The following is a 57,671-nucleotide window of genomic DNA, read 5'->3' on the forward strand; positions in this document are numbered from 1 at the left end:
AGATCAGCTAGCATCGGTACAGGATTTTCTTCATGTACCATCTCGACATGACGACGTGCACGTCTACCGCCCATAATCGTATTTGCAATGCCTAATAGTTCACTTGGATTCAATGTACCACCAATACGTGCACGACTCACGGCTGCACTGATATCAACAATCCCACCAAAAGGCGGAGTTCCTTTCAGACGATCAACCAATGTCGCTTCATCTGTTGTTTGAAGTAACTTTTTGACATGCTCCAAATCGGTATCCGGTTGCAAAGTAAGCGCTGCGCGTTTACCGATAGAAGTGGCTGCATGTGAAGATAATGTATTCAAAATTTGACCATACTGCATGGTATGGAATATTTTTTCGTTCAACGTAATGACACTCCTCTAACTAACAAATTCCTTTATAATATAATGCACTACTTCTTATTATACATCTAGACCAAATATTCACAAAATACTTGCATGACAAATAATAAATAATGGGTATATGATCAAAAGCTAACTGATCTCAATTGCTTTCTACATGATTACTTGATGAATCGTATTTCTTTTTTTCGCCATATTTTATTTTAAATTTGATGATACCGGTTACTCTTTATGTAGAACAGAGTTATACTATTTATGAATATTGGCAATGATCATTATTATATATCACTATAGGAGGAATCAATGCATGTATACCCCATCTCAACCGAATACCAAAGTAAATACGTATAAAAGAACGCTGATTATCGTTAGTATGATGATCGCAGTCATGGTTCTTTTATCTGCTTGTGGTCAAAAAAATGAATCTGCTACCAATCCACCTCAAAGTGGTGTTACCGAGACAGGTGTTGCACCTGCTGATGGTACAGAACAATTGATGATTAAAGCAACCAATTATGCATTTGATCAAAAAGAATATCATGTCAAAAAAGGACAACCTGTACAGATCGTATTTGAAAGTGTACAAGGTAATCATGGTGTGATGATTCCAGCGCTTAATGTCGATCTGGATTCACAAAATACAACAGCAACCGTTACTCCACAAGAAGCAGGTCAATTTGATATTGCTTGCTCAATCATGTGTGGTTCCGGTCATAGTACAATGGTTGCGAAATTAATCGTAGACGAAGCGTAATCGCTTATAGCTATTAAATATTATTAAAAAATCCCTTTCTGTTTCACTACAGCTAATATATGTAGTGATAAGCAGAAAGGGATTTTGATATCTAATTCTGGTCCTGCTCGATTAATTCCATCCACTCATTGTATTCAATTTCCAGACGATGATGCTGTTCTCGCAATTGTTCTAACTCACCTATAATACGTTCTTTCTCTTCACGCTGATCTTGCAGTTCGATATGAACCAATCGTAATTGGTGGGAAGACACTTCGTATTGCTGCAATATTTCTTGCATTTCTTCTGACTTCTGTGTTTCTACTGTAGCCAGTTGATCTTGTTGCTCACGCCATTCACGTTCTTGTTGCTCTAAACGCTCAATATGCTGTGCTTGCTCTTGTTGTAATTGCTCGGTTGCTTGAATACGTTGTTGCCATTCATTTAATTCTTGACGCAACTGATGGCTTTGCTGTTCTAAGCGTCCGATTTCTTCCAGATACCCTTCTTCATTACGACTCACTGTCCGATAATCTTCTTCCAGTTGAGTATACCGATCATTCCATTGATCGATATTATGATTCGCTTCTTGCAAAATCTGCTCTTGTTGACCTAACTTATCTTGTAACGAAAGCAACTCTTGATTCAATGTAGCTACCTGAGCTTGTGCATCTTGATGATATTGCTGTTCTTGTGACCATTGAGCTTGTAACGTATGCAATTCATCTTCTTGTTCACTAGAACGCTCACGCCACATTTCCATTTCTTCTTGAATCGCTGATTTTTGCTGTTGCAGTTCATTTAACTGATCGATACGTTCAGACTGTAACTCTTCTAGATCTTGGTATTGATATTCCAATGTCTGACGTTGTTCTTCGATAACACGAAGCTGTTCTTCGAGTACCTGACGTTCTGCTTGAGCATCTGTCCACCGGGCTTGCAGACGATTCACTTCATCCTCTTGTTGCGTTGACAATTCGCGCCATGTCTCGGCTTCTTCGGTTGCAGTAATAACCTGTTGCTGTACATCTTCCAATTGTTGTTGAAGAGATGACTGCTCTTTTTCCAGTTGATGACGTTGTTCTTCCAGTGTCTGCAACTGTTGTTCTAATTGCCCAACCTGCTCACTCACTTGAGACAATTGAGCTTGCGCCTGTTCTACTTCTTGCTCTTGCTGGCTAGAAAGTTCGCGCCATGTCTCAGCTTCTTCTTGCGTATTGGCTAATTCTTGCTGCGCCTGATGAAGTTGTTGATTCAAAATAATCTGTTGTTCTTCTAATTGTACTCTTTGCTGCTCTACTGTCTGCGCTTGTTGTTGCGTATCTAGTAATTGAGCTTGAATCCGCTCGACCTCTTGTTCCTGCTGTCCTGACAGCTCACGCCATGTCTCTGCGTCTTCTTGAGTAACCGTTAGTGTTTCTTTCAGTTCCACTAATTGTTGATTCAGATCAGATTGTTGTTCTTCTAATTGCTGAACTTGTGCTTGAACCAATTCATGTGCTGCTTGTTCTGAAGTGTATTGCTGTTGTAAAGCCGTATATTGTTCTTGCACCTGAGCAAATTCAGCTTGAATTTGAGACACTTCTTGTTGTTGTTGTGTGGATAATTCACGCCATGTTCCGGCTTCTTCTTGTGTTACGGTTAATGTTTCTTGAAGCTCTACCAATTGTTGCTGTAGCTCTGACTGTTCTGTTTCCAGCACATGTACTTGATTTTCCAGATCATTACGCTCGCTTTGGATACTATTCGACTGTTGTTGCAAAGCCGTATATTGTTCCTGCACTTGAGCAAGTTCAGCTTGAATTTGAGATACTTCTTGTTCTTGCTGTGTGGATAATTCATGCCATGTTCCGGCTTCTTCTTGCGTTACAGTTAATGTTTCTTGAAGCTCTACTAATTGTTGCTGTAGCTCCAACTGTTCTGTTTCCAGTACATGTACTTGATTTTCCAGATCATTACGCTCGCTTTGGATACTATTCGACTGTTGTTGCAAAGCCGTATATTGTTCCTGCAATTGAGCAAGTTCAGCTTGAATTTGAGATACTTCTTGTTGTTGTTGTGTGGATAATTCACGCCATGTTCCGGCTTCTTCTTGTGTTACGGTTAATGTTTCTTGAAGCTCTACTAATTGTTGCTGTAGCTCCAACTGTTCTGTTTCCAGTACATGTACTTGATTTTCCAGATCATTACGCTCGCTCTGGATACTGTTCGACTGTTGTTGCAAAGCCGTATATTGTTCTTGCACTTGAGCAAGTTCGGCTTGAATTTGAGACACTTCTTGTTCTTGTTGTGTTGATAATTCACGCCATGTTCCAGCTTCTTCTTGTGTTGCTGTGAATGATTCTTGAAGTGTACTTAGCTGTTGATTCAGATCATGTTGTTGCTCTTGTAGCTGTTGTGCTTGCGTCTGTACAGATTCATGCTCGGTCTGTAACTGTTCGCTGGTTGCTTGTAATGATTCATACTCTGCTTGCACTGTAGCATATTGTTGTTGTAGAGACGTATATTGTTGCTGTTGCTGTGCAAGTTCGGACTGAGCTGTCTGTAATTCCTGTTCTTGTTGATCAGATAATTCATGCCATGTGTCTACTTCTTCTTTGAGCGTAGCATTTTCTTGACGTAGTTCAGTTAATTGTTGATTGAGTTCTGACTTTTGTTCTTCCAATTCGTTAAGCTGTTCTTCTATCGCTACACGCTGTTCTTCCAATACAACTTGTTGCTCTTGAGCTTGTGACCATTCACCTTGAATACGAGCCACTTCTTGTTCTTGTTGACCGGATAATTCACGCCATGTTTCTAATCTTTGTTTGGTAGCGGATACTTCGTTTTTAGCATCTGCTAATTGTTGTTGCAAAATAGACATTTGTTCTTTGGTTGCAGATGCTTGCTCTTCCAACGTTTGACGTTGTTCTTGAGCTTGTGTTAATTCGATCTGCACTTTTTGTACTTCTTGCTCTTGTTGTTGTGCTAATTCATACCAACGATTGGATTCTTCTTTGGATTCTGCTATCTCTTGCTGAGCAGTATCGAATTGTGCTTGTACTGCTGTCAATTGTTGTTGAGATTCGCTTAATTGCTGTTCTAATTGTTGTTGTTCTGCTTGTACATTTGTTAAATGAGCTTGTACTGTTTGCAACTCTTGCTCTTGCTGTACAGACAATTCGCGCCATGTCTCGGATTCTTCTTGCGCTTCTGCTATTTGTTTGGTGAGCTGATCATGTTGTTCTTGTAATCCTTGTAACTCTGTCAATATACGTTTGTTATTTTCCTCCAGTTCGGCATGATCCTGTTGCACACGATCATGTTGTTGTTGTAACAGTTGCAACTGCTCTTCTAACTCCATTACTCGCAAACTGGACACTTCTTCATTTTCAGTTAAAAGATTAATCTCACTGCGTAAATTTTCTGTCGTTTGTTGCAGATTTTGTTCCAGTTCTACATTGGATTTCAAAGCTTTTTGAAGAGCTTCTTCAGCGATTTTCCATTTGTGCTGTATTTGTTCGTTATTTAATTTGTGTTCTTGATTTTGCTGTTGTAATTGTTTGTTTTGACCTTCCGCAGAAGTTAACTTTTGCTGAGTCTGTGTTAATTGAGCAGATGTTTCTTTCACATTTTTTTGTAATTGTTCATTGGTCGTCGTTTGTTGTTGATTGTCCTGTTGTAATTTCTGAATCAATTCTTGTTGTTGAGCTTTTACACTTTGCAATTGTTCTAGCTCTGTATTTAAGCGCTCTTGCTCTGCGATCGCTTTATCAAATTCAGACTGATTGATCTGGGCATTAATCGATTCTTCCGCCATGTGTACAGCTGCTAATACAGCTAATTTAGCTTTATCTAAATGAGAATGAGCTTGCGATATATCGTTCATATGCTCGTCTACATAACGAGCAATTTGTCTCATATAATCGGCACTCGTGCCAACTAATTTATAAGTTGTTCCATAAATATCCACGTTTACTCGAATACGTTCGGGTGTCGTCACAATCGTGCCCTCCTTTACTTCTTCTGTTTATTCTAGTTGGATGTAGACAAAAAAGCCACATCGATTGTTATTCGATGCGACTCTTGTCAATTCCTGCTATCATCCCTAACAAACATGATTCTTTATTTCCGAGTCATTTGGATAGGGAATCTACGCAGTATAAAGATTGGACAAAATGATTACTTACGCAGTTCTGCACCAAATTGTTCAGACAATACCGTTAAGACTTGATCATGCACAGTGGTTACTTCTTCGTCTGTTAACGTATGCTCTGCATGACGATATACGATAGCTATCGCTACACTCTTCTTACCTTCGCCTACACGATCACCTGTGTATACGTCAAATACTTGTACGGTTTCTAACAATTCTTTCGCTGTCAGGCGAATAGAAGCTAATAATTCTCCTGCCGCTACGTCTTCGTTGATCACAACAGCGATATCGCGTTGTACAGAAGGGTAACGTGGCAATTCGCTGTATACGATTTTCTCATCAGCTTCTTCATATAATGGAGCCAATTGAATCTCTGCTACATACGTATCTTCAAGATCAGACTCACGTTGAATATCAGGATGAATCTGTCCGATTACACCGATCCATTGTTGCTGACTGCCTACTTGCAAGTATACAGATGCAGAACGTCCTGGATGGAATCCTTGTGGTTGATCTGCTTTGTATGTGATCAACGATTGCAATCCTAGATATTGTAGCAAGCTTTCTAAAGCACCTTTGAGATCGAAGAAATCGACACGTTCATTGCCTGTATTCCATTGCGCTTGTTGACGTCTGCCTGTAAGCAATAGTCCAAGTAAAGGAACCTCTGTTGGTTGACGAGTCAATTCTTGCTCAGAGCTGAAGAATGCACTACCGATTTCGAATAAAGCTAGATTTTCTTGTTTACGATTACGGTTAAATGAAGCTGTCTCTAACAATTGCGGAATCAATGTGCTACGTAACACACTACGATCTTCACTCATTGGCATCGCTAGTGCGACTTGTTGCTGTTCTCCACGCAATTGCGGGAACAGATCATTTTTCGCTGGATGGGTAAATGAATACGTAATTGCTTCTTGATATCCACCATGCGTTAGCAAATGACGAATCGTACGACGCAAGCGTTGAGATTTGGTTAATGCTCCTGGTGTTGTTGTACCTTCAATAGAAGTCGTAGGGATATTATCATATCCATATAGACGTGCCACTTCTTCGATCAAATCAACATCGCGTACGATATCACCACGACGAGTAGGAATACGAACTTCTAATAAATCTTGTGCTACATCACCGCAAGGGAATTGCAAACGAGCAAAAATCGTTTTGATTTCAAGTAAAGACAACTCTGTACCTAAATAACGATTTAATTTACTTAAAGACAATTGCAATGTTTTCTCTTCTGCAACTTGTACCACTTCTTCTACGATACCTTCATGAATTAATCCATGAGCATAACGAACGATCAATTCAGCCGCACGATTTAGCGCAGGCACCACAGCAGAAGGATCAACTTCTTTTTCAAAACGTTGACTTGCTTCTGAACGAAGCCCTAAGCGACGTGATGTTTTGCGAATCGTTCCACCATCGAACTTGGCAGATTCTAATAAAATGTTAACAGTAGATGCAGTGACTTCCGTCTCAGCACCACCCATAACGCCAGCAAGCCCTACAGGTTGTCCACCGCTTGTAATCAGCAACATACGATCGTCTAACTTACGTTCTTGATCGTCTAGTGTAGTAAGTACTTCACCTTCACGTGCCATACGCACTTCGATAGCACCTTGATTTAATTTGTCAGCATCATAAGCATGAAGTGGTTGTCCGTATTCCAACATTACAAAGTTGGTAATATCTACAATATTACTGATCGGACGAATACCTGCTGCAATCAGACGATTTTGCAACCACAATGGAGAAGTACCTACTGTAATCCCGCTAATATAACGAGCAGAAAAGTGACTACATTGCTCGGTTGCTTCAATATTCACGGAAATATGATCTGCTGCTGCATCTCCAGCTTCAACAAAATTCAGTTCAGGCAATGTCACATCACGACCTAGAATAGCACCAACTTCATAAGCCGCTCCTAACATACTCAAGCAATCTGAACGGTTTGGAGTCAGATCGAAATCTAAAATTGCATCGTCTAAGCCAAGCAATTGTACAATCGGTGTACCGATTTCTGTGTTCTCAGGTAACACCAAAATACCTTCTTGTTGATCTTTAGGTAACAATTTATCGTTAATGCCTAATTCTTTCGCAGAACAGATCATTCCTTGAGATAATACGCCACGTAATTTGGCTTTTTTAATATCCATACCGCCTGGTAATTTGGCACCCACAAGTGCTACAGGAACTTTTTGCCCGGCATCGATATTTTTAGCGCCACATACGATCTGTAAGTCTTCACCTTGTCCGGCATCAATCACACATACATTTAACTTGTCTGCATCAGGATGCTTTTCTTTGCTTTTCACATAACCAACAACAACATTGGTAATCCCTTGATTACGATATTCGACGCTATCGATTTCGATTCCTGACCGTGTAATGCGCTCAGCTAGTTCTTCTGGAGTGACTTGATCCAAAGAAACATATTGAGACAGCCATTGTGTAGATACTTTCACTGCTATTCACTCCTTTATATTAGATACGTGAGAATTGTTTGAGGAAACGCATATCATTGCTGTAGAAATGACGAATATCATCAATACCGTATTTCAAAATCGCTATCCGTTCTACGCCGATACCGAATGCAAATCCACTATATACTTCAGGGTCAAAACCGCCCATTTCTAACACTTTAGGATGAACCATACCGCAACCTAATACTTCGATCCAGATACGCTCACCGTTCTTTTTCACAAACGTAACGTCTACTTCTACGCTAGGCTCTGTGAAAGGGAAAAAGCTTGGACGCAAACGAATCTCTGTCGATTCGCCGAACATTTCACGTGCAAATTGAAGCAATGTTCCTTTCAAATCACTCATACGAATACCTTTATCAATTACCAAACCTTCGATTTGGAAAAATTGGAAAGAGTGAGTCGCATCGTCATCATCACGACGGTATACAGCACCCGGACAAATAACTTTCAAAGGAGCTTTTCCTTTTGCTGCTTCCATCGCACGAATCTGTACAGGAGAAGTATGCGTACGCATTAACAAATCTTCTGTTAAATAGAACGAATCTTGCATATCACGAGCAGGGTGATTTTTAGGCAAATTCAATGCTTCAAAGTTATAATGATCACTTTCAGCTTGAGGGCCTTCTGCTACGCTGTATCCCATACCCAAGAAAATATCTTCCATTTGTTCGATCACTTTGTTGATCGGATGAATACCACCTTGTGGCAACCCACGACCTGGCAAGGTTACATCGATTTTCTCAGCTGCTAGACGTTCATTCGTTTCAGCACGTACAAATTCTTCTTGCTTGCGATTAATAACTTCTTCAATCGCTTCACGCACTTCATTGGCTACTTGACCAACAACCGGACGTTCTTCAGCGCTAAGCTTACCCATACCACGCAATACTTCAGTTAAAGCTCCTTTTTTACCAGAGTATTTAACACGTAGATCAGCTAGCTCTTTCGGTGTGGCTACTTTTTCTAATACTTCCAGTGCTTCTGATTTCAAAGCAAGCAAATGTTCTTGCATTTGGACGATTTCGCTCATCGTTGTTAAGCCCCTTTCTTCCTATCCCGCAGTGTGTGAACTTTATCAAAACAACAAAAAAAGGCCTTCTCTCCCCTTAAGGGACGAAAAGACCGTGGTACCACCCTTGTTAGAAATTTATAATCTGTATCTCAACATAGAGTCTTCTCTATATCAATCACATGTAGATTATAAGCTTCTCGCTCGAAACGACGATAACGGATCGTTACACCGGCTATTCCTAATCTACAAATCAGCTTGCTTACGCCACTAACTTATATTTCAGAACGCTGCTCCAGAGTGAACTTCAACAGCCTGCTTCTGTAAAAATGCTCTCAATCTAATGGCATTTTCTCCCTGTACGACAGTACTGTTTACTCTTCTCTTTCGTTGCAGATGTCATAGTGAAAATAGATACTCACTATTTTACAAACAACCAGCCTTCCCGTCAACGATTGTTATACAAAAAAGAATATTCTATTTGATTTACGAATGAGACGAGTATGATGCTAACTCTTTGCGTAACGATTGAATTTCTTGCCAGACAGGATCATTAGCTGGTTGCTCTAGATTTAAATCTTCAATAGATTGTGTCGATTTGGGAAGATGTTCATGGGATCGAGAAGACGAATGAGATTGCTTCTGATCTGCAAGCCCAGCTAACAATTGAGATAGACGCAATTCTAGCATCATACGTTGTTGATAACCTTCTACTCCACCTGCCATAGCTTCTTGTTGCTGATGTGCTTTGGCTGCTTCATATTCTTCTACAGTTCCTTCAAACCATTGATAACGATGGTTACGTTCTAACTGTAACAATCGAGTCGCTAATCGCCGAACTAACATCCGATCATGAGAGACCAAAATAATCGTTCCTGAGTATTGTTGTAACGCTGACTCGATCACTTCTTGTGCAGCGATATCTAGATAGTTGGTCGGTTCATCGAGAATCAACACATTTGCACCGCCAAAATATAATCGTATTAATGCTACCCTACACTGCTCTCCCATACTTAGATGTCCAATCTGCTTATACACTTCTTCGCCACGGAACAAAAAACAACCTAAGATCGTTTGCGCTTCGGTGCGTGTCATAGAAGGCAACACAAGCAGACTATCCAGTAAGGTCATTTCTAACGGCAATCCTTCGAGTTCCTGTGAAAAGTAACCTATATTCAGTGCTGGATGATGCCATAATTCACCACTAGATGGTTGAAGATGTCCAAGTAATAACTTGATAAGTGTCGTTTTGCCTGACCCATTTGGCCCTGTAATCGCAATACGATCGCCACGTTGTACATTCATATCAAGATGTTGAATCAAGGCTTTATCTTCATGCTCTGTATTCTGATGGTGTTCTTCTACTGGCTCTAGATCAGCATCATACGCAAAACTTACATCATCTAACCGAATTAAGGTATGTCCTTTAAACTCACTCGCTTCTAGTTCAAAGTTCATTTTGTCAGCATCACGTGGTTTTTGAACGCTTTCTGAATCTAAACGTTCCAGTGCTTTTTCTTTGGCATGATAGCGTGAAATATTTTTGTTCGCTTTATCTCTATAAAAGCTTTTAGTAATTTTCACTTCATTTTGCTTACCGGCTGCCCGATGCGCTTGTTCGAACCATTGCTGATAATTGCGAATCGATTCTTCTAGCGCTTTGCGCTGTTGTTCTTGCTTTTTGTAAAGCGATTCTTGTGCTCGTAATTCACGCTGTTTGTGTTCTCGATAATCGCGGTATCCACCTTTATACTTGGTCATTCCTGTCTGTGTCAATTCACATACAGACGTCGCCATCCGATCTACAAATTCACGATCATGTGAGACAAATAACAAAGTACCTGTATATTGTTGCAATCGCTTTTCTAACCATTCCATAGTCTCTGTATCGAGATGATTGGTAGGTTCATCTAAGATTAATAGCTGCGTCTCACGCGTTAAGACAGATGCTAGACGGACTCTTGTTTTCTGACCTCCGCTTAACTGCGTATAAGGTACATTCCATAACTCAGATATAATCCCTATCGTAGTCAATTGCTTTTCCACTTCAATTTCCCATAGGAATCCATCTTGCTTTTCATATTGTTCTAACGTACTGCCATACTGTTCCAAAACATCGTTGTAATGATCACTTTGTTGTTCCACTGAAATACTCTGAAGTTGTTGCTCTAATTCATCTAATTGTTGGCGTAAGTTCCACAATTCTGGCTTACCTTGTCTCGCTATTTCTAATGTTGTCCAGCCTTGATGAATATGCTCCATATCATCTTGCTGTCTCATCCAATCCCATTGTGCCAATGGTAAGAAGCGTTCGATTTTGCCTTCTGTAGATTCAGTATCATTCATTAGCAGTTGAATCAGTGTACTTTTGCCACTTCCATTCTCACCGATCAAGGCGAGACGTTCTCCTGCTTCTATTTGTAGATTCACTTGTTCGAAAATTCGTTGACCGTTCCAGTCTTTTGCTAGATTGCTTACTTTTACGATGGTTGTCATTGAACATCATCCTCTCTGAAATCATAAAAAAACCGCCAGAGCAGATGCTCTCGCGGTGATTAATGCTAACGTCAGATCGTTCATTATCCATATGTAAAATAAGCAAAAGGATATAAGTATAGAGTGCTTCTACTTTACGATTGGTCATGTCTATTTGTCGCCTAAGACATCATTAATCACAAAAGTAAAACCATTTTCTTCATCCTGAACTGTTATGATCACAGTTTCCTATTGCTATCCATGGACATACGTCTCCCGTTTGCATCAGCCGCTTGAGCTGTCTGCCTGCTTCATCATGTGCAGTTCGTAGGGAAATTCGTATGTTTACTTCATTGGACAATAGGACCCTCTCATTTCTTCAGAATGGTCAGCTTGAAAAGCATAACGTATATAATTACCGCTGACAACGACAGTATAACAGAGCTCTCTCAAAAAACCAAATCTTATTGTGCTAATTTATATTCGTATACAAGCATTACAAAAAGATAAATACAACAAAAAAAGCCTTTGCTTTCGCAAAGACTTTCTCTTGGTATTTCAGTAAGCGGGTGATGGGAATCGAACCCACGCTATCAGCTTGGAAGGCTGAAGTTCTACCATTGAACTACACCCGCATAAATGGATGGTCGGGATGACACGATTTGAACATGCGACCCCCTGGTCCCAAACCAGGTGCTCTACCAAGCTGAGCTACATCCCGAGGTCACGTTTGGAAAGTCATTAGGCTTTCTTAACGACAAGATATAATATATCATATTCATTTTTATCTTGCAACTTCTTTTATTTATGTATCATTTTGAATATCTTTACGTATATAAAAAGTATAATATACGCTTTATCAATCAGACAGGAGTGATACAAATGATTATCGTAACGACTGAACATATTCCAGGTTATCGAGTAACTAATGTGCTAGGCTCAACTTTTGGTGTCGTTGTACGTGCACGCGGAATAGGTGGCGATATTATGGCTTCTTTTAAAGGATTAGTCGGTGGTGAAGTCAAGCAATATACTCAAATGATCGAAGATGGTCGCCGTCAGGCTTTAGATCGAATGGTTGAAAGTGCACATACAATGGGTGGTAATGCAGTAGTAATGATGCGATTTGATAGCGGAGATATCGGTAATAGCATGAGCGAAATTGTTGCTTATGGTACAGTTGTTACCATTGAACCGATCGCATGAGTTTTTTTAATATGGGTGCTATCTATTTCGTATTACAAATCGCTGGTTTTCTAGCTTTACTTTTAATAAGCTGGTACTTTTTTGATAAGCGATACAAAGGAAAACAACGATCTTCTCAACAACAAAATGATATTCTCAAGCATTCCTATCCTACCCCTGAGGTCTTTGTCGATCCTGCGGATGGCAAAACATATCGAGTCTACTATCATGAACAGACAGGTACACGTTCGTATGTGGAAGAGTATTCTCAATCTTAAAATGATCTTTACTTAGAACACGATAAACCAAAAGAGCAACCTTCCTTAATGACTGGAAGTTGCTCTTTTGGTTTATTTAGTATGCTTTTTTAGCTAATTCTATTTATTTCCTTTAGAAGAATCGAAGCTCACTTCTGGAGTCGTCAACTTATCGTAGAACTCAACCGAATTATCTTTGTCATCCGAAGCACGAAGTGCCATCGCAGAACGTGGATGCTCATCCAATGATCCTGTGATCATATAAGGGATGATATAGCCCCACTCTTCTTTTTCACGCAAAGCAATCATATGTTTGTCGATCATTTCTAAGACTGGACGCAATGTGTACTTGGTATTTTTTAAATGAGTCACTAGCAATTCAGTTGGACAGTTACCTGCCGCGCGACCCATACCGTATACAGAAGCATCTAATAATTCGACACCATGCTCTGCTGCTACAAGCGTATTCGAGAATGCCATTTGCATATTGTTATGGGTATGTACACCCAGACGTTTGTTAGGCAAGTTAGTTTTGAATTTATCAACCAAATAAATCATGTCTTTATAATCTAGACTACCATAGCTATCTACGATATAGACAACATCAACAACACTATCGTTGATCAATTCAAAAGCTTCTAGTAGTTCATTTTCCATTACGTTAGACAATGCCATAATATTGATCGTTGTCTCATATCCACGATCATGGAACGTTTGTACCAATTGAAGCGCTTTGTCTACATCTTTGATATAACAAGCTACACGAATCAGGTCTAGCATACTTTCTTCACGTGGCAAAATATCTTCTTCCGCAACACGACCGATATCTACAAGCGCAGACAACTTAGTTGTTCCTTTTTGAGGAATAACTGTACGCAAGAAATCGTCATCTAGAAAGCGCCAAGGACCTGCTGCTTCTGCACCTTTAAGTAATTTTGGAGAGTTTTTGTAACCGATCTCCATGTATTCTATACCTGCTTCGTTCAAACTTTTATACAAATCTTGTACAAATTCTACGCTGAAATCCCAGTTGTTCACTAGACCTCCATCACGAATCGTACAGTCTACAATTTTGCTTGGATTAAGTTTCATTGTTAATCTCCTTTCAGCCGTTTCATTCTCTCCATGATACTGTAAGCATCCTTTAAAAGTAAAGAATTTTCTAACACGCTTTAAAGCTTCACATGAATAAATTCATGAAATATTCAATCTTTTTTCTCCCAACCTTTCAGTTCTTCAGCATCCACAGACTTGGCACCATACCGAATCTGATTGTACCAGTGTATCAATATCGAGATACGTTGTTCCGAATAGGTTGAAGATTCCTTTGGATTTAAATCAATCATTTTGCGTCCAAGTGTATTCGGTGTATCGCCCTTATGCTGATCCAGACCACGCTTTATTCCTCGCCGAATCAATCGTTCATAATGATAACGCACACGTTCAGCAGGATCATCCGGCACTTTCTTTTTAAAATTCATTCCTATAGATGCAGATGTGGGACGAATCTTTTCGGTTTGATCGATATATCCTGAAGATGGCTCCTGTACAGGTACTACAATATCACTTTCGATCCCTAGAATACGTAATAACCAGCGCCAGAGTGGTGGACCATATTTGCGAAGTAGACGGTATAGAAACAGCCCTACACCTATTACAAAAGCAGCCAGAGCAGCAATCATAATGATCTGAGCGATTCGCTCAATCCACTCCGGATTCAAAATAGAAGGGCTTTGCTCCGGTAAATCCATTGGTGGTAGCAATGGGGGCGGTGTCATCGGTTCAATCATTTGATTAGGTACGGTAGGTTCATTATTTTGGAAAAGAGACAGTATCTTCTGCCACAACCAGCTCAATATCACCGACAATTGTGTACTACCACCGATAATCGCAATCAATCCAATCAGAATCCATGTCCAACGCCGACTCCGACGAATAACCAATTGAAGAGCAGCTAGAGGAAATCCATCTTCCCAGACAGAATAGCTTATCTGACGGGAACCACATCGCATAAGAATCGCAAATAAATGAATCATACCTGCTAGATAAATCGAAAAATGAGTAGATGACAGATCACCTTCTGAACCTGTAATCACATAGAAAATCCATGCTACAATCAGTAAAACCAATTGCAATGTTAACGGAAATAGTTGATCCCAATCACCCATTACTAGCATATTACCGCGAAATAATCCAACAACTAACATACATATACTGGCTATCCAGATCGATGATAAGCCCATCTGTTGTACCATTGTCCAAAGTATAATAGCTCCTACAACTATCCATACTATAGACCAACTGATGATTTTCCATTTTCCAGAAGAAGGTCTACTGGCGATGCGTAATGTAATTCCCAGACCTCCTGCACATAATAGCCACAATGCCCATAGTACAGGCTGATCTGTATGAAATAGATACGCATCTAACAGCACTATAATCGGATAACAGGCGGCGACTTCTGCTAGCATATAAGCAAGCGGTTGCCAGTGACTAGAGATTGAATGGCTTGTTATCGTTGAACGACTTTTGGTTGTCATACGCTCACCTTCTTACGAGGTTGGTGATCTTGCATAGTCTGATATATTTTAGATTTCTTCAACTGCTCTATACCAGGCACATGCAAAATGCTCACAGTAGAGCCAGACTGTTCTAATGTCATGATAGCTTGCTTGATCGGTTCCGATACATGCGGAGTAACGATCAAAATATCCATGTTGTTACTCTGTCCATGTTGCGGAACAAAAGATTGTAAAAATTCATGAAAAGGCAATCTACTTTTTAATTGTACTTCTGCCATACATTGTAGTAATGCTGATAATTGTTCACTTCCATAAGCGGGTAAAATGCGCGCATCTTGTTCATCTTCTGTTGCAATAATCGCATTATGTCCAAATCCTGCTTTCATCCCTTTACCGATTAGATCTGCTGCGATCGTTGCACAATAACTAAGACCACACTCTGCTACTATCGGCTCCGTAACCACTCTCCACATCTGTTCACTAATTTCAATATTCAGAAGAATCATTACGTCTGGATCAGCACTATATCCCTGACGATACACTTGTAATTGACCTGTGCGTGCTGTTGCTTTCCAGTGAATCTGATTCATCGGATCACCCGAGCCGTATTCTCGCACTCCTGTAATCAAAAAAGGATCTTCATTTGTCCAGCGTCTAACTTCTACTTCACCTTGCCAGCTTCGATACGCTTCTGGCATCTCATCTATCGCTGTATACGCAGGATAGACAGTCATTGTAGATTCAATCTGAAGCGGACGATTCGCACGCGTCAATCCAAACACATCCCCTGCACTCATCAAAGCGCTATCCATATGGAAAACACCACGTTGTCGACAAGTAATCTGGTGCCTGCGTGTAATACGTGTAAGCGCCGACAAACTAAATAGACTGGTGTGATTCTGATACAGTGTGCCTTCACTGATCGCTGTCTCTGCTTGATGACCGAATTGAAAGCCTGCTGGTAAAATAGACTCTAATCGTAGCCAGGGTACAGGAATACGGCGCTTATTTTGAATAATCTCGATCATTTCAATGTCTTCGCCAACATGACAGTAAGTTCGAGACAATTTGCGCTCATAATCGATCTGTCGAAGAGATCGTCTGCCTAACACTAGAGCTTGAAGTAAAACAACGACTCCAGCAATCAGAAGTAGCCAGAAAAACTCCATTTACTTCACTCTACTTTCCAGATTGGCTTCAGTAGGAACCTGTTCAGTATCGAGAATAGATTGGATCAATAGATGAGCTTTATGTTTATCATTGTGATGTCGATTTTTAAATACCAACCGATGGGCTAGCACCGGAGATGCCATCGTCTGAATATCATCGGGTAATACATAATCTCTCCCTTGAATAGCTGCATACGCTTGAGCAGCTCGTAGTAAGGCTTGTGTGGCTCTCGGGCTTGCGCCTAGAGCAATCTCTTCGTGTCCACGTGTAGCTTCTGCAAGACGAACAATATAGCCTAATAGATCCTCATGAATAGTAACTGCCTGACATAGCTGTCTTGCTTCAATAATTTGTTCACGAGTTACTTGTTCAAAAACAGAACTTGAATTAGAATCTGTAGTTGTTTCTTTACCTACTTGTAAAAATAACGATGTTCTGCGTAAAATCTCAATCCCTTCTTCTGCGGAAGGATAACCCATCGACATTTTTAACATAAATCGATCCATCTGAGCTTCCGGTAACGGAAAAGTTCCCTGATTATCTACAGGATTTTGCGTAGCGATCACCATAAATGGATTATCTAATTTCATCGTCTCTCCATCTACACTGATCTGCTGTTCTTCCATACATTCCAGCAGACTGGATTGAGTACGTGGTGTTGCACGATTGATCTCATCTGCAAGTACGATATTAGCAAATAAAGGCCCTGCTCGAAATGTGAATTCGCTTTCTTTTTGATTGAAAAAATGGATTCCTGTAAGGTCAGAAGGTAATAAATCCGGTGTGAATTGGATGCGCTGAAAATGACAACTCATCGCTGCTGCTAACGTTTTAGCAAGCATGGTTTTACCGGTGCCGGGTACATCTTCCATCAATACATGTCCAGAAGCAAATAAAGCCGTTAGTAGTAATTGAATCTCATGATCTTTACCTACGATAACTTGTCCTACTTGTTGCTGAAGGCGATCAGCTAGTGTCTTAACGGTATATGTATCCATTATTTAGATCTTCCTTTCTGTACCTATCTAGTTTTATCATACAGTGATTTGGATGAAATGCAAAAAAGGAGAAGCATAATATAGAGCTTCTCCTTTTTTATATATTCAATTGTTCGTAATGTATAAGCTTACTTGTGTTGAAGACGAGAGCGACGTAGACTCATAACAGCAAGGCGTCTTTTCAGATCACGTTCCCATTTCTCATCATTGATTTTTTTGGCTACAGCGAGCAGGTCTAGACCCATATCAATCTGACTTTGCACCATGGTCATTGGATCATCTTCTTCCATATTCACGCAATTCTCGAACATGGTTGCTTCATCTTCCATCACATAATCCTGAAAATCAATCTCAGGTGTGCCATCGCCATGCGCATACTCAGCCAAAATCTCATACTCACTTTCTACTTTGTAGTGAACTTCAACCCGTTCACATACAGGACATACGAGTAGGGGAACATTATGAACCTGGGTTCGAAAATGTTTTAAAGTCCCTTTCGTACCTATCATACTGCCGCCACAGCAAAAGCTCATGTTGCTCACCCTCCATACATTATTCTATGATTTTTAACCTTACCCCAATATCATCAAAATAATTGATTGTGAATGATTATTAACCAGCTTGTGTCCATTCTACACTTTTTTGGGAGAAGACAAAACCCCCCCATTCGTAGAATATACGAATGAAGGGGCAAAATAGATTACTTTTTCTTATATTAAGAAGTAACTAATGTTTTTTGTCCTGGTTTCCAGTTCATTGGGCACAATCCACCAGATTGTAGAGCTTGCAATACGCGAAGAGTTTCTTCTACGCTACGACCTACATCGTTGTGGTTAACTACTTCATATTTCAATTCGCCTTCTGGATCGATGATGAATAGACCGCGAAGAGCTACGCCTTCTTCTTCGATCAATACGCCATAATCAGAAGCAACTTTTTTCGTAATATCGGAAGCCAATGGGAAGTTCAATTGACCTAGACCATTGTTTTCTGGAGCAGTGTTAATCCAAGCTTTGTGACTGTGAATAGAGTCAGTACTTACACCAACAATTTCAGTATCCAATGCTTTGAATTCTTCAGCTGCATCACTAAGTGCAGTAATTTCTGTAGGGCATACAAAAGTGAAATCTAGTGGATAGAAGAAAAATACCAACCATTTACCTTTGTAATCGGACAATTGAACGCGTCCAAAATCTTTACCGTCACCAGAAACAGTCTCCATGTTAAAATCTGGTGCTTGTTTACCTACCAAACGATCTGCCATAATCCAGTATTCCTCCTTTTATATAAGAAAAGTCAATAAACACTTTTCTTTCCTATCTGTATGATAACTCTAAACGCTATGACAAGAATGTTATCATCGACCCAAATCAAAGTCAAGATTAGAAGAGATACTTTATTATAATAATTCTAAATAAGGATTTTTCAGTACAATTTAATGTCTGCTGGCTCTAGCAAAGAGAGCTAATGTCACATTTTGATCACATATACAAACGATAAACGATCTCCAAAATGTGAAATGAATGGATTATGCTTTTTGCATCGCTGCTACGATCAAATCACCCATTTGTGAAGTCGATAATGCCTGACTCTTATCTACAGCAATATCAGCTGTACGGTGACCTTCATCTAATACTTTAGCAACAGCGGCTTCAATAGCATCAGCTGCGTCTGCATAATTGAATGTTAGACGGAACATTAATGCTACCGACAAAATAGTTGCTATTGGATTCGCCAATCCTTGTCCTGCAATATCAGGAGCTGATCCATGTACAGGTTCATACAATCCGAAGCTTCCTGCATCGGTACTGTCTCCCATAGAAGCAGATGCTAACATTCCGATCGATCCTGTTAACATTGCTGCTTCATCACTCAAAATATCGCCAAACATATTTTCAGTAACGATCACATCAAAGCTAGATGGACGACGAAGCAATTGCATCGCACAGTTATCCACCAATACATGCTCTAGTTCTACATCTGGATAATCAGGAGCGATCCGATTTACCGTTTCACGCCATAGACGAGACGTTTCCAGTACATTCGCTTTATCTACAGAAGCTAATTTTTTACGACGCTTTTGAGCAATTTCAAAAGCTTGACGAGTAATGCGCTCGATCTCAGTCACATTGTATACACAAGTGTCTACCGCTTCTTCCCCATGTTCACCTTGTCTTCTTAATTTCTCACCGAAATAAATACCGCCTGTTAATTCACGTACTACCATTAAGTCTGTACCTTCTAATACTTCTGGTTTCAGTGTAGATGCTTCTTTCAAACAATCAAATACAACCGCTGGACGCAAGTTAGAAAATAGACCTAATGCTTTGCGAATCCCAAGTAGACCTGTTTCTGGACGTAATTCTTTAGAGTTGTTATCCCATTTCGGACCACCTACAGCTCCAAGCAATACAGCATCTGCGCTTTTACAGACATCTAACGTTTCTTGAGGAAGCGGTGTTCCTTTTTCGTCTATAGCAATTCCGCCAAATAGCGCATGTTCCGTTTCAAAAGAATAACCGTATAATTCTTCTGCTTTTTTCAATACTTTTTCAGCTTCTGCTACAACTTCTGGTCCGATACCGTCACCGGCAATTACTGCAATTTTTTTTACGTCTGTCATATTAGAAGTCTCCTTTTATGTTAAGTTCGTTCGTTTCACCTATACACAGTTTTATCATACATGTCAGGTCTTAGCCAAGATATACAAACTATGACCTTCATAGGCAAATCCTATAAGCTTCTTTTCATAGATAAGATTGAGCAATTGTAATTGTACTTTGTATAGATAGAAATGGTTTTTTATTTAAAATAATATGTTATTTATAAGCTATGATTTTCCTCGTTCCCCCTTCCGTATTCTTATATGGTATAGCAACATAGGAGTTTGTACCAAATTATGGATAAAGAAATTTGCTGTTCACAGGTACAAGGTCTAAAATAGTTACGGAGTGCTGTTCAACACGACATTCAATATTTTAAAAACAGAGGAGTGCATATTATGGATTATTCATATCTTGGTAAGTCAGGGTTAAAGGTCAGCCGTATTTGTTTGGGCACCATGAATTTTGGACCTGTTACAGATGAGAAAGAATCATTCCGAATTATGGACGCTGCTCTTGATGCAGGCATCAACTTTTTTGATACTGCGAATGTATACGGATTTAAAGTAGGTGTTGGAACAACTGAAGAGATTATCGGACGTTGGTTCAAACAAGGTGGTAACCGTCGTGAAAAAGTTGTGCTCGCAACTAAAGTATATGGAACGATGCATAAAGATTTGGATGGCCCAAATAGCGATGGTGGATTATCTGCTTACAAAATTCGTCGTCACCTTGAAGGTTCTCTCAAACGCTTACAAACAGATCATGTGGAATTGTATCAAATGCACCATATCGATACGAATGTAAGTTGGGATGAATTATGGGGTGCATTTGAAGTCGCTGTTCAACAAGGTAAAATCGGTTATGTCGGTTCAAGTAACTTTGCTGCATGGCATATCGCTATCGCTCAAAAAGCGGCTGAAAACCGTAATTTCTTAGGTTTGATTTCAGAACAGCACAAATATAGCTTATTGTGTCGTCAACCTGAATTGGAAGTTCTTCCGGCTGCTCATGCGCTTGGATTAGGTGTTATTCCGTGGAGTCCACTTGATGGTGGATTGCTTGGACGTAATGCACTCAAAAAAATCGAAGGTTCACGCAGTGGTGGCGATGCCAATCGAGTAGATCAACATAAAGAGCAACTAGAACAATATGCTGAATTGTGTAATGAACTCGGTGAACCTCAAGATGTGGTTGCTCTGGCATGGGTACTTGCTAATCCAGCTGTTACTGCTCCAATTATTGGACCACGTACAGCAGAACAATTTGAAAGCTCTTTACGTATTATCGATGTGAAGCTAGATGAAGCTACAATGACTCGTCTAGATGAAATATTCCCAGGTCCAGGTGGAGCCGCTCCTAAAGCTTACGCTTGGTAAACGATACGCTATCATCTATAAGTATTCTATTTTTCATACATGAATAACCATTAGAAAAAGCTCTTCTACTTGTCTGCAAAGACAAAAGAAGAGCTTTTTTTATTGTTGCTAGCTACTTGCTAGATTGTGGCTAATTATTTGCTGTAGTATTGCTAGTTTATTGCTATCTAGTCATTTGCTAGTATCACTTTACTATTTTTTTAACGCTTATATAATTAAAGAGTTTCTACCAGAATACCTAGCGGTGTAGAAGAAGCACCTGCAATCATCAAAGCAAACGTATATTTGCTATTTCCGGGTGGCGCATTAAGTGTATAGACAGGACATGCTTGTGTGTTGGTACGCATTAATGGAACACCATACGTCTGTCCATCTTTGCGAACAGCTCCACCATAACTACCACCACGTGGATTCAATGAAATTTTGATTGTACGTGTTTGTGAAGATGGGTTATTAACCGGAACAGTAACGTTGTAGACGGCTCCAAATTGAGCACGATTATCTAGAGAACTTGGTAATTCACTATTGGCTGCTGTAAATAATTGATCGGCTGGTAATGATCCATCTTTTTTCGTTTTTGCAGCTGTTGGATAAATGACACGAGCTGATCCTACCGTATAGACAGGAGTGATTGCATTGGTCTCAGAAAAGTTCCAACTACCACGAGGATGAGCCTGTGGTGCAGGTGACAACGGTGCTGATTTGATCAAAGTAAGATCATATGCAGTATCACGCGAAGCAACAGTACGCACTTCATAACTGATCTGTCCACTATCTGTACTTTCTACTGTAAAGTCATACATAAATCCAAGCAATTTACCCGGCGGTACAATAAAGCTCTCGATCAAACCAGATTGTAACTGTTTGATCAATGGATTCTCAGCTGTACGTTGATCGGCTGTTCCTCCTAATGTAGCTCTGGAAATACAAGTACCAATATCGTTAATCCAGTTCACATCATCTCCACCGACCCGGTATTCACGAGTAACCGATGTAATGCGAAGAGCACCATGATTAGCTTTATTTTCAAGTGTAATTCCGACTTTCACCGGATCTTTAAGCACGTTATAATGCCATGCAAAAATGCGGTGTTGTACCGTTTTGTTATTAGTCTGCACTACATCATGCCATAATGTACCATGACGTACAGGGAAATTCGCTTCATTCAACGTTTCTGGATTATCACTTACCATTAAGCGCCGGGTACCGCCTTTGGTAGCTGAAGCGATATCGTACTGAACAATTCCGGTAGTGTCTACTACTTCGATAGGTAAGTCTTTACCTTGACAGGTCATACTGTATTCCTCCTCTAATTTGATATTATTTTGATCTAGACGACAGACTACACTTCTACTTCTACTTCTACTTCTACTTCTACTTCTACTAAATAAATAACCACACTGTCATTTACAACAGTGTGGTTAAAAGGTCTTACATTATATAAAGTAAAAAATCACGAGGTATTTACAACCTACATTATTATTTTTTTGAAAAACTTTTTAGATCATCGAAATATTGTCACGTCTACCGTACGTTTTACGCTTTTCAACCAGACGATTCAATGAGTCAACATACGCACGAGCACTTGCTTCTAGAATATCTGTACTTACTCCGCGACCTTGCGCTGTAATACCATCTTGCGTCAAAGCGACATGTACTTCACCCAATGCATCTTTACCCTGCGTTACCCCTTTAATCGAGTAATCCGCTAGTTTTACTTCTTCTTGTGAAGCTTTGTCGATTGCATTGTAGATAGAGTCCACAGAACCGTTACCGCTAGATTCTTCTTCACGTACTTCTCCATCCGCAGTCGATAAACGAATCTTCGCTGTAGGTGCTCCTTCACTATCAAAGGAAACAAATAACGAATCCAATTGGAACAACTCGGGTGCATCCGCAAGACGCTCTTCTAACAAAGCAAACAAATCATCATCCGAGATTTCTTTTTTCTTATCAGCCAAAATTTTAAATTTAGCAAAAGCTTCATTCAATGCTTCTTCTGTCAGGTCATACCCTAATTCGATCAAATGCTCACGGAACGCATGACGACCCGAGTGTTTACCCATCACTAATTTGGTTGCTTTGAATCCAATCGTTTCTGGACTCATGATTTCATAAGTCGTTTTCTCTTTCAACATACCATCTTGGTGAATACCGGATTCATGGGCAAATGCATTAGCTCCAACAATCGCTTTGTTACCCGGGACGACCATACCTGTCAATTTGCTGACCAGACGGCTAGTACGAGCGATTTCAGAAAGAGTCAGACTGGTTTTGGCACCAAAGAAATCTTGACGCGTTTCCAATGCCATTGCTACTTCTTCCAACGCTGTATTCCCTGCACGTTCCCCGATACCATTAATTGTACCTTCAATCTGATCTGCACCGTTCAAAATTGCAGCCAGTGCATTCGCTGTTGCCATACCTAGATCATCATGACAGTGAGCGCTCAATTGTACTTTTTCAATATTAGGTACATTTTCTTTTAAGTGTTTGAAAATGTTACCGTACTCATAAGGTGTCAAAAAGCCGACTGTATCTGGAATATTTACCACATAAGCGCCTTCTTCAACAGCCATAGTAACCATTTCTACCATAAAGTCGTATTCAGTACGTCCTGCATCTTCTAATGAAAATTCAACTTTGTCAAAATACTGACGTGCATAGCGAATCGCTGAACGTGCTGTATCTTTTACCTGTTCTTTTTCCATCCGAAGCTTATGTTGACGGTGAATCGGTGAAGTCGCCAAGAACAGATGTAGGCACGGATCTTGCGCACCTTTCAGTGCCTCGCGTACCGCATCGATATCTTGTTCTCTAGCTCGCGCTAGACCGATAATACTTGCATTTTTGACTGCGCGTGCTACAGCGTTAACCGCTGCCAAGTCTCCAGGTGATGCTGCCGGGAATCCAGCTTCTATCCGATCGACACCCAATTTTTCGAGTTGATAAGCAATCTCTACTTTCTCGCGAGTATTCAAGTTCACTCCCGGCGATTGTTCTCCATCTCTCAATGTGGTATCAAAAATATAAATTTTGCGCATCATCGCACCTCCTTGTTTTTTTGAAAAAAATACCGATATGCAGTAAGGCTGATATATTCCTATTCCTTACTACATATCGGTCTTAACGATACTTGGGTTCACTTCATAATGCTTGTACTGCCCAGAGATAGCGGAAAATTTAATATCCAACTATCTTTGCTTATTTCATTTAGACAACATAGATAAGTTTAATCTTTTATTTTTTGATCCAGTGCATCATACCGCGAAGTTCTTTACCTACTACTTCTAGTTGGTGCTCGGATTCGTTACGACGAGTCGCTGTCAAGAATGCACGACCGGATTGGTTCTCAAGCATAAAGTCACGTGCAAATTTACCTTGTTGGATATCAGATAATACTTCTTTCATTGCTTTTTTCGTATCTTCAGTAACGATACGAGGACCTGTTACATAGTCACCATATTCTGCTGTGTTACTGATAGAATCACGCATTGTAGACAATCCACCTTCATACATCAAGTCAACGATCAATTTCAATTCGTGTAGACACTCGAAGTATGCCATTTCTGGAGCATAACCAGCTTCTGTCAATGTTTCAAATCCAGCTTTAACTAGCGCACTTACACCACCACATAGTACTGCTTGCTCACCGAACAAATCAGTTTCTGTTTCTTCACGGAATGATGTTTCGATAACACCTGCACGTGTACAACCGATACCTTTAGCATAAGCTAGACCGATTTCTTTTGCAGAACCTGTAGCATCTTGATGAATCGCGATTAGGCCTGGTACACCGAATCCTTCTTCATATGTACGACGTACCATGTGTCCTGGAGATTTAGGAGCGATAAGCAACACATCGTTACCTTCTGGAGCTACGATTTGTCCAAAGTGAACATTGAATCCATGAGCGAATAGTAATGCAGCATCAGGTTTCAAGTTAGCTTCGATATCACTTTTGTATACACTTGCTTGTGTTTCATCAGGCATCAAAATTTGTACAAGGTCTGCACGTTTAGTTGCTTCTGCTACAGATAGTACTTCAAAACCATCATTTTTTGCTTTGTCAAAAGATTTACCTTCACGAAGTCCGATTACTACAGACAATCCGCTATCACGCAAGTTTTGTGCATGAGCATGACCTTGACTTCCGTAACCGATAATTGCGATTGTTTTACCTTTCAATACGTTCAATTCTGCATCATTTTCATAGTAAGTTGTTATAGCCATTTCTTATTCCTCCTCTAATGTATGAAGCTTGTTCTCGGTATACACCGGTAGTCATAATACGCAACCCTCTGACAAGAGCGGGTATTTCAAAAGATAACATGATATAGAAGAAACTTATTTCATCTGTAAACTACACCTGAATATACACTAGGAAGTTATACAGTTATCTTTTCAAATTACCCGCTCTTGCCTGATCAATAATCTTTTATACGTTACCGCGTATCATCGCTGTCGCGCCTGTGCGGGAAAGTTCACGTATACCATAAGGCTTCAATAATTCAAGCATAGCATCAATTTTGTGAGTATCTCCTACCACTTGAACCATAAGACTGTTAGGGCCGATATCTACAACTGCTGCGCGGAACGTTTCTACAACTCCCATAATTTCTGGACGTTCAGCTGGCTCTGATTTTACTTTGATCAATGCTAATTCACGTGTAACCATTGGCTTGGAGCTTAGATCGATAACTTTGATAACATCAATGATTTTGTATAGTTGTTTTTCGATCTGTTCTAACGTTTTCTCGCCGCCTGTAGTCACAATAACCATGCGCGACAATCCTACTTCTTCCGATTGACCTACTGTAATACTTTCGATATTGAATCCCCGACGGCCAAAGAGTCCTGAGACTCTTTGAAGAACGCCGGGCTGATCATTCACTAAAACAGCGATTGTATGCTTTGTAATATTCATTCTTCATCCCCCATTAACATTTGATCAATGGTAGATCCCTGAGTAACCATTGGATACACGTTCTCATGTTTGTTAACAACAAACTCGACAACGACCGGGCCTGGTGTATCCATCGCTTCTTTCCAAGCGGCTTGTGCTTCTTCTTTATTAGTAGCACGTAGACCTTTAACACCATATGCTTCTGCTAATTTTACAAAATCAGGGCTGCCTGCAAGATCAATATGACTGTACCGATTATCATAGATCAATTCTTGCCACTGACGAACCATACCCAATACCTGATTATTCAAAATAACAATTTTGACTGGAATATTATTGATCGCGCAGATCGCTAATTCTTGCGAACACATCTGCATCCCGCCATCACCATTGATCGAAATAACCAAACGTTCTGGATTTGCCATCTGTGCTCCAATAGCTGAAGGGAAACCAAAGCCCATCGTTCCAAGTCCACCTGAAGTCACCCATGAACGAGGTTGGTTAAAGCGATAGTATTGTGCAGACCACATTTGATGTTGACCTACATCTGTTGTTACGATCGCTTCTCCGTTGGTTGTATCATTAAGCATTTCTACCACCCATTGTGGCTTCAATACTTCATCTGAATCATCATAGCGGAAAGGTTTTTCTTGTTTCCAACCTGCTACTTTAGCCCGCCATTCATCTGCTTTTGTCGCATAAGGTACATTAACATTTAACATTTCCAACACCGTTTTCACATCGCCTACGATAGGAATATCAACTGCTACATTTTTACCGATTTCAGCAGGATCAATATCGATATGAACAATTTTGGCATGTGGTGCGAATCCATCTAGCTTACCTGTTACCCGATCATCGAATCGTGCTCCGATATTGATAAGTAGATCGGATTGTTGAATCGCATTATTAGCTGTATATGTTCCATGCATCCCCGGCATACCAATCCATAGATCGTTACCACTCGGGAAACCACCAAGCCCTAGCAAAGTTGTTGTAATCGGAATACCTGTAGAAGTAACGAACTTGAATAGTTCTTCATGACCTCCAGAGTATACAACTCCACCACCTGCAAGAATCAATGGACGCTCTGCTTCAGCGATTGCCTGGTGCAATTTATCTAATTGTAATCTGTTAGGTGTGACTGTTGGATTGTAACCACGCATCGCTACAGGTTCTGTATGTGGTTTGAATAATGCTTTTGCTGCTGATACATCTTTAGGAATATCGATCAATACCGGACCTTTACGACCTGTATTGGCAATATGGAATGCTTCATGAATCACTCTTGGCAAGTCTTCTACATCACGTACTAGATAACTGTGCTTGGTGATTGGCATTGTGATACCAGTAATATCTGCTTCTTGGAAAGCATCTGTTCCGATCAATGTTGTTGCTACGTTACCAGTGATCACAACCAGAGGTGTTGAATCCATATAAGCTGTTGCAATTCCTGTTACCAGATTGGTTGCTCCTGGTCCGGAAGTAGCGATACATACCCCAACTTTACCACTAGCACGAGCATAACCGTCTGCTGCATGAATAGCACCTTGTTCATGACGTGTTAGCAAATGTTTGAAATCTTCAAATCCATGCATTGCATCATAAATATATAATACTGCTCCACCCGGATAGCCAAAGACACAATCTACACCTTCCAGTAGTAAGCTACGAAGTAACATTTCCGAACCTGTAATCACTTCCGGTTTCATCCATTTCTCACGCAATTCATCTGTTGATTGTACATTAGGTATATTCGTACTCATAAGTCATCCTCCTCCCAAAAATTCACATCAATCTTACATTGGCAAATGAACAATATCCCTTGATCCAGCTTAGGATGTACAGTACAGATTTTCTGTTATAACTGGAAGAAAGACATCAAAAAAGCCTTTCGCCGCCTCAAACAGAAAAATCTGTTATTGAGGGACGAAAGGCTAAGCTTCCGTGGTACCACCCATATTTGCGCACAGCTTCACAGCATAAGTACGCCTCATAAAGTAAAGTAGATTAAGACTTTACTTGTTGTCTGTAACGTAGACCTTACGATTTTCCCTAATAATCATATTTGGAGTCAGATATAAATCTATAAGATCCACATCTACTTAAACATGCCTTTCAGGAAAACAGCTCCGAGGTGAGCTCGTATATAAGGGATTCTGATGAAGCTTACACCAAATGCTTCACTCTCTGGACAAAAGAGCCCTTAAAACTTCGTCCTCTTCATTGCCGATACATAGTATTCAATGATTACTGCCGCTTACGCTTGTCAGCGACTCAAATGATTTAGGAATATTATATGATTCATTTTCGATAGAGTCAATACTTCTTTTTTGTCATTCTTTACAATCCCATTTTAATATATCATTTGTTACATACTTAAAAAAAGTAATCAAAACAAGCTTTATCAGTAATCTATATGATAATTTATACCAAGTAATTTAGTATGTATTTTGTTCTTTATGCACAACATCTATAAATAGTATAAAAGAAATCTTTGTCTAACAAGCACTAAAAGTTGGAAAAAATGCTGACTCACTTGCTTTATGTATCTAAATAAGTAATTGGTTAATTTTACTTTTTTATTCATAGAGCATCTCTATAAAATTTAAAATAATGATCTCTTTATAGGTCAAAATTGATTTTATTTAATAGCTTGCAGATATAAAAAAAGTCGAAGTTCAGAAAAATCCAAACTTCGACTTTATTCAATCATGTACCTGTATTACTTTTTATACCGACTTAACGTTTACTTGGATCATAAGGTTGTCCCAGTGCAGAAGGTGCGCTTGAACGTCCTACTGCTGCAACCAATACAATAATCGTTAATACGTATGGCAACATATAAATCACTTCTTGCGGAATACTTTGTGTCCATGCAAAAAGCTGTACATAGTTACGCACTGCTTGAGCAAGACCGAAGAATACAGCCGCTCCGAATGCTCCCCATGGATTCCATTTACCAAAAATCATAGCTGCAATCGCAATATAACCTTGCCCTGAAATCGTATTATGCGAAAATGTTCCTGTAGTTGTCAGTGTAATTGTTGCTCCACCGATACCAGCAAGTGCTCCACTAAGCATAACTCCGATATAACGTAACCGATTGACTTTGATCCCTACTGTATCTGCTGCACTTGGATGTTCCCCAACAGAACGTAGACGAAGACCAAACGGTGTTTTGTACAATACATAATACGTAACAATAACAGCTATTACTGCTAAATACGTTGTAGGATACGCATGGAAAAAGACATCGCCGATCAATGGAATAGTAGATAGATAAGGAATATTTACTTTATCAAACCCAGAGATCAAACCTGTTTCACCTGCACCATCAAATAACAATTTAACCATGTACAATGTACTACCAGCAGCCAAGAAGTTAATTACAATACCGCTGATAACCTGATCCGCTTTGAACGTAATCGAAGCTACAGCATGAATCAATGAAACCAATACTCCAAATACGATCGCTGCCAATACACCGATACAAGCTGCGCCAAAGCCGCTTAATCCTGCATCTTGAGCATAAAATCCTGCTACGCCTGCTGCAAACGCACCAAAAATCATCAAACCTTCTAGCCCTAGATTAGTAACCCCAGATTTCTCTGAGAAAATACCGCCTAAAGATGTAAAGATAAGTGCTGTAGCAAAGACTAGCGTCGTATTAATCAGCTGTCCAATAATAGTCAACACGTCCATTACAACACCTTCTCTTTCTTACGTTTAGCATAAAAAGGTTTTAAGACCCAACGTACAATGCCTTGCGCTGCAATAAAGAATATAATCGCTCCGATAACAATCCGTACAATCTCCGGTGGAACATCAGCACTAAAGCTCATCCCTGCTGAACCATACGTTAATGTACCGAATAGAATCGAACCTAAAATAATACCGAATGGATTATTGAGACCAATCAAAGCTACGGCAATTCCATCAAATCCAGTTCCTGGTGAACTTGCCATAACCGATTGATATTGGAATACACCAAGTACTTCAAAAGATCCTGCTAGACCTGCAAACATACCACTGATAAACATCGCTTTAACAATGTTGCGATTCACGTTCATCCCTGCATATTTGGAAGCATCCTGGTTAAAACCTACAGCACGAAGCTCGTACCCTTGTTTTGTTTTCCACATAAATACATAGAAGAACACAGCCGCAGCCAGAGCAATAGCTGTCCCCCAGTGCACACGAGCATTACCCATCATTTCAGATAACCACATGATAGCAATAGATGCACTTGGTTGAATATCTTCAGAACGGTTTTGACCTTGCAACAACATAAAGTGATTAATCACAAAGTTAGCTAGATACAGACCGATCCAGTTCAACATAATACAGGAGATAACTTCATTAACACCACGAACTGCTTTGAGGAAACCAGCGATAGCCGCCCACAATCCTCCAAAGACAGCTCCTGCAATAATCGCAAGCGGTGCATGGATATAAGCTGGTAGACCATGAAGGTTCACAGCAACCACTGTAGCAGCTGTCATTCCAATTAGAAATTGTCCTTCGCCACCGATATTAAATAGTCCAGCACGTGCTGCAAAAGCAAACGCCATACCTGTCATAATCAAAGGTGTCATTTCACGAATAGCTTCACCGAAATCATAAGGATCACCATATACACGTGTGAGCAATGCAGAATAAGCATCTATCGGATTGTATCCGCCGATCAGCATAACAATCGCACCTAATATCAGACCCATAATAATTGCAACAATTGGCAACACAAACGAATCTTTGGTAATCGCTTTGAGAATATTATTCATGTGCTGCACCTCTCTTCGCGGTGCTTCCTGCCATCATCAAGCCTAATTCCTGATCATTGGTTTTGTCTGGTAGCACTTCGCCTACAATTTGTCCTTCATAAATAACAGCGATGCGATCAGATACGTTAATGATTTCATCCAGTTCAAATGAAATCAGCAATACCGCTTTACCTTGATCACGCTGTGCAATCAATTGTTGTTGTACAAATTCTATCGCACCAACATCCAGACCACGTGTAGGTTGAGCAGCAATCATTAATGTAGGATTTTTATCAATCTCACGCGCAATAATCGCTTTCTGCTGATTACCACCGGACAGTGAACGGGCATGTGTAGCAATACTTGGTGTACGCACATCAAAGCGTTCGACAAGGCGTGTAGCATGCTTATCAATCGCATCAAAGTTCAAAAATCCACCTTTATTGAATGGAGCTTTATAATACGTTTCTAGAACCATATTTTCACTCACTGAAAAGTCGAGTACCAGACCATGTTTGTGACGGTCTTCTGGAATATGAGAGACACCGGATTCTGTAATTTTACGTGGAGACAAATTAGTGATGTCTTTACCAAGTAATTTGACAGTACCTCCATCTACATGACGTAGACCGGTTAGTGCTTCAATCAATTCACTTTGACCATTACCATCAACACCGGCAATACCCAAAATTTCGCCTGCTCGAACTTCTAAATTCAATCCTTGCAAAATAGCTGCGCCTTCTTTGTTGTTAGAAATGATATTTTCCATTTGCAATACAACATCGCCTGGTTCAGCTGGCTTTTTGTCTACTTTGAAAGTAACATTACGACCGACCATTTTTTCAGCCAGTTCTTGTGGTGTCGTTTCTGACTTTTTGACGGTATCGACTACTTTACCACGACGAATAATAGTTACATTGTCGGCAATTTGCATAATTTCTTTCAACTTATGTGTAATCAAAATAATCGATTTTCCTTCGGCCACAAGACGCTTCATAATTTCCATCAATTCCGAAATTTCTTGCGGAGTTAATACTGCTGTTGGTTCATCAAAAATCAAAATTTCCGCTCCACGATATAATGTTTTCAGTATTTCTACCCGTTGCTGCATACCTACTGAAATATCATGAATTTTGGCATTTGGATTGACTTGCAGACCATATTGCTCTGAAAGCTGACGAATCTCTTCAGTCGCTTTTTTATAATTGATTCGGGTTCCCTTTTTCGGTTCTGAACCCAGAATGATATTCTCAGTAACTGTAAATGGCTGAACGAGTTTGAAGTGCTGATGCACCATACCAATCCCGAGCTCGATCGCTCTGTTAGGACTGTCAATGATCACAGGTTCTCCATTAACTTCGATACTACCTTCTTCAGGCTGATAAAGACCAAATACAATATTCATCAATGTTGATTTACCTGCACCATTTTCACCTAAAAGAGCATGAATTTCTCCCTTGTGCAGCTTAAAGCTAATAGAATCATTGGCAATAATACCAGGAAAGACTTTTGTAATTTGTTTCAACTCTACCACAGGGGTTGCTGCACCCATGAGATCACCCTTATAAGCGTATTGATTGGTACAGACAGCAAGAACTGTCTATAACCGAAAGCTAAAATTATGAGATTTTCCGAAACGACAACTGATATTTACATCGAACCATCAGGTTATAAACGTGACAACAAGGCTAGTGTCTATGAACCAGCCTTGTTGTTGTTTTTATTTGAAAAGCATATTAATGATCAAGTAATTACTCGCTAGGAACTTTCAATTCGCCGCTAACAATTTTAGCTTTGTAATCATCAACGAGTTTGATTACATCAGCAGGAACGTTTTTGGAAGAAGTATCTGCTAAGCCTACGCCATCCTCTTTAAGTCCCAATACTTCTGTACCACCAGCAAATGTACCATCTACGACTTCCTTAGAAACTTTTTCTACAGCAACGTCTACACGTTTAACCATAGAAGTCAAAGTCACTTTATCACCGAATTCTAGTGATTGGTCTTTATCTACACCGATAACCCATGCCGTTTGACCAGAGTTAGAACGGGAAGCTGCTTCGTTAAATACGCCTGTACCTGTACCACCAGCAGCATGGAAAATGATATCCGCGCCATCGTTGTACATTGTAGCTGCTGCTGCTTTACCTAGATCAGGTTTATCGAATGCACCTGTATAGTTAACAAGCAATTCAGCATCAGGGTTTACTGCTTTGATACCTGCTTTAAAACCAACTTCGAATTTTTTGATCAATGGGCTATCTACGCCACCGACAAATCCGATTTTGTTGGATTTTGTCATTTTACCTGCTACTACACCTACTAAGAAGGAACCTTCATTTTCAGAGAAAGTTACAGATTTAACGTTAGGAGCATCTACTACACTATCAATGATAGCTAATTTTGCATTTGGATTTTGTTTAGCAACAGTAGCAATACCGTCTGCTAAGCTAAAACCAATACCCCAAGTTAAGCTGTAATCACCTTTTACAAATTGATTCAAGTTAGGAATATAATCCTGATCGGATTTACTTTGCAGATATTTAACTTCTGCTCCGCTTTCCTTTTGTACTTTTTCAAGAGCTTCCCAAGCAGATTGGTTAAATGATTTATCATTTACGCCACCTACGTCAGTTACCATACCAATTTTAACATCGCTTTTTGCTGCTCCGCCTGTAGCATCGCCACTCCCTGCGTTGTCAGTACCGTTGCTTTTGTTCCCACAAGCTGCTAATACCAATGAAAATGCTAGCAACATAATGAGTGAAAGTTTGTACGCCTTCTTCATGAATCTTTTTCCCCCTTAGAAGTATAAGCTATGATCTGCTGCCTCTCTGTCTGGATACGAACAATTTTTACCCTTATCGAGCTCAACATTCGTTATAGGTGCAGATTTAACAGTCGATGAACAAATTATACAATCAAGTGGTAAGAAAATCTACTATTTAAATTACTATTGGTCAATTAATTTACGATTTTATTTTCTGTAAGCGCTTTATTATGTAAGAAAATACTATTTTATGTTAAACCCATGTAATATTACCGTTCATACTCTTTACACATTTTACGTTTTAATGCGTTAAATCGCGATTTTCATGTTATGTTTTATTACTATGTATTTTTTGCTACTAATTTGCGTATAAAAAGAGCCCCCGGATCATCCGACGGCTCTTTATGCAACTCATAAGAATAAATCTTATGCGTTAATTTTTTCTTTAGCTACATTAGCCAATGAGTTAAACGCGTTAACATCATTTACAGCCAATTCAGCTAGCATTTTACGGTTAATATCAACGCCAGCCAATTTAAGACCGTGCATCAATTTGTTGTAAGACAATCCGTTAATGCGTGCTGCTGCGTTAATACGAACGATCCACAATCTGCGGAAGTTACGTTTTGTTTGACGACGGTCACGGTAAGCATACACCAAAGATTTGTTAACTTGCTCTTTTGCAGTTTTAAAAATACGGTGTTTCGAACCGAAGTAACCTTTTGCTAATTTAAGAATTTTCTTATGTCTGCGACGTGTGACGAATCCGCCCTTCACTCTTGCCATATCAGTAAACCTCCCAGTAAATTAAAATTATTTAAGATTAGATAATTGTTGTTTCAAACGTTTTACATCACCGCTAGACATCAACGGGTTTGTTCCCAAAACGCGTTTTTGACGTTTGGATTTGTGAGAAAGCAAGTGGTTTTTGAACGCTTTATAGCGTTTTACTTTACCTGTTCCTGTAATTTTGAAGCGTCCTTTTAAACTACTATGAGTTTTCATTTTCGGCATTTTAATATCCCCCTTTTAATTTTTCGGCGCCAAGATCATGATCATGCTGCGGCCTTCCAATTTTGGTTGGCGCTCTATTGTACAAAGTTCTTCAACTTCAACTTTTACACGATCCAATATTTTTTGACCAATACTTGCATGTGTAATTTCGCGACCGCGGAAGCGGACCGAGCATTTCACTTTGTCGCCATCTTTTAAAAATTTAACAACATTGCGGAGTTTAGTTTGATAATCATGCTCCTCAATGTTAGCACGGAACCATACTTCTTTAAGATCAACGATCTTTTGGTTTTTGCGTGCTTCTTTCTCTTTCTTCTGTTGCTCGTAGCGGAATTTACCATAGTCCATAATGCGACATACAGGTGGTTTCGCTTGTGGAGCTACATTTACAAGATCCATGTTCAAATCGATTGCCATCTGCAATGCTTCACGAGTAGGCGTAATTCCGATCTGTTCACCTTCAGCACCAACCAGGCGTACTTCTTTAACCCGGATTTCGTCATTGATCATATGTTCTTTACTAATAACTTTCCACCTCCATATTATGATCGTACAACTATATTAAATATAGAAATCAAAAAGGGATGCAGGTCTAGTCACCTGCATCCCTTGATCAGCTCATATCCATAACAAGACAAATTCTTGTTATTACATTCAGATCAATGAACCAGCCGACTATTATCGGGCAGGTGAGAAGCAAAGCTTCTACTTTGTATATCTCAATCACGTACTAAAATAGTATACCATATATTTTTAATATATACAAGCCTTTTATAAACATAAAATAATCATTGATTTATAAGACATTTGAAATCTTATTTAATCATTCTAATTTATGTTGCCTGTTATTTATTGCTTTGTTCATTCTAACTGCCATTTATATTTCCTTATAAAAAGAACCTGTACAACAGATAGACTGTTATACAGGTTCTTGAGTGAGATATCTTTGTGTAGCTTCAAGAGAGATTAACCTTGTTTGCTTTGTACTTCTTCCAAACGTACAACACGCGTATGTTGCGTATGGCTCCATTGTTTGTTGTTTTGTGTGAAGAAAGCATAAAACGTAATTGGCCACCAAGATAGACCGTAGATAGGGAACAATAACAAGTATAGATATACTTTCCAAGACTTCACTTTTTCTAATGCCATTGCAAGAATAAAAGTAACAACATTGGCACCAATTGCTGTAATAGCTACCCACATTGGCAGGTAATTATAGATAGTAGCGATATGTGGTCCACCTAGAATAGATGTATCGATCCACATAGCAGCAGTCATTAAGAATGTAATTAAAACGATATATACGTTGACACTATACAATGCCAAGTCGAATTTGATAATGCTCATTTCTTTTACACTTTTCCATAATAGCGGGAAGAAATAACGACGAGCTACTGTAAAGTGACCTTGCATCCAACGCAAACGTTGGCGAGAAGAAGCTTTGAATGTTAACGGCTTTTCATCAAATACTTTTGCATCATAGCTAAAGCGCGGATAGATTCCTTTTTCTGCACAACGCATTGTAAATTCTAAATCTTCTACAAGGCTTGTTGCGCCCCATCCGATTTCTTTCAATAGTTCATTTTCAAAACACATACCTGTACCACCAAGGAAGTTCGCCATATTCAAATTATGACGGGACAATTGCCATAGACGGTTGATGTACCAGTAAGATACGCCATAAGCAGCAGTGATCCAAGAATCTTCTGGATTCTTTGTATCAATATAACCTTGAATAACACGTGCACCTTCACACATATCGTTGTTCATTTCTGTCAAGAATCTGTGATCTGCCAAGTTATCAGCATCAAACATTACGATACCATCGTACTGACGAGGCATACTCCACAATTCTCTTAGCATCCATTCAATCGCGTATCCTTTACCGCGTTCTGCTGGATTCGTACGTACACAAGCGTTCATTCCATGGCTACGTACGATATCTGCTGTACCATCTGTACAGTTATCACAGATAACAAACACATCATATAGTTCAGCCGGATAATCCATATTTTTTAGATTTTCCATTAATGCTCCAATAACGGTCTCTTCATTGTGCGCTGCAACTAGAACAGCAAATGATTTCTGTGGAGCATGATCCGCTCTTTTTTTCCTTTTAACAATTCCGAATAGCGAGAATGAAAACTGATATACACCGATAACTGCCAGTAGAACCTGGAGCACGATAAATATAGCATCAATAATGTTTCCCATAATAACTGTGAACCTCCTTAAATTTTAAAACCACAATATAACAAATTCATTCTTTTTCTCTAGATCACTAATTTCAAGACGTCACATTTTAAATTTAATTTTTAGCATGAGTCGCTTTAAAACTTTTCACCCCAGATGATTATACTATGACGAACATTAAAGTTATGTTACAAAACGATTACAAGCGACATTAAGATTTTGCACATTTTTTATGGATTTGTCAAAATTCTAAAAGAGGGTATACGGTTAAAAACCATGGAATTACGACGAGTTATATGCAATAAATGTTACAGAACAAGGTTTAACGCCATTTTATGCCTATTTATGTTCTATTTGCTTATTTTTATTGCTAATGGTGTTGGATTTGTATGAGGATAAATAATGAAGCTATGATGACTGATTGAGTTGTGGGTGTATTTCTTTGAATTTTTAAACGTATTTATTTGAGTTGAACCATGTTATTGATAACGATTTACATATTGGTTAAGGCGCATGTGAATGACTTTTGCCATTCTCGGGTAAGGGTAATAAGAAATACTTTTGGATTATTTTGCAAATCAGGTTTAAACTATTGGGTAACTTACAAAAGTTGTATCTATTTTAACACTCTGTTAACGTTATAAAGCTTGAAAAGCGTACTGAATAAAAATATGATGAATATAAGCCGAAAATTGGCAATTAATACGGGGGTCTCTCATGCGTCAGTTTCTTATTCGCCTACAAACGATGGAGCAACACATTTTTAGATGGTTTAACTCAAGGCTCCATAATAAGTTCCTAAATTTATTTTTTTACTACTTAACGAATTTAGGCGGAGCTACGTTCACGATTATAGCGACTTTGGCAGTATGGCAATTAGCGCCATTTCCTTGGAGCCGCGCAGGTCTCCAAGCAGCTGTAGCACTAGCGATTAGCCATGTTCCTGTAGCTATTGTTAAAAAGCTATACCCGCGTATTCGTCCATACTTAGCTATCCCTGAAACGATTACGTTCCGCAATCCTTTAACAGACCATTCGTTTCCATCAGGACATACCACAGCGATCTTTTCCGTTACTGTTCCATTTATGCTGACAGATCCACTCATGATTCTGTTGCTGTTACCATTCGCACTGATTGTTGCTGTGTCTCGTATGTATTTAGGATTACATTATCCTTCAGATGTACTGGTTGGAGCTGCAATTGGAACATCGGTAGCGATGGGTACATTTGCATTATGGCCGTAAAGAGGCTATTCTAGCAATATTACCGGATTGTTACAGTAGTATTACAGAGAAAGCTGGAATGTTTGCTTCCTCTACTCCATTTTATTAGAGAATACCTTGCAGAAAAGGTGAACTGGACGTGTCAAAATATAGAGTGCTGCTTTTGTCGGAAGGTTTTGGTTCTGGTCACACACAAGCTGCTTACGCACTAGCAAGTAGTTTACGCAAAATCTCACCGAATATTCAGACTAAGGTACTGGAACTCGGTAGTTTCCTTAATCCTAAAGTGGCTCCACTCATCCTAACCGCATACAAAAAAACGGTCATCTCGCAGCCACGACTTGTGCGTATGATGTATCGCAGCCAATACAAAAAATCAATCAATCGGCTAGCCACGCTAGCTTTACATCGTCTCTTCTATACACATACACATAATGTGATTCGGCAATTAAAACCAGATGTGATTGTATGTACACATCCGATTCCGGGAGCTGTGATTTCAAGGCTCAAACGATTAGGACTGCGTACACCGTTATGTATGGTGATTACAGATTATGATGCTCATGGTACATGGGTGAGTCCAGAGGTGAACCGTTATCTGGTATCTACACCTGATGTACGTTCCAAATTAATTCAGCGTGGTGTACCGATTCAGAAAATTGAAGTCTCTGGGATTCCTGTACATCCAAAGTTTTGGGAACATACAGGCAAAGTCGAATTTCAACAGAAGTTTGGACTTAAAAATATGCCGACAGTACTAGTGATGAGCGGCGGTTGGGGATTGATGAGCGATGATGTGGTAAATGCGTATCTTACCAGCTTCAGCGATAAGATCCAATTTATTTTTTGTTTTGGTAACAATGAGAAAGCTTATCGCAAAGCTAAGCAGAATGTGAACTTTAATCATCCTAATATTCATTTGATTCGATACACTAATGAAATTGATCAATTGATGGAAGTATCCGATCTTCTTGTAACCAAACCAGGAGGAATGACATGTACTGAAGGATTGGCTAAAGCGATCCCGATGTTATTTTATAACCCTTTACCCGGACAAGAAGAAAAAAATTCTCAGTATTTTACGCAACAAGGTTGGGGAGAACCGATTACATCGATTGATGTGGTTACCGAATGGATGGAATTGTTGATTAATGATTATGACGCTGTTGCAGAGCAACGTAAGCAAAATATAGCTCAGATTGATCGTTATAATCCAACACAAAGTGCTCATAGCATTGCTGAAATGGTAGAAAAAAGTAAGGTCTTATCCTAAATTAACGGATAAGACCTTACTTTTTTTATGTTATAAATTAATATTTATCTAGACGCATCGCTTGATATTCACGCAAAACGTCTTCACCGATCAATACTTCGCAACGATGAATATTCATCCCTTTGCCCATAAATTTAGCTTCATATTCTGTCATGACATGTTCTTCGTTGATACCATCACGATGAAGATTCAAGCTAATATTCGTCATTTGTAGACCGTAATCAGCAAATGAATTTAGTGAAAATTCAAATAGCGTTTCAGAATCGGTTTTGAAATGAATTTCACCGCGAGTATTTAACAATTTACAATACATGTCCAAAAAGCGTGGATGTGTTAAACGACGACGACCATGTTTCTTTTTCGGCCATGGATCGCTGAAGTTAAGATAGATTCGCTCAATCTCACCAGGAGCAAATACCTCTTCAATTTTTTCGATATTTGCGCGAGCTAGCTGGATTGTCGTCGGTTCTCCACGTTCTGCTTCTTCCCATGCCATTCTTGTTTTCTCACTGGCACGGCGTACCAATTCATCATACATATCGAAGCCGATATAATTGACATTTGGATGTTTGACACTCATTTGGCTGACAAATCTTCCTTTGCCCATTCCAAATTCAACATGAATCGGCAGATCATTTCCAAAACGCTCTTGCCATTTTCCTTTATATTGTTCAGGATTCAGCACGACTAAATCTTCCTGCTGCTCCAATCCTTCACGTATTCCTTTTCTACCTCGTAAACGCATGTCGTTCCTCCGATTTCAATGGTCTATATAGTGATCCTACTACTAAGGCATTATTGTGACGAAGAAATGAGCAAATGTAAAGCATTTATCTGCATCATTATCTGGACACAGGAAAAAAGGATCTCCCTTCTCTGCAAGCAGATCAGGAAATCCTTTTCTCTATATTTGGAATTGGGGTCCAACAAATTTAGCAATCATAGTCTACCATTTTTCGTTATAAAATTAAATGGGTATCGTGATAAACTATGAAAAAATTAAGCTTTTAAGACGTTTCTACCTTTGATTACCCCTTTTTTGTAGAAATGAAGCGAACCTTAATTTTAAATCATTTATTTTGCAAATAATATTTTGAACTTCGTCACCTGTTGCTATCTTTTAAATCTAGATTTTTGTTACAATATAACCTGATTAGAGAGATATTATACATGTTAACGAACTGTTAAATACTTAATGAAGAACGATTGAAGGAGCTTCACTATGCTTACAACTCAAGATACATCCACTCCCCTATTATGGAGTGATAAAAGGTTTCATACGTGGAATACAGAGATGCGTGAACAATTTGGAAATAAAGTATTCAAAGTAACACTAGATGCTGGATTTACCTGTCCGAATCGTGATGGTTCGATTGCTAAAGGCGGTTGTACATTCTGTAGCGCTCGTGGTTCAGGCGATTTTGCAGGCAGTCGTCGTGACGATCTAGTGACTCAATTTAATCATATTCGTGATCGTCAGCACCAGAAATGGCCTCATGCACAGTATATTGGTTATTTTCAAGCCTATACGAATACGTATGCTCCTGTAGAACAATTACGCGAATATTTTGAAATTATTTTGAAGCAACCGGGAGTTGTGGGATTATCGATAGCAACTCGTCCTGATTGTTTGCCTGATGATGTTATTGATTATCTAGCTGAATTAAATGAACGGACTTATCTGTGGGTCGAAATGGGTCTGCAAACGATTCATGAATCCACTTCTACACTTATTAATCGTGCTCATGATAGTCAATGCTATGAGGAAGCTGTAGCCAAATTGCGTGCTCGTGGTATTCGAGTATGTGCGCATATTATCTATGGATTACCTCAAGAAACACATGAAATGATGTTAGATACAGGCCGTGCTGTAGCTCAGATGGATGTGCAAGGCATCAAAATTCATCTTCTTCATCTAATGCGCAAAACACCGATGGTCAAACAATACGAAGCTGGATTGTTACGCTTCTTGGAAAAAGATGAATATATCAAATTGATTGTAGATACTCTTGAAATTTTGCCACCTGATATGATTGTTCATCGTCTTACAGGAGATGCACCTCGTGATCTATTAATCGGTCCAATGTGGAGTCTACGCAAATGGGAAGTACTTAACGGAATCGATGATGAATTGAAGCAACGTGATACATGGCAAAGTAAATATTGGAGAGCATTATAACATGGGATTTTTGTCTGTTTTGAGTTATGCACACAAATTGGTTGCAGAGCGTCTGGATGCTCACAACGGCTATGCTATAGACGCAACTGCTGGTACAGGTGTAGACACACTGATGCTTGCTAAGACCGTAGGCAGAAGTGGTCAGGTATTCAGCTTTGATATTCAGCAAGAGGCTCTTGATCGCACACAGGAGCGTTTAGACAAGGAACAGCATACTGTACTTGCTCCTGTGCAACTGATTCTGGATAGTCATGCTACAATGAACCAGTATATTCCTGATCATTTACATGGTAAAATCCAAGTGATCATGTTCAATCTAGGTTATCTTCCTTCAGGAGATTTGAGTATTATTACTGAACCGGATTCAACATTGACTGCTTTGGCATCTGCTTTTGATCTATTAGCTATTCGAGGTATACTAACGATTGTTCTGTATCCGGGGCATCCCGGTGGCGCTGAGGAAGCAGAAGCTGTGCAAGCGTGGGCTTCTACTCTGCCTGTCGCGATAGCACAATCGATTATGTACCGCCAATTGCAACGACAAGATGCACCTTATCTGATTGCGATTGAGAAAAAAGGATCGCCAACATCATGAATAAGTATGCCCTGCTGTATGTGATGTAACATTATATTGAAGGAGTGAGTATGGATGGCTGTACGCAAACTAGAACATGTAGGTATTATGGTGAAATCGATAGAAGTGTCGATTGCTTTTTATGAAGATGTTATAGGTTTGAAGCATCTTGAAAATGCTGGACATATCGATGAACATATCAAACTCGCTTTTCTTGCTTTTCCAGATCAATCGCAAACTGAACTTGAATTGGTGCAAGGATACACAGGTGAGCTCGCTAATGAAGGCAGAGTGCACCATGTCGCTTTTGCAGTAGATGATATTGAACAAGAATATGCACGCATTCAAGCACTGAATTTGCACGAATTGGATACCGAGATTACGACTTTACCTAATGGCAGTCGCTACTTTTTCTTTAGTGGCCCGGATGGAGAGCGTCTGGAATTTTTCCAATCTGCACGTTAAGATAGATACAGATTGCTTGGAGAGACAAAATGCATAGGATACATAGAACGGTTGTATACCTACTACACTTGGAGGAGAGATAATAATGACTAATCCATACCCGCTTCAATTTCAACCGGAATTTAAAGAACGTGTGTGGGGCGGACGTGCCCTTGAACAATTTGGCTGGGATATTCCTGAAGGTGTGATTGGTGAAGGCTGGATGATCGCGGATCACCCGAATGGAACTACTTCTGTAATCGGTGGCGAGTTGGATGGTGTCAGCTTAACCGAACTTACGCAAAAATTCGGTCGTGATTGGTTCGGTACCAAAGGGGTATCTGAAGTGAACGGACGTTTTCCATTGTTAATCAAATTACTGGATTGCAATGACGATCTTTCGGTTCAAGTTCATCCTACAGATGATTATGCAGGGCTTCCTAAAGGTGAACTTGGCAAAACCGAAATGTGGTATGTACTTGCTGCTAAGCCAGGCGCTAAGATCATTTATGGCCTTAAAGAAGGCGTAACTCGTGAATCATTAGCAGAAGCGATTAAGAATAATAAAATTACAGATACACTGCAAGAAGTTTCGGTAGAAGCAGGCGATACATTCTATATTCCTGCCGGTACTGTACATGCCTTATGTGCAGGCGTATTGGTTGCTGAAATTCAACAAAATTCAGATACTACCTATCGTCTGTATGATTACGATCGCCCAGGTTTAGACGGTAAGCCTCGTGAACTTCATATTGAAGATTCTCTTAATGTGATCGCTTATGAAGGTGCTGGCGCAACAACAATGAAAACAGATGGTCTTGCTGCCGGACAATGGTTACAACTTGCGGCTTCTCCTTATTTTATTGTTGAAAAAGGTATTGTCGACGGTGCATGGGAATTAGCGACTACAGCAGAAAGTTTTACTATTCTAGTGATTGCTGATGGCGAAGGTACAATTGCATGGGGTAATGAAAATGTCGCTGTAAAAGGTGGACAATGCTTCTTATTGCCTGCTAATCTAGGACAATACACATTAGATGGTCATTGTACGGTCATTCGTTCTTATTTGCCATAAATAATGTAGCGATACTGACTTCAATGATATCTATTTCTAGCTTTGTATGACTTCACTTTAATGTTGATTCAATCATTAGAATACATGGTTAACATTGCTTAGATTGTATTTTGTAAATAATACCAAAATAGACCTGTACAAACCTACATCGATTGTGTAGATTTGTACAGGTTATTTGCAAGGAGGGATAGGATGCTCGAACATACATTTACTATGACTGATCCTGAAGATGTTGCTGTACATGTGTATGAGTGGCGTCCAGAAGATCAAGCCGATCAGCTACCTGTGCGTGGTATTGTTCAGATTACTCATGGCATGTCTGAGACCGCCAAAAGATACAAACGGTTGGCAGAATCACTTACTGCTCAAGGATTTATCGTCTATGCTCATGATCAACGTGGACATGGCTTAACCGCTTCAGGGCCAGAATATTTAGGCGATCCTGGTGATAACGGATTTTATTGGATGACTCAAAATGTGATCCAATTATCCAAATGGATTCGAGATCATCACCCGACGTTACCTCTTTTTATTATGGGACATAGTATGGGTTCTTTTATTATTCAAAAAGTAATGTATGAGCAACCTGATCTGTATGATGGTTTTATGTTATCAGGCACAAATGGGAAACGTAATCTGCTTCGAGTCGGTAAACAAATTGCTCATCTTCAGCAACGATTTCGTGGTCAGGTGCATCGTAGTCTGCTATTAAATATCATTGTATTTGCTTCTTACAATAAAGGGCTCCCCCGTCCACGTAAAACATTTGATTGGTTATCGCGTGATCCTGATGAAGTGTCATTATTTATGAATGATCCTTTTTGCGGAAAGCTACCTTCTGTGCGTTTCTATGTTCATTTTTTTGAATTATTATTAGAGATTCATCAACCCGGGCATATGAAGCGTATTCCAACGGATAAACCTGTGTATTTATTTAGCGGTGAACGTGATCCTGTAGGGCAGTATGGTAAAGGGGTCAAGCAATTGTATCAACAATATCTTCAGTTAGGTCTACAAGATGTTAAGCTAGATCTGTATCCAGATAGCAGACACGAGACGCTCAATGATATTAATCGTGATGAAGTAACGGCTAATGTGATTCACTGGTTAGATGAACATATATCCAGTACAACGATTGCATCCAAATAAAGCAACCTCTCCTATTCTAGTAGGTAGAGGTTGCTTTATTTTTGTACACCTATAATGATTTATTATGAAGAGACATTCCGTGATGTACGTAACAGATTGAGACCTAATAAGATAAAAATACTACCTGTGATCTTATTCATGTATGTAGCGATACGACTAGATTGTAGACGATGTGCCATTTTGCTTGAAAAGACTACTAACAACATACACCATAGGATGCCAGTCGTACTGAATGTAAGTCCTAGCAAAATAAATGGAATCGCTCCATACGTCTGTTCTGGGCTTACAAATTGCGGGATAAATGCTAAGTAAAACAAAGCTACTTTGGGATTCAGTACATTGGTCATCATCCCTTGTAGATATACTTTACGATTACTTTGAGAATCTACAGCTTGCATCGCTTGAGCCGATTCGTGACGCGCCATTATCGAACGTATCCCTAACCAGATCAGATAAGCAGCTCCAATCCATTTGACTATATTAAAAGCTAGTGCAGACTGCATAAGGATCAAAGAAAGTCCCAGACCTGCTAACAATGTATGTACTAATGAACCTGAGATAATACCGTATACTGACATGATGCCTGCCTTTTTCCCTTGAAAAATACTACGACTCAAAATATAAATCGTATCACTGCCAGGGGTGATATTCAGCAAAATACTAGACAGTATAAAAATCCAATAATGTTCGATTCCCCACATCTATCTTCACTCCTATCTTTTTTTCTATTTGAAGATTATACATGCTTTGATCGAAAATGGGTATAGAACATATGACTTTTAAAACGATACATTCAGATGATAATACAAAAAATACAGACAAACGTATCTTATAGATACAATGTTGTCTGTATTTTGTGAAAGTAACACTTATAGCTAGTACATGATTGACTATTCTATCATCGCTTAGAAATTTATTGACGATTTTCTAATTTTCTTGGATCAGGGCTAGTATTGTCTGTCATTGCTACACCTTCATGTAGACCTGCATCAATAGATTGCCATGGAACCATTTTGAAGTTTTGATTAATCTTTTTACCATTTTTCAAATTCTCATCATCTTGCGCAATAAATACACCATATGGATATTGGCTACCCATATTAGCACCTAATACATCTATTCCGTCTGTCTCGGTAGTTCCATCTATTCCTTTTCCATCGTTGATCGTAAAGTTAGAGATGTACTTGTTATTATCTTGACGATCATACACAGCATACGTATTATTACCTTGGCTAGAAGCCATCAAATACCCAGTTCCATTTGCGCCGTAATACAGAGTTAAGCCCTCAATATCATCGTGCAAACGACGTCCATCTGCGATATCTACAGTACTTAATGGTTGATTACCACCATCTGGCTCAGCGCTGTATTTCCAGATCGCTGCATCTTCTTCAGCAATATACAATGTGCCGTATTCGTCATCAGCAACCATACCTTCGGATTGTGTATCTAATTTGAAATGACGTACTAATGTGCCTTTCACTTTGCCTTTGCCATTATCCGTTAATTCATATTGCTCAAATTCGCCTTCTTTACCCAAAACAAGCGCATAATATTTGTTTGTTTTCAAACTATGATACAAGCTAAATCCATACACTTCGCCCATTTTGGATTTGATCGAGTTAGCCAAAATATTGGTAAGTGCTCCTGTTTTGCCATCAAAAGAAAAAATGTCTACAGTATTAGACGAACGATTGGTTGCACCAACGATATCTACTTTTTTACCATTCAAAGGAAAATCGTAACGTAGATCTGTATTGTTCATTTTACCTGTGCTGTATGATTTTAATTCTTTCCCTTTTAGATCATAGACTAACATTCCGCCACCTTTGTTCGTAGCAATAATCTTGCTATTCGAAGCATTGGAAGGATCGAGCCAGATCGCGGGATCGTCAGCCGCATCTTCACCGGATTCTACAGCATCTGTCTCCCCTGTCGGTTGTACTGCGAACACAGGTACTGCATCGGTAGGATCATTGAATTTGGCATTTTCAGCATTAATCATTGTTAGTAAGGTTTGTGGGATATAAGTAGCTCCCTGTTGCAATTCAGCCGCTTGTTCCAATGTACCGCTTTTGCCTGCTAAGCGATATTTCTTCTCACCAACTGTGATTGAACCTGTAATGCCATTTTTCAATTGGAAAAAGGCAGCTTTGTCTTCCCCATCCCAGTACATTTTGCCACCCATTGCTTCGATTGATTGCCTAAGAGGAACGGATGAACCCTCTGCTGCATGTACAAGCGGACTCGCTACCGCTGTTGTAATACTGATTCCTGCCATTAATAAAGCCGTTTTACCTATGTTCTTCAACATTTCATCTGCTCCTTATCGCGATTACGCTATGTATGGCGTGTCATACCCATCGATTTAAATATAGGTCATGATTGTTAGCGTGGAGTCTGTGTTGTGTAAAGTTCAGGTAAAGCGCAGGAATTCCATTTATTTATCCAAATCTAGCTTCTTTTCATAGCAAAGACTAATTCCATCATCTTCATAATCTGCAAACACAGGAATACGATAATAGCCGTTACGCTCATAAAAAGCAGTCGCTTCAAACTGCTCTGCACCTGTCTCCAGACGAACAAAATGACATCCTTGCTCAATCGCTTTTTGCTCTAATGCTTGTAACATGTTGCCAGCAATCCCTTGTCTACGGTAAGTAGAATCAACAAAAAACCGCTTCAATTCTACACTGTCTGTATCCAATGGTCGGATAGCGCCACAACCTACCGGTGTATCGTCTATATAAGCAACCATAAATGTAGTGTGAAAAGCATCTGGATGATCAAGATCGATCGTATAAATATTTTCCTCGTCATACCGTTGTTGCAAATCTTTATCTAATGCCTGAATTAATGTTCTCAAATGAAGATCAGTTGGCGGAACTTGCTCGATACGAATCATAGTTATAACACTCCTTCGGTGATTAAGATTGAGATGATTCTACAATTTCATAATAATGAACTGCTGGGAACGGATCATAGTAATGATGCAGTAATTTTTTCCATTCTTGATATTCTGTTGATCCGCGGAATCCTTCAGTATGATCAGCTAATGTCTCCCAACGGACTAACAATAAGTATAGATTGTCAACTTCAAGGCAACGTTGTAATTCATGAGATATGTACCCTTTCATACTGGAAATAATCTGTGAAGCCTGGCGAAAACTTTGTTCAAACTCATACGTTTGACTTGCTTTCACTTGTAAATTAGCTACTTCTAATATCATAAAATAATGGCCTCCTTATACGTTAATAGGTAGCAGTATACGAATGATTCAGCACTACCCATAATGAGTTTGATTTAGTATAAATGGCTTTGCGATTTCGTTCAACCTGAATGTGCAAAAAAAGCCTTGCTCCTACAATCAGGAACAAAGCTTTTATATTGATTATTTAATTACGGCTATTCAATTTAGATAACAAACGTAGAATTTCCATATACAACCAGATCAAAGTTACCATCAGACCAAATGCTGCATACCATTCCATATATTTAGGAGCACCTGATTGCGCTTCTGTCTCAATAAAATGAAAATCTAACAATAAGTTAAGTGCAGCAATCGCTACGATAAATAAGCTAATACCGATACCAATCCAACCTGTTTCATGAATAAACGGTACATTGATTCCAAAAAATCCTAAAATAATATCAATAAGATATACAAGAGCTATTGATGCTGTACAAATCACGATCCCAAGTGCAAATCCTGGTGTGACTTTGATAATACGTAGTGTGTAGATCGCTAACATCAAAAATAACGTACCCACAGTAATCAAAATCGCATTGATGACGATTCCCGGGTAACTATAATCGGTCCACGCCGAGATAGCTCCTAACATTAATCCATTCAAAATCACATATAACGGTGCTGTTACAAACGCTGCTCTTTTGAAAAAAATAGTGATTAATGAAGTCACCAGACTACCGATTAGACCTACAATCAAAAAGCCTGTTACATCTTGTCCTTGATAATACAAATACCATGTGTACACTGCCGCAACCATCAATAAAGCAAGAAGTACCATTGTTTTTCCTACTGTACCTCCAACCGTCATTGCACCTGCTTTAAAGTCACTTTCTTTAAAATCCGAGAATGCTTTTTCGCTAAGTGCTGGATTGTTTAACGCCATATGATCATCTCTTTTCTGTCTAAAATGTAAAATCCCCTTTTTCTATACCATGACTGTTATCGATTACTTGTCCATTATAGGTGGGAATGATTCATTTGAACAACCATAAATAGGTAATTTATCATAAATATTTATGAGGATGTAGTTCTTACAATCTACGTATTCACCCATTTGGCACGTAGTACAAATACTTCTTTATTATTTTTAATCGTTTCGGCTAGATTACTACTTGTCGCTGTATGCTCACCGTCATTATTAACACGCATCGAAAGATCAATCGTTTTGTTCATCGGAATTGCGCGCTGATCTAACATTGTACTCGACATAGAAGTAGAAGCATGTACTGGAACATATGTATACTCTAGACTCGTAGAACTGAGTCCAACTTGAATTGTGATATCTACCTTCTCTTGACCATCATCTTCTTTTTTAGAATAAGAGCTGATCGTCATCTGTTGTTCTCCTGTTGGAATAGGAACATTGTTATACAACATTTGTTCTTTGAGCTGTCCATTGCGATAATGATCTATCCATGTTCGGACTGTCGTTACTTTTTGCTGATTGATATTTACTTTGGCGATCACGATATTTTCTAATGTTTGGGCTTGTAACTTTTTATATTCAGAATCAGTATTAGGTAGCACATATAACTGAATCATCTTTTTTTGTTTTATCGCTTTTTTGGTAGCTTCTTTGGCTTTGTATTGTTCGATCAGATCTGTGGTTAAACCTTTTTTTGAAGAAGGCTGTGTGCCAGAATCAGTCACAGGCATATCAGGCGTTTGGATAACTTTAGCTGTGGCAGGTTGTGGTGAAGAAGATTGATTTTCACAACCTACTACTAGAATCAGTAATAAGACTATTATTGTTTTTTTCAATCGTTTGGCTTCCTTTCAATCATAGGATGATCATGATTTCCTAGAAATGATTTTAGAAAATATTGCACTATGGGAAGATCAGGTGGATTGATCATCTGTGGTAAATCAAACAGATCAAAAAATTGTAGTTCTTGAACTTCAGAACATTGAGCTTGCAGTGAACCGCTATACTCTCTACATACATAAGCCGCAACTACGTTATACACTTCATCACCATGTAGATACTGATAATACAGTTCAGGCCCCGAGAAGATATCCAGTAGCTGCAAATGCACAGCTACCAGTCCTGTTTCTTCTTCCAATTCGCGCTTAGCAACTTGTTCTAATGTCTCGCCAAGTTCCATACTTCCACCTGGCAATCCCCAACAATGATTATCGGCACGCTTTTGCAATAGAATCTGTTGTTGATCATTCATCAATACGACTGTAGCACCAGCCATAATAAGAGGTCTGCTTCCTACAACTTCTCTCAGTTCAGTGATATAGCTCATCCACCTTTGCTCCTTATTGAACAGCGATAATTTGCTGTTTGGTCTGTCGCGCGATTTCTCTGCCTTCTTCATCCAGTGAAGCATCTAACATCGCAAACCATGTATCAATATCCATTTTGTCTTTACGAGCAGTCAAAATAATTTTCACTGCTTCCATCGCATGCGGTAGCATAGGCACTCCGCGCATATACAAAAAGGTATCATCTGTAATATGAAGCTGCTTATAAATATCCATTAATTCATTTAAAACAGTAAATGCACGATCATATTCTTTCGCATCTGCCAGTGCACGACAAGCATAATACATCATCTGTGGAATCGGTACACCTTCATCATCTTCAGCTTGTGCCCGTAATTGTTTGGCTTGTGTATAAGCTTCCATACCTTGATCGATATGACCTGCTAGAATAGCCGACGTCATCAAATTAAACCAATCATTGATATCACTATACTCTTTTGCTAACCACTCGAATGTGGCTCGTGCTTGTTCATATTGTTCTAAGCGAAAATACGATAAAGCTGTTAGACCGTATGCTTCTTTCACTACATACGTATCTAGAGATGAACGATACGGTTCTACCTCTTGTAAGACTTCATTGAACTTTTCTTGTTGAAACAATTCACGCAACCGATCCATTTCTTGAAATTCAGGATTGGCTAGATTCACTTGCTGTTGTGCTGGCTCCTGATCCGACGCGGATACTGAAGCTTCTTGTTGTTGTGTAGAGTCGTTATCTTGTTCAGTGGATGGATCGGAATTTTTACCAAATAATGAACGTAATTTTTTCATCATATATACTCCTTTCTGGTAGCTATTTTAAGATTGTTGCCAGTTGTTATCGATAAACTCGTCCCGTCCGGATTGTTCACGATCTTCTTTATAATGTTTAGGATTCTTTTTGTGATAATCTTGATGATATTCTTCAGCTGGATAAAAAACAGGTGCAGGCAAAATCTCTGTAACAATTGGTTGTGTAAATCGACCACTTGCTGCAAGTTCTGCTTTGGATTGAAGCGCTAACTCTTGCTGTTCTTCATTATGATAAAAAATAGCAGTACGATACTGTGTACCACGATCTTGAAATTGTCCGCCATCATCGGTAGGATCTGTCTGTGGCCAGTATAGTTCTAATAATTTCTCGTAAGCAAATAAAGATGGATCAAATGTAATTTCGACCACTTCATAATGACCGGTATTGCCTGTTTTGACTTGTTCATATGTTGGATTTTTGATATGTCCACCTGTATAGCCAGACACAATCCCATGAATACCCGGTAATTCTTCAAATGGTGTAACCATGCACCAGAAGCATCCTCCTGCAAATGTTGCTTTTTGTAATTCTGACATGTACGTGATCCCCTTCTGTTTACAAATATATTTAGTACACCTTTATTATACGTATGTTTAGAAAGCATTACAAAAGCCGCAACACCCAGATGATCACTCATCTTATGCTTGCGGCTGATTTTAAAAATTCATATGGCTTATCATAATAAGCATTGTATAGACTACCTGCTATTTCTGTTCAGGAATATAGACGACAAACCCGCTATCTTCACAAAACACATCACTGAATTGATATACCTGTTTGTTATCGACAAACAACCATTCCAGCACTCTACGGATGACTTGCAGCATGATAGTCCCCTCTCTTCATTTCAACTTCGCCTGTATGGCTTATCGTCATTTTAAGGTCGAGAACTATCGTTGTCAATCATGATTTTTGTAAATAAAATAAGTAGATATTAACGCTGTGTAAACGTTTCAATATAAACGGATTTATGAGGAAGAAATATCAAAGTAATGACCGAATATCCCTAAAGAATCAATCGTCAAATTCCCTTTATTGGTTGAGTATTCATCTGTTGTTTTTTTGTACAAAAACAAATGACGTTCTGCTCTGTCTTTCCATTCAATCGCTTGTCCATTGATACTGCAATCTCTGGTTACACTAGCGCTGGTACACTTCAAATTATATTGATCGACCAACCATTGATTATAAGACTTTTCCCCTGGTACCGTTGCAATCATACTCAAAATAAGTGCAAAAAAGATCATAATCAAAATCCATTTTTTTCTTTGTTTCGGCAAAATGTAATCAGCTCCTATAAATGTGAGAACGCTATAATACTTTGTAATGGCTCCGATGAGGATTGCCATGCTCTTGCTTAAATGCTAGCTGTATATAGAACTGACTGGCTTGCTCACTGTTTGTATACAATACAAGTATATTATAGAACTTCTTCGCTTCGGAAGTCACTTTTTGCACCAATTGCTTGCCAATTCCCAGATGGCGATAGTCTGGATGAACATACAGTCGGCGTATTCGACCTGTCGAATGATCAGAAAAAGGATCTTGATTCAAGCCGACTACTCCTATAATCTGCTCCTGTTCTCGAACGATATACAGAGCTTCTCCTTCACCTGAAAATGTATTTTCTCCTGCTACGTATTCGTTAACCAATCGCCGAAGATGTTTGAATCCTTCTTGTTCACTTCGGATCACTAAAGGTTCCAGTTCATGCACTTTCAATTGTTCTACAACAGAGATGATCATATGTATAACCTACTTTCTTTAGATATTTTCGTTCAACATAAATACAGATCATATCCCTATTTCAATAGAGGAATATGATCTGTCTGAATATACTCTTTTATTTAGCTATGTTCAACTTTAGACTTTTTACTCTGGTTGATCATCGTCTCGATACGTTCATTGCCTAGAATCTGGCGGAAATGATGAATCATATGCTCGATATAATCAGCAGCTAGCCATTCCAAAGTCACACTTTCTCCAGAAGGTAAAATACCTTCTTTGGTATAATCTTCTTCTGGAATCTGAGCAAGTACTGTCGAAATCTGTACATTGCGATTGATCCAGAGCTGAATCACATCATACGGATCATAACTATTATGATAATCATTGAGTTCTACCCAGCGATCTTGATCATACCCTTCGATCGGAATAGGATAATCAGACAGAGCAATTTTGACCAAACGTATATAATTGTTGGCTGCCGAATCACATAGATGACCGACAATTTCTTTTTTAGACCATTTGGCTGGATGAGATTTGGCGCTAAATTCGTCTTGAGGAATACGATTCAATTCGGTCTGAAAATGCAACACCAGATTCTGAAGTCGTTGACTGTAATTCATTAAAAATCCTCCTTTAGCAAAATAAAATGATCATCAATCTAACGAATATACACGCCAAAATAATACTGACTGTTATTATCTTTATTCCATGTCGCAGAAAGTACATACTTTGCATAACCACGCTCTAGAGGCACAGTGTACATTCCAGATCTATCTACTTCTACTGGAAAATGCTCTCCATTTTTTACCATGTATAATTCTATTTTAGCAGGCTTAGTTGGAAAGTCGACTTTTATTTGTGATGAAGGTGCAACTGAAATTGCTTGACCCTCAATCTCTTGATCTAATATATCAGGTGCTGGTGGTATGCCACATATAGATTCTAACTGATGTGTCTCTGGATTCCACTTAGACGAACAAAATGCTCCTGAATATAACGGAATCATTGTCCCACTGATTCGTACTGTAGGCTCTAGTAGTCCTTCTGGAAAAGTAGTACTTTGAAGAATCATATCTCTTAATCGATTCGTATCTGTACTGGAAATACGATAACCTTGATGACTATCCGCACCATCTAAAAGTAAACCTTCTGTACGTGCATTATGTTCAAATCCTAGTGAAAGCGAATAGTGATGAGTTGTCTGATCATTATCAACTAATTCTGCATTATACTCTGTAGACATATCGAGTATGCCTTCAACGGGCTTCGCATGTTCAATTGCATCTACAATGATCTGTAGATCGTCTGGATGTGTAAATGAAGCCTCTATACATGAAGCATTCTTCCACGTGGGATTACAGGTAAATGTTGCTTTCTGGATCGTATCATGAGGATCTTTTAATCCCATATGAAAAAGACCATTATCGGCTTCATGATTATAAATAGCTAATAACACAATAATGCCAACGACTACTAAAATACGTGGATAGATGATTACCTTCCCCTTCTTCTAGATAATATATACAAATAATACCATTTTACGTTCAAAACAAAAAGACGCTCTTCACGAGCGCCTTCGGTTCCAGCTTGGATTACTGGATATCAGTATACAATCGAACATAATTTATATGCTGCGATTGAGTGTTATACGAGAAAATAAGAAAAGATTTCGGAAACATGCGATTGGTCAGATGATAAGTGGCTTCTGCTGTATAAGCTATATCTTTCGAAGTATCATTGGTCTCAGCAGGTGTACCTAAGTTAGCGATAACCGTATCTATCTTTAATTTTTTGTAAACATCTGCCCCTGAAGTGAATTCTACTATTTGATCATTAGCATCGAAAGTCACATCGAGTGTGCCGTAACTCAGCATAGGTCCCTCTGTCCCACCTAGTTCAGGCTTACCTTGTAACTGAACTAATGTTGACCGACTTGATCCCAATGATAGACCTTCAGGTAGATCAGGCAATGTACCTTTGTTGGCAGCTTCCAGAATGGTCGTACCAGAGATATCAGTGTCATCGTCGGTAACAGTACTTGTTGCAGATGAAGAATCAGTAGTAGAAGCAGATGATTCTTGTTCTGTTGTAGTCGGCGCCTTCTCTGTCTCAGTAACAGTCGGTTCTACGATCTCATGCGCCGATGAGGTTGCAGATGTAGAAGAAGGGGTTGATGGTTGATTACCACATCCTGCTACAAGCAACAACCCTACGATGAATAAACTGGCTTTGCCGAGTCCAGTTGATAGCTGTCTTTGGCTAGATAATGAATTACGATTACGTGTAGATCTATTCATTTCATATTCTCTCCTCTGTATAACTGATTCATTGAACATAGTATATAGAGAACATGTATCTGCGATATGAACGAATGTATCTAACTTGTAAATAATAGATGCTTTTATAATTGCTGAATTAACGTCGTATAATAGCTGTTACCATTGCGCTGATCTAACCGCCCTGCTGTTTCTAGTGCCATTTGTTGCAGACGATTAGCCAGAGCAGGTAGATCATGTGCTTCCTCAGGATAAGGATAGCTAGCTGGTAATTTAACAGATGTCACATTGCCATCGGCAACCAGACGCTTGAACAGTACAGCCGCATACGCATTAAACATCATCTTATCACGCGGATTCTCATGATCCAAAGATAACCCAACCCATTGTTCGAATACTTCCAAAGCCTGCAAAAGATCGATATTTAATAGGTAATACATATGCTCACCTGAATGAAGTACAAAATCACGATTGCCTTTAATCAGGCGATAGCCTTGTTTTTGATATTTCTCTGCTTCTTCTAATTTACCTTGACGATACAATGGCATTAACACTTTCGATAATGTCAGATGAGGAACTTCACCACAAGTCATTCGTCCTTTCAGAATAGGTCTAGCTGTGCGAATAATCTGCTCGTCATTACCTTTCATCACTTCAAACTCTACGAATTGATGTTGTTCACATGCTTCGCAATCACTCATTTCATCACGATCCATCGCTTTGGTCTTATTTAAAAATTGTTGTGCTTCTTCCACTTCACCATAATCTTTAAGTAGTGAAAAGCGATAGTAATAATAAGAACGTTCACTATATCCGAATTGTTCATAACGTTTACGCATATCTACTAATAATTCATCTATTTGTGCTCGGCTGACTTCTGGAAACGAAGCAATCGAATCCAAAATCCATTTGTATGACCATAATAATGTAAAATCATCATACTCCTCTGGTTGTTGATCAAATTGACCTAGTAGCCATGAGAATGCTACCAGTGCTTTCATGGGGTGACCGCTAAAAGTACAAGTTTCGACTAATTCTTCGCGTGCACTATAGCCCTGTTCTACATCACCAAGACTGTCTGCAATTCGAATCGCTTCTTCTAACAAAGCGATTTTGGCTCTCCCATTAGGCAAACTATACGCTTGATCCATAATATCTTCAAAATCTGGATTGATCTGTTCAGGTTGGTTATTCATTCGGTATGTCCTCCTTGATCTGTATTCGCTGATAATCCCCAATCTAAAAAGCGAACAATGCCTTGATTCAATACTTGCATCTCTTGTCTATTCATCGGATAGTGACCCATCATCAATGCATTTACATATAACATTTCGATAGCAACAACAATCATACTTTCATTTTTAGCTTGGAAAATACGCTCTACGACTGAATTGTTTATATTCAGATAAAGTGTCGAATAAGCAGACTGTTGCAATGAAGAACTTAGACTTTGCAGTACAGAAGTTAAAGCAAGTGGGCTAACTGATTTGGATGTCTCAATAGAGCGCAAATCCGAAGCTTCTTGCGATAAAGTAAATAAGGCTGGTAAATCTTCCGGTTTGAACCGTTTGAGTTGAATCTGACAGCGGAATCGTTGCAAAGCAACATCTGCATAACGAACGGCTTCATAATATTGCTTGCGCTCTTCTGTCGTAATATCGGTAAAAGCAAGAGAGACATCTTCTGGAATTAAGCGCTCTGTATTCGCTTCTGCACATACTTCAGGAAGAAGAGCAATCAGTTCTGCATCGTACACATAACCACCATTTACCACTAATAACGATTGTGCAGAAGCAACATGAGTAATCTGACGATATTCGTCCAGACTGGTCGTATAATACATTTTCTGATTATCTGCTAGTAATTCATGTACTTTACGGCGACCGTATGTTGTCTCAAAAGGCAACCAGCGATAAATAATCTGGAAAAATGATGTATCTTCAACCGCAAGAGCTTTCATTGATAACGCATGCAATTGAATAATGCGTTGCAATCGATCAGGCTCATATTCTGCCATACGTAGCAATTCAGCACGAATACTATTTCCTAGTTCTTGACGAACTTCTTCCAACTTCTCGTTTTCGTAGAAATGTTCACGAGATGCTGTCGGTTGTAATTCATCTGTCCAGATAATACTTTTCACAAAAAACGCCCAGTCTGGCAAAATGTTTTCTGCTTTTTCTGAGACTAGCATATATTTCAAATAGACTCGATTCGATTTCTTCACATTCAGATTCACAGAGTGTGGCAAAATATAAGCGATACCACCTGTACGTCCTGAAGCAGTTCGCAACGGAATATAATCTTGAAATCTCTCTCCGAGTAGACGCTGTCCCAGTTGCAATACTTCATCACGATGACCTCGTGCTCGTTCTGGATCATCCAGCCATACAGGACGCTGATCGTTAATAATGCGCTGAGTCTGCTCATCACGAAATGTAATCGGGTAGGGCAATAATGCACCATAATCATA

The 57,671-nt window shown here is 39.3% G+C and carries 54 protein-coding genes and 2 tRNA genes (2 of these 56 running past the window's edge); 11 read left to right on the forward strand and 45 right to left on the reverse strand.

Features of this window, described 5'->3' with window-relative positions; genetic code table 11:
* Window positions 1–362, reverse strand: the 5' portion of a protein-coding gene (locus PQ460_RS17085; RefSeq protein ID WP_274170547.1) for an endonuclease MutS2. Its footprint begins 2,011 nt before the window's first position; the window shows 362 of its 2,373 coding nt (coding positions 1–362); the start codon lies at window positions 360–362; its stop codon lies beyond the left edge, outside the window.
* A gap of 304 nt (window positions 363–666) precedes the next feature.
* Here PQ460_RS17085 and PQ460_RS17090 point away from each other — a divergent pair, with 304 nt between their 5' ends.
* A complete protein-coding gene (locus PQ460_RS17090) occupies window positions 667–1,113 on the forward strand; it encodes a cytochrome c oxidase subunit II (RefSeq protein ID WP_274170548.1) in 447 nt (148 codons plus the stop codon).
* Between the two features lie 91 nt (window positions 1,114–1,204).
* On the opposite strand, the gene PQ460_RS17095 is transcribed toward PQ460_RS17090, so the two are convergent.
* The 6 genes from PQ460_RS17095 to PQ460_RS17120 all read right to left on the reverse strand — a co-directional run bounded on the left by PQ460_RS17095 (window position 1,205) and on the right by PQ460_RS17120 (window position 11,921).
* Entirely contained in the window at window positions 1,205–5,074 is a 3,870-nt protein-coding gene (locus PQ460_RS17095) for a hypothetical protein (protein WP_274170549.1), read from the reverse strand.
* Between the two features lie 179 nt (window positions 5,075–5,253).
* Window positions 5,254–7,695, reverse strand: a complete 2,442-nt coding sequence (gene pheT, locus PQ460_RS17100; RefSeq protein WP_274170550.1) for a phenylalanine--tRNA ligase subunit beta — start codon at window positions 7,693–7,695, stop codon at window positions 5,254–5,256.
* A 19-nt stretch (window positions 7,696–7,714) separates the two neighbouring features.
* Window positions 7,715–8,728, reverse strand: coding sequence for a phenylalanine--tRNA ligase subunit alpha (pheS, locus tag PQ460_RS17105; RefSeq protein WP_204825672.1), 1,014 nt, complete (start codon window positions 8,726–8,728; stop codon window positions 7,715–7,717).
* Between the two features lie 483 nt (window positions 8,729–9,211).
* Window positions 9,212–11,221 (reverse strand): ribosomal protection-like ABC-F family protein, encoded by a 2,010-nt coding sequence (gene abc-f / locus PQ460_RS17110; RefSeq protein ID WP_274170551.1) that lies wholly within the window; start codon window positions 11,219–11,221, stop codon window positions 9,212–9,214.
* Between the two features lie 543 nt (window positions 11,222–11,764).
* Window positions 11,765–11,835: transfer RNA gene (locus tag PQ460_RS17115), tRNA-Gly, on the reverse strand.
* A gap of 9 nt (window positions 11,836–11,844) precedes the next feature.
* A tRNA-Pro gene (locus PQ460_RS17120) sits at window positions 11,845–11,921 on the reverse strand.
* Between the two features lie 161 nt (window positions 11,922–12,082).
* Here PQ460_RS17120 and PQ460_RS17125 point away from each other — a divergent pair.
* Together PQ460_RS17125 and PQ460_RS17130 are read left to right on the forward strand one after the other, a co-directional pair.
* Entirely contained in the window at window positions 12,083–12,406 is a 324-nt protein-coding gene (locus tag PQ460_RS17125) for a YbjQ family protein (RefSeq protein WP_273615427.1), read from the forward strand.
* A gap of 11 nt (window positions 12,407–12,417) precedes the next feature.
* Complete coding sequence (locus tag PQ460_RS17130) at window positions 12,418–12,663, forward strand: hypothetical protein (protein WP_274170552.1); 246 nt, start codon at window positions 12,418–12,420, stop codon at window positions 12,661–12,663.
* A 99-nt stretch (window positions 12,664–12,762) separates the two neighbouring features.
* Here the strand turns inward: PQ460_RS17130 and PQ460_RS17135 are convergent, their stop codons facing one another.
* From PQ460_RS17135 to leuB, 7 genes are all read right to left on the reverse strand, one after another.
* Complete coding sequence (locus PQ460_RS17135) at window positions 12,763–13,734, reverse strand: aldolase catalytic domain-containing protein (RefSeq protein ID WP_273615425.1); 972 nt, start codon at window positions 13,732–13,734, stop codon at window positions 12,763–12,765.
* Window positions 13,735–13,847: 113 nt separating this feature from the next.
* Window positions 13,848–15,182 (reverse strand): DUF4129 domain-containing protein, encoded by a 1,335-nt coding sequence (locus tag PQ460_RS17140; RefSeq protein ID WP_274170553.1) that lies wholly within the window; start codon window positions 15,180–15,182, stop codon window positions 13,848–13,850.
* Window positions 15,179–16,333: a DUF58 domain-containing protein gene (locus PQ460_RS17145; RefSeq protein ID WP_274170554.1), complete on the reverse strand. Its 1,155-nt coding sequence runs from the start codon at window positions 16,331–16,333 to the stop codon at window positions 15,179–15,181. The genes PQ460_RS17140 and PQ460_RS17145 overlap by 4 nt, the downstream gene beginning before the upstream one ends.
* The gene (locus tag PQ460_RS17150; RefSeq protein WP_274170555.1) at window positions 16,334–17,332 is read right to left on the reverse strand and encodes an AAA family ATPase; all 999 of its coding nucleotides are present in this window, start codon (window positions 17,330–17,332) and stop codon (window positions 16,334–16,336) included.
* Between the two features lie 128 nt (window positions 17,333–17,460).
* Complete coding sequence (locus PQ460_RS17155) at window positions 17,461–17,865, reverse strand: hypothetical protein (protein WP_137222228.1); 405 nt, start codon at window positions 17,863–17,865, stop codon at window positions 17,461–17,463.
* A gap of 182 nt (window positions 17,866–18,047) precedes the next feature.
* On the reverse strand, window positions 18,048–18,596 hold the full coding sequence (locus PQ460_RS17160; RefSeq protein ID WP_273615421.1) for a peroxiredoxin: 549 nt from the start codon (window positions 18,594–18,596) through the stop codon (window positions 18,048–18,050).
* Window positions 18,597–18,860: 264 nt separating this feature from the next.
* Window positions 18,861–19,955, reverse strand: coding sequence for a 3-isopropylmalate dehydrogenase (gene leuB / locus PQ460_RS17165; protein WP_273615420.1), 1,095 nt, complete (start codon window positions 19,953–19,955; stop codon window positions 18,861–18,863).
* 378 nt (window positions 19,956–20,333) lie between these two features.
* Between leuB and PQ460_RS17170 the strand changes: the two genes are divergently transcribed.
* A complete protein-coding gene (locus PQ460_RS17170) occupies window positions 20,334–21,314 on the forward strand; it encodes an aldo/keto reductase (protein WP_204825093.1) in 981 nt (326 codons plus the stop codon).
* A 215-nt stretch (window positions 21,315–21,529) separates the two neighbouring features.
* Here PQ460_RS17170 and PQ460_RS17175 read toward each other — a convergent pair whose 3' ends face one another.
* The 13 genes from PQ460_RS17175 to PQ460_RS17235 all read right to left on the reverse strand — a co-directional run bounded on the left by PQ460_RS17175 (window position 21,530) and on the right by PQ460_RS17235 (window position 36,973).
* Complete coding sequence (locus PQ460_RS17175; protein ID WP_274170556.1) at window positions 21,530–22,609, reverse strand: hypothetical protein; 1,080 nt, start codon at window positions 22,607–22,609, stop codon at window positions 21,530–21,532.
* A gap of 204 nt (window positions 22,610–22,813) precedes the next feature.
* Entirely contained in the window at window positions 22,814–24,358 is a 1,545-nt protein-coding gene (locus tag PQ460_RS17180; RefSeq protein ID WP_273615418.1) for a 2-isopropylmalate synthase, read from the reverse strand.
* 196 nt (window positions 24,359–24,554) lie between these two features.
* Window positions 24,555–25,547 carry a ketol-acid reductoisomerase gene (gene ilvC, locus PQ460_RS17185; RefSeq protein ID WP_204825095.1) on the reverse strand — a complete coding sequence of 331 codons (993 nt, stop codon included), beginning with the start codon at window positions 25,545–25,547 and terminating at the stop codon, window positions 24,555–24,557.
* Window positions 25,548–25,752: 205 nt separating this feature from the next.
* Window positions 25,753–26,241, reverse strand: coding sequence for an acetolactate synthase small subunit (gene ilvN, locus PQ460_RS17190; RefSeq protein WP_273615417.1), 489 nt, complete (start codon window positions 26,239–26,241; stop codon window positions 25,753–25,755).
* Window positions 26,238–27,986, reverse strand: a complete 1,749-nt coding sequence (gene ilvB / locus PQ460_RS17195) for a biosynthetic-type acetolactate synthase large subunit (RefSeq protein WP_273615416.1) — start codon at window positions 27,984–27,986, stop codon at window positions 26,238–26,240. The genes ilvN and ilvB overlap by 4 nt, the downstream gene beginning before the upstream one ends.
* A gap of 976 nt (window positions 27,987–28,962) precedes the next feature.
* Window positions 28,963–29,925, reverse strand: a complete 963-nt coding sequence (locus PQ460_RS17200) for an ABC transporter permease (protein WP_273615415.1) — start codon at window positions 29,923–29,925, stop codon at window positions 28,963–28,965.
* On the reverse strand, window positions 29,925–31,004 hold the full coding sequence (locus PQ460_RS17205) for an ABC transporter permease (RefSeq protein ID WP_204825098.1): 1,080 nt from the start codon (window positions 31,002–31,004) through the stop codon (window positions 29,925–29,927). The genes PQ460_RS17200 and PQ460_RS17205 overlap by 1 nt, the downstream gene beginning before the upstream one ends.
* Entirely contained in the window at window positions 30,997–32,535 is a 1,539-nt protein-coding gene (locus PQ460_RS17210) for an ABC transporter ATP-binding protein (protein ID WP_274170557.1), read from the reverse strand. The genes PQ460_RS17205 and PQ460_RS17210 overlap by 8 nt, the downstream gene beginning before the upstream one ends.
* A gap of 199 nt (window positions 32,536–32,734) precedes the next feature.
* A complete protein-coding gene (locus PQ460_RS17215; RefSeq protein ID WP_273615413.1) occupies window positions 32,735–33,772 on the reverse strand; it encodes a BMP family lipoprotein in 1,038 nt (345 codons plus the stop codon).
* Window positions 33,773–34,180: 408 nt separating this feature from the next.
* Complete coding sequence (rplT, locus tag PQ460_RS17220; protein ID WP_204825101.1) at window positions 34,181–34,540, reverse strand: 50S ribosomal protein L20; 360 nt, start codon at window positions 34,538–34,540, stop codon at window positions 34,181–34,183.
* Between the two features lie 27 nt (window positions 34,541–34,567).
* The gene (gene rpmI / locus PQ460_RS17225) at window positions 34,568–34,768 is read right to left on the reverse strand and encodes a 50S ribosomal protein L35 (protein ID WP_273615412.1); all 201 of its coding nucleotides are present in this window, start codon (window positions 34,766–34,768) and stop codon (window positions 34,568–34,570) included.
* A gap of 15 nt (window positions 34,769–34,783) precedes the next feature.
* Entirely contained in the window at window positions 34,784–35,278 is a 495-nt protein-coding gene (gene infC, locus PQ460_RS17230; protein WP_204825674.1) for a translation initiation factor IF-3, read from the reverse strand.
* 456 nt (window positions 35,279–35,734) lie between these two features.
* Window positions 35,735–36,973: a glycosyltransferase family 2 protein gene (locus tag PQ460_RS17235; RefSeq protein ID WP_273616261.1), complete on the reverse strand. Its 1,239-nt coding sequence runs from the start codon at window positions 36,971–36,973 to the stop codon at window positions 35,735–35,737.
* A 705-nt stretch (window positions 36,974–37,678) separates the two neighbouring features.
* On the opposite strand from PQ460_RS17235, the gene PQ460_RS17240 reads away from it, so the two are divergent.
* Both PQ460_RS17240 and PQ460_RS17245 read left to right on the forward strand, forming a co-directional pair.
* Entirely contained in the window at window positions 37,679–38,206 is a 528-nt protein-coding gene (locus PQ460_RS17240; RefSeq protein ID WP_273615411.1) for a phosphatase PAP2 family protein, read from the forward strand.
* A gap of 118 nt (window positions 38,207–38,324) precedes the next feature.
* Window positions 38,325–39,458, forward strand: a complete 1,134-nt coding sequence (locus PQ460_RS17245) for an MGDG synthase family glycosyltransferase (protein WP_274170558.1) — start codon at window positions 38,325–38,327, stop codon at window positions 39,456–39,458.
* Between the two features lie 37 nt (window positions 39,459–39,495).
* On the opposite strand, the gene trmB is transcribed toward PQ460_RS17245, so the two are convergent.
* Entirely contained in the window at window positions 39,496–40,203 is a 708-nt protein-coding gene (gene trmB / locus PQ460_RS17250; RefSeq protein ID WP_273615409.1) for a tRNA (guanosine(46)-N7)-methyltransferase TrmB, read from the reverse strand.
* A gap of 477 nt (window positions 40,204–40,680) precedes the next feature.
* Here trmB and PQ460_RS17255 point away from each other — a divergent pair, with 477 nt between their 5' ends.
* The 5 genes from PQ460_RS17255 (at window position 40,681) to PQ460_RS17275 (ending at window position 44,879) form a co-directional block, all read left to right on the forward strand.
* A complete protein-coding gene (locus PQ460_RS17255; protein WP_274170559.1) occupies window positions 40,681–41,637 on the forward strand; it encodes a tRNA modification radical SAM protein MnmL/YtqA in 957 nt (318 codons plus the stop codon).
* 1 nt (window position 41,638) lies between these two features.
* Complete coding sequence (locus tag PQ460_RS17260; RefSeq protein ID WP_274170560.1) at window positions 41,639–42,232, forward strand: tRNA 5-(aminomethyl)-2-thiouridylate-methyltransferase MnmM; 594 nt, start codon at window positions 41,639–41,641, stop codon at window positions 42,230–42,232.
* A 54-nt stretch (window positions 42,233–42,286) separates the two neighbouring features.
* Window positions 42,287–42,676 (forward strand): VOC family protein, encoded by a 390-nt coding sequence (locus PQ460_RS17265; RefSeq protein WP_273615406.1) that lies wholly within the window; start codon window positions 42,287–42,289, stop codon window positions 42,674–42,676.
* Window positions 42,677–42,761: 85 nt separating this feature from the next.
* Window positions 42,762–43,730, forward strand: coding sequence for a type I phosphomannose isomerase catalytic subunit (locus PQ460_RS17270; protein ID WP_274170561.1), 969 nt, complete (start codon window positions 42,762–42,764; stop codon window positions 43,728–43,730).
* A 192-nt stretch (window positions 43,731–43,922) separates the two neighbouring features.
* Entirely contained in the window at window positions 43,923–44,879 is a 957-nt protein-coding gene (locus PQ460_RS17275) for an alpha/beta fold hydrolase (protein ID WP_274170562.1), read from the forward strand.
* Window positions 44,880–44,941: 62 nt separating this feature from the next.
* Here the strand turns inward: PQ460_RS17275 and PQ460_RS17280 are convergent, their stop codons facing one another.
* The 17 genes from PQ460_RS17280 to PQ460_RS17360 form a co-directional block, all read right to left on the reverse strand.
* The gene (locus tag PQ460_RS17280; protein WP_274170563.1) at window positions 44,942–45,580 is read right to left on the reverse strand and encodes a LysE family translocator; all 639 of its coding nucleotides are present in this window, start codon (window positions 45,578–45,580) and stop codon (window positions 44,942–44,944) included.
* Between the two features lie 212 nt (window positions 45,581–45,792).
* Window positions 45,793–47,193: a phytase gene (locus PQ460_RS17285; protein ID WP_274170564.1), complete on the reverse strand. Its 1,401-nt coding sequence runs from the start codon at window positions 47,191–47,193 to the stop codon at window positions 45,793–45,795.
* Between the two features lie 126 nt (window positions 47,194–47,319).
* Entirely contained in the window at window positions 47,320–47,784 is a 465-nt protein-coding gene (locus tag PQ460_RS17290; protein ID WP_274170565.1) for a GNAT family N-acetyltransferase, read from the reverse strand.
* Between the two features lie 22 nt (window positions 47,785–47,806).
* On the reverse strand, window positions 47,807–48,109 hold the full coding sequence (locus PQ460_RS17295) for an antibiotic biosynthesis monooxygenase family protein (protein ID WP_274170566.1): 303 nt from the start codon (window positions 48,107–48,109) through the stop codon (window positions 47,807–47,809).
* Between the two features lie 166 nt (window positions 48,110–48,275).
* Complete coding sequence (locus PQ460_RS17300; protein WP_273615399.1) at window positions 48,276–49,013, reverse strand: Bax inhibitor-1/YccA family protein; 738 nt, start codon at window positions 49,011–49,013, stop codon at window positions 48,276–48,278.
* Between the two features lie 155 nt (window positions 49,014–49,168).
* Window positions 49,169–49,891 carry a hypothetical protein gene (locus PQ460_RS17305; protein WP_274170567.1) on the reverse strand — a complete coding sequence of 241 codons (723 nt, stop codon included), beginning with the start codon at window positions 49,889–49,891 and terminating at the stop codon, window positions 49,169–49,171.
* Window positions 49,888–50,382, reverse strand: coding sequence for an NUDIX hydrolase (locus PQ460_RS17310; protein WP_274170568.1), 495 nt, complete (start codon window positions 50,380–50,382; stop codon window positions 49,888–49,890). The genes PQ460_RS17305 and PQ460_RS17310 overlap by 4 nt, the downstream gene beginning before the upstream one ends.
* A gap of 13 nt (window positions 50,383–50,395) precedes the next feature.
* Entirely contained in the window at window positions 50,396–51,172 is a 777-nt protein-coding gene (locus PQ460_RS17315) for a hypothetical protein (RefSeq protein WP_274170569.1), read from the reverse strand.
* Between the two features lie 27 nt (window positions 51,173–51,199).
* Window positions 51,200–51,730, reverse strand: coding sequence for a peptide-methionine (S)-S-oxide reductase MsrA (gene msrA, locus PQ460_RS17320; protein ID WP_273615395.1), 531 nt, complete (start codon window positions 51,728–51,730; stop codon window positions 51,200–51,202).
* 168 nt (window positions 51,731–51,898) lie between these two features.
* Window positions 51,899–52,021: a hypothetical protein gene (locus PQ460_RS17325; protein ID WP_273593517.1), complete on the reverse strand. Its 123-nt coding sequence runs from the start codon at window positions 52,019–52,021 to the stop codon at window positions 51,899–51,901.
* 141 nt (window positions 52,022–52,162) lie between these two features.
* Window positions 52,163–52,474 (reverse strand): hypothetical protein, encoded by a 312-nt coding sequence (locus PQ460_RS17330; RefSeq protein ID WP_273615394.1) that lies wholly within the window; start codon window positions 52,472–52,474, stop codon window positions 52,163–52,165.
* A gap of 31 nt (window positions 52,475–52,505) precedes the next feature.
* On the reverse strand, window positions 52,506–52,940 hold the full coding sequence (locus tag PQ460_RS17335; RefSeq protein WP_274170570.1) for a GNAT family N-acetyltransferase: 435 nt from the start codon (window positions 52,938–52,940) through the stop codon (window positions 52,506–52,508).
* Window positions 52,941–53,041: 101 nt separating this feature from the next.
* Window positions 53,042–53,542 (reverse strand): DinB family protein, encoded by a 501-nt coding sequence (locus tag PQ460_RS17340; protein ID WP_273615392.1) that lies wholly within the window; start codon window positions 53,540–53,542, stop codon window positions 53,042–53,044.
* A gap of 38 nt (window positions 53,543–53,580) precedes the next feature.
* Window positions 53,581–54,378: a YhfM domain-containing protein gene (locus PQ460_RS17345; protein WP_274170571.1), complete on the reverse strand. Its 798-nt coding sequence runs from the start codon at window positions 54,376–54,378 to the stop codon at window positions 53,581–53,583.
* 136 nt (window positions 54,379–54,514) lie between these two features.
* Window positions 54,515–55,219: a DUF4309 domain-containing protein gene (locus PQ460_RS17350; protein WP_274170572.1), complete on the reverse strand. Its 705-nt coding sequence runs from the start codon at window positions 55,217–55,219 to the stop codon at window positions 54,515–54,517.
* 104 nt (window positions 55,220–55,323) lie between these two features.
* Window positions 55,324–56,394: a hypothetical protein gene (locus PQ460_RS17355; protein WP_274170573.1), complete on the reverse strand. Its 1,071-nt coding sequence runs from the start codon at window positions 56,392–56,394 to the stop codon at window positions 55,324–55,326.
* Window positions 56,391–57,671 carry the 3' portion of an HSP90 family protein gene (locus PQ460_RS17360; RefSeq protein WP_274170574.1) on the reverse strand. Its footprint extends 558 nt past the window's final position, so the window shows 1,281 of its 1,839 coding nt (coding positions 559–1,839); the start codon falls outside the window, past its right edge — the gene reads right to left on this strand; the stop codon is at window positions 56,391–56,393. The genes PQ460_RS17355 and PQ460_RS17360 overlap by 4 nt, the downstream gene beginning before the upstream one ends.

Origin of the sequence: Paenibacillus sp. KACC 21273 (genome assembly GCF_028736095.1) — a bacterium.
Lineage (GTDB): Bacteria > Bacillota > Bacilli > Paenibacillales > Paenibacillaceae > Saccharibacillus > Saccharibacillus kyungheensis.

Coding starts and splice junctions, on each gene's coding strand:
- PQ460_RS17205 (WP_204825098.1), bottom strand. CDS start 31,004: ATGAATAATATTCTCAAAGCGATTACCAAAGATTCGTTTGTGTTGCCA.
- PQ460_RS17270 (WP_274170561.1), top strand. CDS start 42,762: ATGACTAATCCATACCCGCTTCAATTTCAACCGGAATTTAAAGAACGT.
- PQ460_RS17135 (WP_273615425.1), bottom strand. CDS start 13,734: ATGAAACTTAATCCAAGCAAAATTGTAGACTGTACGATTCGTGATGGA.
- rpmI (WP_273615412.1), bottom strand. CDS start 34,768: ATGCCGAAAATGAAAACTCATAGTAGTTTAAAAGGACGCTTCAAAATT.
- PQ460_RS17310 (WP_274170568.1), bottom strand. CDS start 50,382: ATGAGCTATATCACTGAACTGAGAGAAGTTGTAGGAAGCAGACCTCTT.
- PQ460_RS17145 (WP_274170554.1), bottom strand. CDS start 16,333: ATGGAGTTTTTCTGGCTACTTCTGATTGCTGGAGTCGTTGTTTTACTT.
- ilvB (WP_273615416.1), bottom strand. CDS start 27,986: ATGAGTACGAATATACCTAATGTACAATCAACAGATGAATTGCGTGAG.
- PQ460_RS17130 (WP_274170552.1), top strand. CDS start 12,418: ATGGGTGCTATCTATTTCGTATTACAAATCGCTGGTTTTCTAGCTTTA.
- ilvN (WP_273615417.1), bottom strand. CDS start 26,241: ATGAATATTACAAAGCATACAATCGCTGTTTTAGTGAATGATCAGCCC.
- PQ460_RS17255 (WP_274170559.1), top strand. CDS start 40,681: ATGCTTACAACTCAAGATACATCCACTCCCCTATTATGGAGTGATAAA.
- ilvC (WP_204825095.1), bottom strand. CDS start 25,547: ATGGCTATAACAACTTACTATGAAAATGATGCAGAATTGAACGTATTG.
- PQ460_RS17295 (WP_274170566.1), bottom strand. CDS start 48,109: ATGATATTAGAAGTAGCTAATTTACAAGTGAAAGCAAGTCAAACGTAT.
- PQ460_RS17325 (WP_273593517.1), bottom strand. CDS start 52,021: ATGCTGCAAGTCATCCGTAGAGTGCTGGAATGGTTGTTTGTCGATAAC.
- PQ460_RS17260 (WP_274170560.1), top strand. CDS start 41,639: ATGGGATTTTTGTCTGTTTTGAGTTATGCACACAAATTGGTTGCAGAG.
- PQ460_RS17210 (WP_274170557.1), bottom strand. CDS start 32,535: ATGGGTGCAGCAACCCCTGTGGTAGAGTTGAAACAAATTACAAAAGTC.
- PQ460_RS17290 (WP_274170565.1), bottom strand. CDS start 47,784: ATGATTCGTATCGAGCAAGTTCCGCCAACTGATCTTCATTTGAGAACA.
- PQ460_RS17215 (WP_273615413.1), bottom strand. CDS start 33,772: ATGAAGAAGGCGTACAAACTTTCACTCATTATGTTGCTAGCATTTTCA.
- PQ460_RS17170 (WP_204825093.1), top strand. CDS start 20,334: ATGGATTATTCATATCTTGGTAAGTCAGGGTTAAAGGTCAGCCGTATT.
- msrA (WP_273615395.1), bottom strand. CDS start 51,730: ATGTCAGAATTACAAAAAGCAACATTTGCAGGAGGATGCTTCTGGTGC.
- PQ460_RS17140 (WP_274170553.1), bottom strand. CDS start 15,182: ATGACAACCAAAAGTCGTTCAACGATAACAAGCCATTCAATCTCTAGT.
- PQ460_RS17285 (WP_274170564.1), bottom strand. CDS start 47,193: ATGTTGAAGAACATAGGTAAAACGGCTTTATTAATGGCAGGAATCAGT.
- PQ460_RS17240 (WP_273615411.1), top strand. CDS start 37,679: ATGCGTCAGTTTCTTATTCGCCTACAAACGATGGAGCAACACATTTTT.
- PQ460_RS17350 (WP_274170572.1), bottom strand. CDS start 55,219: ATGAATAGATCTACACGTAATCGTAATTCATTATCTAGCCAAAGACAG.
- PQ460_RS17180 (WP_273615418.1), bottom strand. CDS start 24,358: ATGCGCAAAATTTATATTTTTGATACCACATTGAGAGATGGAGAACAA.
- PQ460_RS17265 (WP_273615406.1), top strand. CDS start 42,287: ATGGCTGTACGCAAACTAGAACATGTAGGTATTATGGTGAAATCGATA.
- PQ460_RS17315 (WP_274170569.1), bottom strand. CDS start 51,172: ATGAAAAAATTACGTTCATTATTTGGTAAAAATTCCGATCCATCCACT.
- leuB (WP_273615420.1), bottom strand. CDS start 19,955: ATGACAGACGTAAAAAAAATTGCAGTAATTGCCGGTGACGGTATCGGA.
- PQ460_RS17090 (WP_274170548.1), top strand. CDS start 667: ATGTATACCCCATCTCAACCGAATACCAAAGTAAATACGTATAAAAGA.
- PQ460_RS17340 (WP_273615392.1), bottom strand. CDS start 53,542: ATGAATTACAGTCAACGACTTCAGAATCTGGTGTTGCATTTTCAGACC.
- abc-f (WP_274170551.1), bottom strand. CDS start 11,221: ATGACAACCATCGTAAAAGTAAGCAATCTAGCAAAAGACTGGAACGGT.
- PQ460_RS17280 (WP_274170563.1), bottom strand. CDS start 45,580: ATGTGGGGAATCGAACATTATTGGATTTTTATACTGTCTAGTATTTTG.
- rplT (WP_204825101.1), bottom strand. CDS start 34,540: ATGGCAAGAGTGAAGGGCGGATTCGTCACACGTCGCAGACATAAGAAA.
- PQ460_RS17355 (WP_274170573.1), bottom strand. CDS start 56,394: ATGAATAACCAACCTGAACAGATCAATCCAGATTTTGAAGATATTATG.
- PQ460_RS17335 (WP_274170570.1), bottom strand. CDS start 52,940: ATGATCATCTCTGTTGTAGAACAATTGAAAGTGCATGAACTGGAACCT.
- PQ460_RS17150 (WP_274170555.1), bottom strand. CDS start 17,332: ATGGATACATATACCGTTAAGACACTAGCTGATCGCCTTCAGCAACAA.
- PQ460_RS17300 (WP_273615399.1), bottom strand. CDS start 49,013: ATGGCGTTAAACAATCCAGCACTTAGCGAAAAAGCATTCTCGGATTTT.
- trmB (WP_273615409.1), bottom strand. CDS start 40,203: ATGCGTTTACGAGGTAGAAAAGGAATACGTGAAGGATTGGAGCAGCAG.
- infC (WP_204825674.1), bottom strand. CDS start 35,278: ATGATCAATGACGAAATCCGGGTTAAAGAAGTACGCCTGGTTGGTGCT.
- PQ460_RS17160 (WP_273615421.1), bottom strand. CDS start 18,596: ATGGCAGATCGTTTGGTAGGTAAACAAGCACCAGATTTTAACATGGAG.
- PQ460_RS17155 (WP_137222228.1), bottom strand. CDS start 17,865: ATGAGCTTTTGCTGTGGCGGCAGTATGATAGGTACGAAAGGGACTTTA.
- PQ460_RS17175 (WP_274170556.1), bottom strand. CDS start 22,609: ATGACCTGTCAAGGTAAAGACTTACCTATCGAAGTAGTAGACACTACC.
- pheS (WP_204825672.1), bottom strand. CDS start 8,728: ATGCAAGAACATTTGCTTGCTTTGAAATCAGAAGCACTGGAAGTATTA.
- PQ460_RS17275 (WP_274170562.1), top strand. CDS start 43,923: ATGCTCGAACATACATTTACTATGACTGATCCTGAAGATGTTGCTGTA.
- PQ460_RS17200 (WP_273615415.1), bottom strand. CDS start 29,925: ATGGACGTGTTGACTATTATTGGACAGCTGATTAATACGACGCTAGTC.
- PQ460_RS17125 (WP_273615427.1), top strand. CDS start 12,083: ATGATTATCGTAACGACTGAACATATTCCAGGTTATCGAGTAACTAAT.